Source organism: Caballeronia sp. dw_19 (assembly GCF_018449515.1).
GTDB lineage: Bacteria > Pseudomonadota > Gammaproteobacteria > Burkholderiales > Burkholderiaceae > Caballeronia.
This window is the reverse complement of the sequence record NZ_JAAVUQ010000018.1, coordinates 1-57,671: the sequence shown is the minus strand read 5'-3', so window position 1 is coordinate 57,671 and position 57,671 is coordinate 1. Positions and strand designations below refer to the sequence as shown.

At 61.2% G+C, this 57,671-nt stretch carries 49 protein-coding genes, 2 pseudogenes and 1 riboswitch; of the genes and pseudogenes, 37 read left to right on the top strand and 14 right to left on the bottom strand.

Annotated elements, in window-relative coordinates; translation table 11 throughout:
* The first annotated feature begins 73 nt into the window (after window positions 1-73).
* The 19 genes from HB376_RS22890 to HB376_RS22800 all read left to right on the top strand — a co-directional run bounded on the left by HB376_RS22890 (window position 74) and on the right by HB376_RS22800 (window position 22,651).
* Window positions 74-1,063: a LysR family transcriptional regulator gene (locus HB376_RS22890; protein ID WP_213765954.1), complete on the top strand. Its 990-nt coding sequence runs from the start codon at window positions 74-76 to the stop codon at window positions 1,061-1,063.
* Window positions 1,060-2,535 carry an NAD(P)-binding domain-containing protein gene (locus HB376_RS22885; protein ID WP_213765953.1) on the top strand — a complete coding sequence of 492 codons (1,476 nt, stop codon included), beginning with the start codon at window positions 1,060-1,062 and terminating at the stop codon, window positions 2,533-2,535. Before HB376_RS22890 ends, HB376_RS22885 begins: the two co-directional genes overlap by 4 nt.
* Window positions 2,532-3,506 carry an ABC transporter permease gene (locus HB376_RS22880; RefSeq protein WP_213765952.1) on the top strand — a complete coding sequence of 325 codons (975 nt, stop codon included), beginning with the start codon at window positions 2,532-2,534 and terminating at the stop codon, window positions 3,504-3,506. The genes HB376_RS22885 and HB376_RS22880 overlap by 4 nt, the downstream gene beginning before the upstream one ends.
* A complete protein-coding gene (locus tag HB376_RS22875) occupies window positions 3,503-4,438 on the top strand; it encodes an ABC transporter permease (RefSeq protein ID WP_213765951.1) in 936 nt (311 codons plus the stop codon). The genes HB376_RS22880 and HB376_RS22875 overlap by 4 nt, the downstream gene beginning before the upstream one ends.
* On the top strand, window positions 4,435-5,481 hold the full coding sequence (locus tag HB376_RS22870) for an ABC transporter ATP-binding protein (RefSeq protein WP_213765950.1): 1,047 nt from the start codon (window positions 4,435-4,437) through the stop codon (window positions 5,479-5,481). Before HB376_RS22875 ends, HB376_RS22870 begins: the two co-directional genes overlap by 4 nt.
* The gene (locus HB376_RS22865; RefSeq protein ID WP_213765949.1) at window positions 5,478-6,491 is read left to right on the top strand and encodes an oligopeptide/dipeptide ABC transporter ATP-binding protein; all 1,014 of its coding nucleotides are present in this window, start codon (window positions 5,478-5,480) and stop codon (window positions 6,489-6,491) included. The genes HB376_RS22870 and HB376_RS22865 overlap by 4 nt, the downstream gene beginning before the upstream one ends.
* Before the next feature lie 53 nt (window positions 6,492-6,544).
* Window positions 6,545-8,122: an ABC transporter substrate-binding protein gene (locus HB376_RS22860; protein ID WP_213765948.1), complete on the top strand. Its 1,578-nt coding sequence runs from the start codon at window positions 6,545-6,547 to the stop codon at window positions 8,120-8,122.
* Window positions 8,123-8,129: 7 nt separating this feature from the next.
* Window positions 8,130-9,476 (top strand): acyl-CoA thioester hydrolase/BAAT C-terminal domain-containing protein, encoded by a 1,347-nt coding sequence (locus HB376_RS22855; protein WP_213765947.1) that lies wholly within the window; start codon window positions 8,130-8,132, stop codon window positions 9,474-9,476.
* Entirely contained in the window at window positions 9,473-9,997 is a 525-nt protein-coding gene (locus HB376_RS22850) for a CMD domain protein (RefSeq protein WP_213765946.1), read from the top strand. The genes HB376_RS22855 and HB376_RS22850 overlap by 4 nt, the downstream gene beginning before the upstream one ends.
* Window positions 9,994-10,572, top strand: a complete 579-nt coding sequence (locus HB376_RS22845; protein ID WP_213765945.1) for a peroxidase-related enzyme — start codon at window positions 9,994-9,996, stop codon at window positions 10,570-10,572. Before HB376_RS22850 ends, HB376_RS22845 begins: the two co-directional genes overlap by 4 nt.
* 136 nt (window positions 10,573-10,708) lie before the next feature.
* Window positions 10,709-11,698, top strand: a complete 990-nt coding sequence (locus tag HB376_RS22840) for an AraC family transcriptional regulator (protein ID WP_213765944.1) — start codon at window positions 10,709-10,711, stop codon at window positions 11,696-11,698.
* 1,133 nt (window positions 11,699-12,831) lie between these two features.
* Window positions 12,832-13,404, top strand: coding sequence for a carboxymuconolactone decarboxylase family protein (locus HB376_RS22835; protein ID WP_213765943.1), 573 nt, complete (start codon window positions 12,832-12,834; stop codon window positions 13,402-13,404).
* Complete coding sequence (locus tag HB376_RS22830) at window positions 13,401-14,513, top strand: acyl-CoA dehydrogenase family protein (protein ID WP_213765942.1); 1,113 nt, start codon at window positions 13,401-13,403, stop codon at window positions 14,511-14,513. The genes HB376_RS22835 and HB376_RS22830 overlap by 4 nt, the downstream gene beginning before the upstream one ends.
* Window positions 14,510-15,298 (top strand): ABC transporter ATP-binding protein, encoded by a 789-nt coding sequence (locus HB376_RS22825; RefSeq protein ID WP_213765941.1) that lies wholly within the window; start codon window positions 14,510-14,512, stop codon window positions 15,296-15,298. The genes HB376_RS22830 and HB376_RS22825 overlap by 4 nt, the downstream gene beginning before the upstream one ends.
* A 67-nt stretch (window positions 15,299-15,365) precedes the next feature.
* Window positions 15,366-16,556, top strand: coding sequence for an ABC transporter substrate-binding protein (locus tag HB376_RS22820; RefSeq protein WP_213765940.1), 1,191 nt, complete (start codon window positions 15,366-15,368; stop codon window positions 16,554-16,556).
* A 94-nt stretch (window positions 16,557-16,650) separates the two neighbouring features.
* A complete protein-coding gene (locus HB376_RS22815; protein ID WP_346730555.1) occupies window positions 16,651-17,382 on the top strand; it encodes an ABC transporter permease in 732 nt (243 codons plus the stop codon).
* A gap of 257 nt (window positions 17,383-17,639) precedes the next feature.
* Entirely contained in the window at window positions 17,640-18,992 is a 1,353-nt protein-coding gene (locus HB376_RS22810) for a TAXI family TRAP transporter solute-binding subunit (protein ID WP_213765939.1), read from the top strand.
* Between the two features lie 324 nt (window positions 18,993-19,316).
* Entirely contained in the window at window positions 19,317-20,732 is a 1,416-nt protein-coding gene (locus tag HB376_RS22805; RefSeq protein ID WP_213765938.1) for a putative sulfate exporter family transporter, read from the top strand.
* A 683-nt stretch (window positions 20,733-21,415) separates the two neighbouring features.
* Window positions 21,416-22,651, top strand: coding sequence for an acyl-CoA dehydrogenase family protein (locus HB376_RS22800; protein WP_213765937.1), 1,236 nt, complete (start codon window positions 21,416-21,418; stop codon window positions 22,649-22,651).
* Window positions 22,652-22,768: 117 nt separating this feature from the next.
* Here HB376_RS22800 and HB376_RS22795 read toward each other — a convergent pair whose 3' ends face one another.
* On the bottom strand, window positions 22,769-23,680 hold the full coding sequence (locus tag HB376_RS22795; RefSeq protein WP_213765936.1) for a LysR family transcriptional regulator: 912 nt from the start codon (window positions 23,678-23,680) through the stop codon (window positions 22,769-22,771).
* 116 nt (window positions 23,681-23,796) lie between these two features.
* Here HB376_RS22795 and HB376_RS22790 point away from each other — a divergent pair, with 116 nt between their 5' ends.
* Both HB376_RS22790 and HB376_RS22785 read left to right on the top strand, forming a co-directional pair.
* Window positions 23,797-24,438: a glutathione S-transferase gene (locus tag HB376_RS22790; RefSeq protein ID WP_213765935.1), complete on the top strand. Its 642-nt coding sequence runs from the start codon at window positions 23,797-23,799 to the stop codon at window positions 24,436-24,438.
* A gap of 42 nt (window positions 24,439-24,480) precedes the next feature.
* Window positions 24,481-26,580 (top strand): pyridoxamine 5'-phosphate oxidase family protein, encoded by a 2,100-nt coding sequence (locus HB376_RS22785; protein WP_213765934.1) that lies wholly within the window; start codon window positions 24,481-24,483, stop codon window positions 26,578-26,580.
* A gap of 216 nt (window positions 26,581-26,796) precedes the next feature.
* Here HB376_RS22785 and HB376_RS22780 read toward each other — a convergent pair whose 3' ends face one another.
* On the bottom strand, window positions 26,797-27,690 hold the full coding sequence (locus HB376_RS22780) for an NAD(P)H-binding protein (RefSeq protein WP_213765933.1): 894 nt from the start codon (window positions 27,688-27,690) through the stop codon (window positions 26,797-26,799).
* 221 nt (window positions 27,691-27,911) lie between these two features.
* Here HB376_RS22780 and HB376_RS22775 point away from each other — a divergent pair, with 221 nt between their 5' ends.
* Window positions 27,912-28,859 (top strand): AraC family transcriptional regulator, encoded by a 948-nt coding sequence (locus HB376_RS22775; RefSeq protein WP_213765932.1) that lies wholly within the window; start codon window positions 27,912-27,914, stop codon window positions 28,857-28,859.
* 160 nt (window positions 28,860-29,019) lie between these two features.
* On the opposite strand, the gene HB376_RS22770 is transcribed toward HB376_RS22775, so the two are convergent.
* A complete protein-coding gene (locus HB376_RS22770; protein WP_255631505.1) occupies window positions 29,020-30,225 on the bottom strand; it encodes an MFS transporter in 1,206 nt (401 codons plus the stop codon).
* Between the two features lie 129 nt (window positions 30,226-30,354).
* On the opposite strand from HB376_RS22770, the gene HB376_RS22765 reads away from it, so the two are divergent.
* The gene (locus HB376_RS22765; protein ID WP_213765931.1) at window positions 30,355-30,927 is read left to right on the top strand and encodes a TetR/AcrR family transcriptional regulator; all 573 of its coding nucleotides are present in this window, start codon (window positions 30,355-30,357) and stop codon (window positions 30,925-30,927) included.
* Between the two features lie 228 nt (window positions 30,928-31,155).
* Window positions 31,156-32,466 (top strand): UDP-N-acetylglucosamine 1-carboxyvinyltransferase, encoded by a 1,311-nt coding sequence (locus HB376_RS22760; RefSeq protein WP_213765930.1) that lies wholly within the window; start codon window positions 31,156-31,158, stop codon window positions 32,464-32,466.
* Between the two features lie 248 nt (window positions 32,467-32,714).
* Here the strand turns inward: HB376_RS22760 and HB376_RS22755 are convergent, their stop codons facing one another.
* On the bottom strand, window positions 32,715-33,437 hold the full coding sequence (locus tag HB376_RS22755; protein WP_213765929.1) for a GNAT family protein: 723 nt from the start codon (window positions 33,435-33,437) through the stop codon (window positions 32,715-32,717).
* Between the two features lie 173 nt (window positions 33,438-33,610).
* On the opposite strand from HB376_RS22755, the gene HB376_RS22750 reads away from it, so the two are divergent.
* On the top strand, window positions 33,611-35,086 hold the full coding sequence (locus HB376_RS22750; RefSeq protein ID WP_213766022.1) for a PLP-dependent aminotransferase family protein: 1,476 nt from the start codon (window positions 33,611-33,613) through the stop codon (window positions 35,084-35,086).
* A 1,107-nt stretch (window positions 35,087-36,193) separates the two neighbouring features.
* On the opposite strand, the gene HB376_RS22745 is transcribed toward HB376_RS22750, so the two are convergent.
* The 9 genes and pseudogenes from HB376_RS22745 to HB376_RS22705 form a co-directional block, all read right to left on the bottom strand.
* The gene (locus HB376_RS22745) at window positions 36,194-37,249 is read right to left on the bottom strand and encodes an ABC transporter substrate-binding protein (RefSeq protein ID WP_213765928.1); all 1,056 of its coding nucleotides are present in this window, start codon (window positions 37,247-37,249) and stop codon (window positions 36,194-36,196) included.
* A 74-nt stretch (window positions 37,250-37,323) separates the two neighbouring features.
* Window positions 37,324-38,193, bottom strand: a complete 870-nt coding sequence (locus tag HB376_RS22740) for an ABC transporter ATP-binding protein (RefSeq protein WP_213765927.1) — start codon at window positions 38,191-38,193, stop codon at window positions 37,324-37,326.
* Window positions 38,187-39,278 (bottom strand): ABC transporter permease subunit, encoded by a 1,092-nt coding sequence (locus HB376_RS22735; RefSeq protein ID WP_213765926.1) that lies wholly within the window; start codon window positions 39,276-39,278, stop codon window positions 38,187-38,189. The genes HB376_RS22740 and HB376_RS22735 overlap by 7 nt, the downstream gene beginning before the upstream one ends.
* A gap of 173 nt (window positions 39,279-39,451) precedes the next feature.
* A pseudogene (locus tag HB376_RS22730) lies at window positions 39,452-40,896 on the bottom strand (NAD(P)/FAD-dependent oxidoreductase).
* Between the two features lie 220 nt (window positions 40,897-41,116).
* Entirely contained in the window at window positions 41,117-41,938 is an 822-nt protein-coding gene (locus HB376_RS22725) for a transporter substrate-binding domain-containing protein (protein ID WP_213765925.1), read from the bottom strand.
* The gene (locus HB376_RS22720; protein WP_213765924.1) at window positions 41,935-43,572 is read right to left on the bottom strand and encodes a rhodanese-like domain-containing protein; all 1,638 of its coding nucleotides are present in this window, start codon (window positions 43,570-43,572) and stop codon (window positions 41,935-41,937) included. Before HB376_RS22720 ends, HB376_RS22725 begins: the two co-directional genes overlap by 4 nt.
* A 33-nt stretch (window positions 43,573-43,605) precedes the next feature.
* Complete coding sequence (locus HB376_RS22715; RefSeq protein ID WP_213765923.1) at window positions 43,606-44,793, bottom strand: PLP-dependent aspartate aminotransferase family protein; 1,188 nt, start codon at window positions 44,791-44,793, stop codon at window positions 43,606-43,608.
* A complete protein-coding gene (locus tag HB376_RS22710) occupies window positions 44,793-45,419 on the bottom strand; it encodes a cysteine dioxygenase family protein (protein ID WP_213765922.1) in 627 nt (208 codons plus the stop codon). The genes HB376_RS22715 and HB376_RS22710 overlap by 1 nt, the downstream gene beginning before the upstream one ends.
* Before the next feature lie 32 nt (window positions 45,420-45,451).
* On the bottom strand, window positions 45,452-46,345 hold the full coding sequence (locus HB376_RS22705) for an amino acid ABC transporter ATP-binding protein (RefSeq protein ID WP_213765921.1): 894 nt from the start codon (window positions 46,343-46,345) through the stop codon (window positions 45,452-45,454).
* 330 nt (window positions 46,346-46,675) lie between these two features.
* Here HB376_RS22705 and HB376_RS22700 point away from each other — a divergent pair, with 330 nt between their 5' ends.
* The 12 genes from HB376_RS22700 to HB376_RS22645 all read left to right on the top strand — a co-directional run bounded on the left by HB376_RS22700 (window position 46,676) and on the right by HB376_RS22645 (window position 57,312).
* On the top strand, window positions 46,676-47,512 hold the full coding sequence (locus HB376_RS22700) for a transporter substrate-binding domain-containing protein (protein WP_213765920.1): 837 nt from the start codon (window positions 46,676-46,678) through the stop codon (window positions 47,510-47,512).
* Window position 47,513: 1 nt separating this feature from the next.
* Window positions 47,514-48,257 carry an ABC transporter permease subunit gene (locus HB376_RS22695; protein WP_213765919.1) on the top strand — a complete coding sequence of 248 codons (744 nt, stop codon included), beginning with the start codon at window positions 47,514-47,516 and terminating at the stop codon, window positions 48,255-48,257.
* On the top strand, window positions 48,247-49,053 hold the full coding sequence (locus tag HB376_RS22690; protein ID WP_213765918.1) for an amino acid ABC transporter permease: 807 nt from the start codon (window positions 48,247-48,249) through the stop codon (window positions 49,051-49,053). The genes HB376_RS22695 and HB376_RS22690 overlap by 11 nt, the downstream gene beginning before the upstream one ends.
* 145 nt (window positions 49,054-49,198) lie before the next feature.
* Window positions 49,199-50,218 carry a taurine ABC transporter substrate-binding protein gene (gene tauA, locus HB376_RS22685; RefSeq protein WP_213765917.1) on the top strand — a complete coding sequence of 340 codons (1,020 nt, stop codon included), beginning with the start codon at window positions 49,199-49,201 and terminating at the stop codon, window positions 50,216-50,218.
* Window positions 50,215-51,006 (top strand): ATP-binding cassette domain-containing protein, encoded by a 792-nt coding sequence (locus HB376_RS22680; RefSeq protein WP_213765916.1) that lies wholly within the window; start codon window positions 50,215-50,217, stop codon window positions 51,004-51,006. Before tauA ends, HB376_RS22680 begins: the two co-directional genes overlap by 4 nt.
* Before the next feature lie 35 nt (window positions 51,007-51,041).
* Window positions 51,042-51,857 carry an ABC transporter permease subunit gene (locus HB376_RS22675; RefSeq protein WP_255631515.1) on the top strand — a complete coding sequence of 272 codons (816 nt, stop codon included), beginning with the start codon at window positions 51,042-51,044 and terminating at the stop codon, window positions 51,855-51,857.
* Window positions 51,858-52,943: 1,086 nt separating this feature from the next.
* A riboswitch (FMN riboswitch) is annotated at window positions 52,944-53,117 on the top strand.
* Window positions 53,118-53,201: 84 nt separating this feature from the next.
* Window positions 53,202-53,708, top strand: a complete 507-nt coding sequence (locus HB376_RS22670; protein ID WP_213765914.1) for a 6,7-dimethyl-8-ribityllumazine synthase — start codon at window positions 53,202-53,204, stop codon at window positions 53,706-53,708.
* Window positions 53,709-53,894: 186 nt separating this feature from the next.
* Window positions 53,895-54,173, top strand: coding sequence for a YlcI/YnfO family protein (locus HB376_RS22665; protein WP_213765913.1), 279 nt, complete (start codon window positions 53,895-53,897; stop codon window positions 54,171-54,173).
* Window positions 54,170-54,478: a type II toxin-antitoxin system RelE/ParE family toxin gene (locus HB376_RS22660; RefSeq protein WP_213765912.1), complete on the top strand. Its 309-nt coding sequence runs from the start codon at window positions 54,170-54,172 to the stop codon at window positions 54,476-54,478. The genes HB376_RS22665 and HB376_RS22660 overlap by 4 nt, the downstream gene beginning before the upstream one ends.
* A gap of 111 nt (window positions 54,479-54,589) precedes the next feature.
* A complete protein-coding gene (locus HB376_RS22655; protein ID WP_213765911.1) occupies window positions 54,590-55,831 on the top strand; it encodes an MFS transporter in 1,242 nt (413 codons plus the stop codon).
* A gap of 263 nt (window positions 55,832-56,094) precedes the next feature.
* On the top strand, window positions 56,095-56,592 hold the full coding sequence (locus tag HB376_RS22650; protein WP_213765910.1) for a low affinity iron permease family protein: 498 nt from the start codon (window positions 56,095-56,097) through the stop codon (window positions 56,590-56,592).
* Window positions 56,593-56,688: 96 nt separating this feature from the next.
* Complete coding sequence (locus tag HB376_RS22645) at window positions 56,689-57,312, top strand: hypothetical protein (RefSeq protein ID WP_213765909.1); 624 nt, start codon at window positions 56,689-56,691, stop codon at window positions 57,310-57,312.
* Between the two features lie 172 nt (window positions 57,313-57,484).
* Here HB376_RS22645 and HB376_RS22640 read toward each other — a convergent pair.
* Window positions 57,485-57,671 (bottom strand): annotated as a pseudogene (locus tag HB376_RS22640) (hypothetical protein); the annotation flags it as partial.

Below are 57,671 nucleotides of genomic sequence, written 5' to 3'. Positions count from 1 at the left end.
CATTTTACATGCTAGGCGCGCAAGAATGCGTTTTATGCATTCATCGATCTAACCGGTCGACCGTCGCGCACCCATGGAAATCCGTCAACTGGAAGCGTTTGCCGCTGTCATGTCCGCCGGAAGCGTCACTGCCGCCGGGCGTTTGCTCGGGCGCTCGCAACCCGCGGTATCGCGCTCGATCCAGGAGCTGGAAGCCGAAATCGGCTATCCGCTATTCCAGCGTTTCGGGCCGCGTGTCGCGCCCACGCGCGAGGCATCCGAGCTTTACCAGGACGTCGAACGCACGCTGGCAAGCTTGCGTCAGGTGAAATTGCGCGCCGAACAGATCGCACGGCAAGCACCACCTCCGCTCACCATTGCCGCCACAGCGGCGCTTGCCGCCGGGCTTGTACCTCGCGCGCTAGCCTTGCTCAACGAGGACCATCCGCTCGAGTCCGTGCATCTGCGTAGCGCCGCCCCCGAACAGGTAGTCGATGCCGTGCTGCGCGGCATCGTCGATATAGGTGTCTCAAGCCTGCCGCTCGAACATCGCGGCGTGCTCGTGCACTGGATTGGCGAAGCCGCGTGTGTTGCCGCCGTGCGCGCCGACGATCCGCTCGCGCGCGCGCCGCACATCACGTTGAGCGATTTTGCGAATCGCCGGCTCGTCACAATGCAGAACCCTTACCGCCTGCGGCCAAGGCTCGACTCGGCATTCGCGCACGCGGGCGTGCGCACGGCCGGCGTGATCGAAACCAACTCGTCGCTGAACGCGCTCGGCGCGGTGCGCGCAGGACTCGGCCTCGCCGTGCTGGAGCCGGTGACCGCACTTGGATTGCCTGTCGATGGCGTAGTGATCCGTCCGCTGGATATCCGCATCGCGTTCCTGTTCGGCGTCATCACTCCCGAGTTCCGGCCGCCGAGTGCAGCGGCCCTCGCCGCTACGCAAGCACTGGCGCAAGCTGCCGCCGAGATCCTGCCCGACTTCGTCCTCCACGAGGCAAACCAGCACAGCGCCATTCTTCAAGCGCTTTACGGCGAGCCCGAAGACATCCTTAATCCGACCGAAGAGCCCGCGACGTGAGCCTCGACAAAAACGTATCATCGACACATCCGACCGGCCTCGCGGCGCTCGAAGCGCGCCTCGCGGAAGACCTGTCCCTGCTCGAATTGCCCGCGCGCGAATGGGTGCCGGGCAAGACGCACAACGGTAACGAAGTGCTGGACGTCGCGGTGATCGGCGGCGGCATGGCGGGGTTGGCCGCGTCCGCCGCGCTCAAGTTGCTGGGCGTGCGGGCGATTATCTTTGACCGCTCGCCGCAGGGACTGGAGGGCCCCTGGGCCACGACCGCCCGCATGGAAACGCTACGCTCACCGAAGCAATTGACAGGCCCCGCTTTAGGGCTGCCTGCGTTGACGTTTCGCGCGTGGTTCGAGTCTCAATTCGGCACGCCGGCATGGCAAGCGCTCGACAAGATCGACCGCCTGCAATGGATGCAATATCTGATCTGGTATCGCCGCGTGCTCGCACTCGATGTCCGCAACGGACACACTATTGAAGCCGTGACGCCGCGTGCCGATGGTCTCGTCGTATTAAGTATACGAACGTCCGATCGCCGCTTCGAGGTCTATGCGCGACGCGTCGTGCTCGCTACCGGACGCGACGGATTGGGCGGGCCTGCGTTGCCGGAGTTTGTCGAAGGATTGCCGCGCAATCGCTGGGCGCATTCATCGGACACCACTGACTACACCACGCTGGCCGGCAAGCGCGTGGCCGTGGTCGGCGGCGGATCTTCCGCCATGGACAGCGCCGCCACGGCGCTCGAAGCGGGCGCGGCCAGCGTCGATTTGCTGATTAGGCGGGAGGATCTTCCACGCATAAACAAGGGTAAGGGGGCAGGTAATCCGGGCCTCACGCATGGCCACCAGACCCTGCCCGATGCGTGGAAATGGAAGATCCGCCACTACATCAACACCCTGCAGGTACCGCCGCCGCGCGGGAGCACGTTGCGGGTATCGCGTCATCCGAATGCACGTTTTAACCTTGGATGCCCGGTGTTGTCGGTTGAAAGCACGGAGAGCGGTCTCTCGATCCACACGCCCAAAGGCACTTTCGCGGCCGACTTCCTCGTGGTCTCTACGGGCTTCAAGGTTGACTGGTCCGCGCGCCCGGAATTCGCCGCGTTTAGCGCCTATATCCGCACCTGGGCCGATCGCTACACACCGCCCCCTGGCGATGAAGACGCCGAGCTGTCCGACTCGCCCGATATCGGACCCGCGTTTGAATTCATCGAGAAATCGCCCGGCGATTGCCCCGGCTTGTCGCGCATCCACTGCTTCTGCTATCCCGCGTCGCTCTCGCAAGGCGCCGTCTCCGGCGATATCCCCGCGATCAGCACAGGTGCAAAACGGCTTGCCCAGGGTATAGCAAGCCTCCTGTATCGCGAGGACGTCGAGCAGCATTACGCAGCGCTGGAAGCGTATGCCGAACCCGAACTCTACGGCGATGAATGGCAACCGGCCGAAGCACCGCCCCAGTATGCGGAGGACCAATGAGCGGCTGGCTCATTCGCCGAATCGCGCAGGCGGCGTTCGTCGTGCTGCTGATGACGCTGATCGTGTTCATCGGTCTGCATGCGATCGGGAATCCTATCGATATCCTTATCGGGCAGGACGTCGATCAGGTCGACCGGGCACGCATCATCGCCCAACTGGGCCTCGACCAGCCGCTCTGGAAACAGTATCTGGCCTTCCTCGCCAGTGCGATGCATGGCGACCTTGGCAACAGTTTCGTCTATAACGAACCCGCCATCCGCCTGATCCTGCAACGCCTTCCCGCGACTCTGGAGCTCGCTGTTTCGGCGCTGCTGCTGGCGCTCGTGATTGGTATTCCGCTGGGGTTATTCGCTGGGCTGCATCCGCGCAATCCGCTCTCGAAGATGCTGATGACCGGCAGTATTGTCGGCTTCTCCCTGCCTACGTTCTGGGTCGGCCTGATGCTCATCATGCTGTTCAGCGTGAAGCTCGGCTGGCTGCCCGCCAGCGGACGCGGCGCGACTGCGAGCCTGTTCGGCGTCCAGTGGTCGTGGCTCACGCTCGACGGCCTGCGCCACCTGATCCTGCCCGCGCTGAATCTCTCGCTCTTCAAGATCTCGCTGGTCTTGCGTCTGACGAGTGCCGGCGTGCGTGAAGTCACGCCGATGGAACACGTGCGTTTTGCCCGCGCCAAGGGTTTGTCGCCTATGCGCATCGTGCTCGTTCACATCCTGCGCAATACGCTGATTCCGCTCATCACGGTGATCGGCCTGGAGTTCGGTTCGACCATCGCATTCGCGGTCGTCACCGAGACCGTGTTCTCGTGGCCGGGCGCGGGCAAGCTGATACTCGACAGCATCAACGCGCTCGATCGTCCGGTGATCCTGTCGTACATGATCGTAGTCGTCTGCATGTTCGTCTCGCTGAATCTGTTCGTCGATATCCTCTACAAGTTCCTTGATCCGCGCGTACGGCTGGAGGGTGCGCGATGAGCACGGCTCCACTGGTTCCCAAAACGGGAGAGCCCGTGCGCGGCGCGCTCAAACGCCGTCAGTCGCCGTGGCGTCAGCTCGTCGCGGATTTTGGCCGTTCGCCCGCGGCGATGGCCGCGTTGATCGTCGCCATACTGCTAGTGCTCGCGGCCATTTTCGCGCCGCTGATCACGCCGCAAAATCCGTACGACCTGCTGCAGCTCGATGTACTCGATGCCCGCCTCCCCCCCGGTTCGATGAACGGCGCCGGCACGCATGCGTACTGGCTCGGCACCGACGGGCAGGGCCGCGACCTGTATTCAGCGATGCTCTACGGCCTGCGCCTGAGCTTGTCCGTAGGCCTCGGATCGGCTGTGATCGCGGGCGTGGTCGGCACCGTGTTCGGCCTGATCGCGGCTTACGCCGGCGGCAAGGTCGACAGCCTCATCATGCGGCTCGTGGACCTGCTGCTCGCCTTCCCGTCCATCCTCGTCGCCATGATGCTGCTCGCGTTCCTGGGGAAGAGCGTGACCAACGTCGTGCTCACGCTGGTGCTGATCGAATGGGCGTATTACGCACGCACTGCGCGAGCGCAAGCGCTTGTCGAAGCACGGCGCGAATATGTTGAAGCCGCGCGCAGTCTTGCGATCCCCAACTGGCGCATCGTGCTCGTTCACATCCTGCCGAACTGCCTGCCGCCGCTGATCGTGGTCGGCACGCTGCAAGTCGCGCGCGCAATCACGCTTGAAGCAACGCTGTCGTTCCTGGGCCTCGGCGTGCCGATCACGGAACCCTCGCTCGGACTGCTGATTGCCAATGGTTACCAGACCATGCTCTCGGGTGAATACTGGACCAGCGTCTATCCGGGTCTTGCGTTGCTCGCCATGCTGGTATCGATCAACATGGTCGGCGACCGTCTGCGCGAGTTGCTCAATCCGAGGTTCGTGAAATGAGCGCCGCTGCTTTCCATGATTTCCATACCGCGGACAACACGCTCGAAGTCCGCCACCTGCGAACGCGCTTCTTCACGCGCGAAGGCGAACTGCCCGCTGTCGAAGACGTCTCGCTCACGCTCGCGCGCGGTCGCGTGCTGGGTCTGGTCGGCGAATCGGGATCGGGGAAATCGGTGACCGGTTTCTCGATCATGGGACTGATCGATGCCCCTGGCCGCGTGGTCGGCGGCGAGATCCTGTTCAAGGGCAAAAACCTCGTCGGCTTGCCCGAAGCGGAGATGCGGCGCCTGCGCGGCAGCCGTATCGCGATGGTGTTTCAGGACCCCATGTCCACGCTCAATCCGGTGCAGCGCGTGGACGCGCAGATGATTGAAGCGGTGCGCGCGCATCGCGACGTGAGCCGGCGCGCCGCGCGCGAGCAGGCAAGCGAAGCGCTGGCGGCCATGGGTATTGCCAGTCCCGACGAACGGCTGCGCGCGTATCCGCACCAGTTGTCGGGCGGTATGCGCCAGCGTGTCGCGATAGCGATAGCGATGCTGCACAAGCCGGACCTGATCATCGCCGATGAACCCACTACCGCGCTCGATGTCACCATCCAGGCGCAGATTCTGTCCGAAGTGCAAACGCTCGTGCGCACGCAAGGCACGTCGCTGATCTGGATCACGCACGATCTGTCCGTGGTGGCTGGTCTCGCCGATGACATCGCGGTGATGTATGCGGGCCGGATCGTTGAACAGGGCACCGTGGATGCGGTGCTCGACCGTCCGCAGCATCCGTACACAGCAGGTTTGATCGACAGCTTGCCGAGCCTCAACACGCGCGGCAAAAGGCTCACGCAGATTGCAGGCATCACGCCGGACCTACGCTCTTTGCCGCCGGGCTGTGCGTTCGCTGCGCGCTGTACGCGGGCCACAGCGGTCTGCTCGACGCCTCCAGTGCTTGGACCTTCGCCGGCCGCGCAAGCGTCCGAGCATGGCTCGCATCTCGTGCGCTGTTTTCATCCCGGGCGGCAAACCGATGTCCGCACGGAGACAACCGCATGAGCCAGGTCCATACACGCGCGCTCATTGAACTGCGCGGGGTCAGCCAGCGCTTCGGCGAACGCGACGAGAACGCCGCGACACGCTGGCTGCGCGAGCGTAACGTGCTTGCGGCACAAGCGGTCACACGAGCAGTCGAACATGTCGATCTCGCGATCGCGCCGGGCGAAGTGGTCGGACTGGTCGGCGAATCTGGCTGCGGAAAGTCCACGCTCGGTCGCATTGTTTCGGGGCTCATCGCGCCGACCGAAGGCGACGTGCTGGTCGATGGACAGGACCGCGCAACGATGTCACCGGCGGCACTCCGTGCCGCGCGGCTCGCGATCCAGATGATCTTCCAGGACCCGTATTCCAGCCTGAATCCGAGAAGGCGTATCCGCGATATCGTCGGCGAAGCACCGCTTGTTCACGGCATGATCGAGCGCAGCGATCTCGACGCCTACGTGGCGGCGCAGTTAAAACGCGCGGGCCTCGACCCGTCGCTCGCCGACCGTTATCCGCACGAGTTCAGCGGTGGTCAGCGGCAGCGCATCGGCATTGCGAGAGCGCTCGCGGTCAACCCGTCCATGCTCGTCTGCGACGAAGCGGTGGCCGCCCTCGATGTATCGATACAAGCGCAGATCCTGAATCTCTTCATGGACCTGCGCGAGCAACTTAATCTCACGTACCTGTTCATCAGCCACGACCTGGGCGTGGTCGAACAATTGTCGGATCGCGTGGTGATCATGTATCTGGGACGGGTGGTGGAAAGCGCTCCCGTGGAAGAGATATTCCGGCATCCGAATCATCCTTACACGCAGACCTTGCTGGCCGAAATTCCGCGTATAGATGCTCGCAAGAAGCACTTCACCGCTATTCGCGGCGAAATGCCGAGCCCGCTTTCACCGCCGTCGGGTTGCCATTTTCATCCGCGCTGTCCGCATGCCATGCCGCGTTGCATGACCGAAGTGCCGCGCTTGCGTGGCATCGCCATCGAGCATGTCAGCGCATGTCACCTGAACGACGCTCACTAAACGACGCTCACCAAGTTTCAATCCAGAACCACTCAATAAAAAGGAATTGCATCGTGAAACGCCTGGTCCTTTCCACGCTGACCGCCACGCTCGCCACTGCGGCGTTGTTCAGTTCAGGTGCATCAGCGCAAACGCTCAATATTGCGTTCGCCGATCCGCTCTCGTCGCTCGATCCGCAACTGAACAACTACGCGGGCGACCGTTCCGTCGACCTGCACTTCTGGGATCTGCTGGTCGAGAATCACAACAACGTCCTTGCGCCCGGCCTCGCGACAAGCTGGAAGTCAACCGGCAACGACACGTGGGAATTCAAGCTGCGACACGACGTCAAGTGGCAAGACGGCACGCCGTTCACCGCGGACGACGTGATCTATTCGTATCAGCGCGCCCGCAACGTGCCGGGGACCATCGCGACCTTCGCGGGGTATCTGCGCACTATCGCGTCCGTCACGGCGCCTGATCCGTACACGTTGATCATCAAGACCAGCTCGCCCACGCCGGACCTGCCGCTGAATTTGACATCGGTACATATTGTGAGCAAGCACGTGGGCGAGAAGGCGACGACGGAAGACTACAACTCCGGTCGCTCGATGATCGGCTCAGGGCCGTACAAATTCGTTTCGTACACGCCGGGCGACCGCGTGGTGATGACGCGTAACGACGCGTACTGGGGCACGAAGCCGATCTGGGACAAGGTCAATTATCGCTACGTGAGCAACGCGGCGGCACGTACGGCGGCGTTGTTGTCGGGCGACGTAGACGTGATCGATAAAGTCTCGGTCTCCGATCTCCCGCGTCTCAAGCAATCGCCGAAGGTATCGGTGTTCGCGTATCCGGGCCTGCGCGTGCTGATACTTCAGCCAAGTTTCCGTGAAGGCCCGAGCCCGTACATTGCTGACAATGCCGGGAAGCCGTTGGCCAGGAACCCGCTACTCGATGTGCGCGTGCGTCGCGCGTTGTCGCTCGCGATCAATCGTCCCGCCATCACCGACCGCATCCTGCAGGGCGCCGCAACGGTCGCCAACCAGTGGATGCCGGCCAAGACCTTCGGTTATAACCCGGACGTCAAGGACATCCCGAACGACCCGGTCCAGGCAAAGAAACTCCTGGCCGAAGCAGGCTTCCCGGACGGCTTCCAGTTGACGCTCAGCGTACCTAACGATCGTTATCCACAAGCGCCCGAAACGGCGCAGGCCGTGGCGCAATTCTGGACGCGCATTGGTGTGAAGACGAAGGTCGAGGTCATGCCGTGGGCCAGTTACGCCAGCCGCGCGAACAAGAATGAGTTTGCGGTGAGCATGATTGCGTGGGGTAACGGCACGGGCGAAGCAAGCTATGCGCTCGTCAATATTCTCGGCACCGTTGATCCAAAGAAGGGCATTGGTTCGTCGAACTGGGGCCGTTATAGCAGCCCGGCCGTTGACCACGCGCTCGACGCCGCCACGGCCGAGTTCGATTCAGCGAAACGTGAGGCCATCTTGCAGCAGTCAGTGAAGGTGGTAAGCGACGACGTTGGCATCATTCCGCTCTTTCACTACGAAAACATCTGGGCTGCAAAGAAAGGCCTGAAAGTGACGCCGATAGTGAGCGACCGCACGACCGCGATGATGGTTACGCGCAGCGGAAGTTGAGGCCATCATGATCAACATCACGGCTACGCCGGACGACGATCTGATCGACGTTGCTCGGCGCATTGCAGTAACCGGCGCGCGCGCGGGTACATTGCTGACCCTTCGCACGCAGACCGTGCGCGGAGCGGGCACGGTCTGGACAAGTCGTGCGGTCTTTCGTGCCGATGATCACGGCGTCATCGACGTTGCCCGGGATGCGCCGGTCGAAGGTGACTACAGCGGTGTATCGGCGATGGGACTCATCTGGTCGCAAGTCCCCGTCGAAGCGGGCAAACGCGAGGTATTTCCCGCCGATGTCTCCAAGGCGTTGTCTACCTGCATCGAAGTCATTGGTGAAGACGGACAAGTGCTGAGCGCCACGCTGCTGAATCAGCGGCTGATGGCGGCCGGCGTGCAACGGCGCGACATGCGCGTTGACGGCTGCGTTGGCACGTTGTTCCTGCCCGCAACGCCCGGACCCCATCCCGTGGTGCTCGTGCTGAACGGGTCGGGCGGCGGCATCAATGAACCGCGCGGGGCGCTTTACGCATCGCGCGGATATGCTGCCCTCGCGCTGGGTTACTTCAAGACACCGGGGCTGTCTGACTACATCTCCAATACGCCGCTCGAATACTTTCGCCGCGCGCTCGACTGGATCACGCGCGAGTTGCAACCGGCGTCCGGCTTTATCGCCGTGAGCGGGCAGTCGCGCGGCGGCGAACTCGCGTTGCTGCTTGGCGCAACATATCCGGATCGCATCAAGGCGGTGATCGGTTATGTGCCCGGCGCGGTCGTTCACAGCGCACAGAACGCCGCCGATCCCGCAACGGGTCGTGAAGGTCCAATCTGGCTGCTCGACGGCAAACCCCTGCCGCACTTGTGGGAAAACAACGGCACGGCTAGCTGGAAGCCCTTCGACGATGGCCCGCCTCCGCATCGTCACGAACGCGCAATTCGAACCGCGTTACTCGATAAAGAAGCGGTGGAGCGGGCGCGGATTCACGTCGAGAATACGGATGGGCCGGTGCTGTTGCTCTCCGCTACCGACGACGGTTCATGGCCCTCCTCCGAATACTCACGCATGGTCGTAGAGCGGCTTGAACGGGAAAAACATGCATATCCGGTGCGCCATCTCGACTTCGATAACGCCGGCCACGCGATCGTTTTCCCGTATGTGCCGACCACGCAACTCGTGTATGCGCATCCCGTTTCCGGACGCATCAGCACCGGCGGCGGCGAACCCGCAGCGAACGCACACGCCGATGAATCATCGTGGCGCGAAGTGCTGGCCTTTCTCGACGCAGCCGTCCATTCCCGCGCGTCGAAAATTACTGGCGACACGGCTGGCAACTCTTTCAGGCAGGAGCAACCATGACAGACACCTACGATCTCAGCACCGATATTGTCGACCGGATTGCGGGCCTTACGCCCGGTTCGCCGGCCTACGCCACGCGACATAAACGCGACAAGGTCGCCGCCGCGACCCAGCGTAGCTACGACGCGTTATTCGATCCGGCGCTGCCCGATTTGTCGCTAAGCGATCGCTTGCTTGTTGCGTTATACGCGTGCACGTTGTCGAATGCCCCTGCATTAGCGACTCATTATGCGGAACGGCTCGCTTCGATCAATGCGGACCGTGCCGTGATCGACCAGATCGCACAGGGTTCGATCGACGCTCAGGAACCTCGCTTGCGCGCAATGCTGGCCTTCACGCGCACACTGATCAAAACACCCATAGACGGCGATAAAACCGCGCTGGAACGTCTGCCCGCCGCGGGCATTCCGACGCCCGCTGTAGTCGCCCTTACACAATTGATCGCCTTTCTTTCCTATCAGATTCGCCTGACGGCCGGTTTGCGCGCGCTGCAGGTCTTGAATGCAACGGAGGCAGCATGAGCCGGATCATTGAAGCGCATGGCTTCACGAATCGCGTGCTGGGATGGGACGCGTGGCTGGATGTGGTGGAACTCGCCGATGCCTCGCCCGAGCAGATCACCGTGCTCGAAGAGAGCCATCCGAAAGCGAAGGAGTCCGACTATTACCTGTTCCTCGTGCATCAGCCGGAAATCCTGCGGCAGCGCTCGGCGGCCTTCAACGCAATCATGTATGCACCGGGCGGCTTGCCGCGCGCCGAGCGGGAGTTGGCATCGACGGTCGTTTCGCGGGTCAATGGCTGCGTGTATTGCGCGTCCGTGCATGCGCAGCGTTTCGAACAACTGGCGAAACGCGACGATGTTATCGAACAGGTTTTCAACGATCCGGCTACCGCTGGCACTTCGCCGCGCGAGAAGGCGATCGTGCTGGCGTCGATCGACCTGACGCTCACGCCGGGTCAGGTTGAACCGGCACAGTTGCGGGCGCTGCGCGATGTGGGATTGAGCGACGACGAGATCCTCGACCTGATTCACTCCATTGCGATCTTCGCGTGGGCCAACCGGCTGATGCTCAATCTCGGCGAACCGGTTGGATGAGCGGACCAGGGCCGGCCGCTGTCGCTCGACCTGAACACGCCGAAAACGGAATAAGGTTCCAACAACAAGTTCTTTGCATTGTTGCGGCAGGACGGGTAGGTATAGCGATTCACCGCTGAACTATGCCGATCCCGTCATGCCCCTTCACGCCGAAAAAATTGCCGACTGGCTGCTTGCCGGTCTCGAACTCAAGAGCACGCTGTTCCATGTCGGCCAGTATTGTGGAAGCTGGCAGGCATCGACGGCGGGCCATCAGCAGGCGAGTTTCCATGTCGTGCTGCATGGAGAATGCTGGCTGCATCTGCCCGCCAAGCCGGGGCGCATTGCGACGAGCGTGCGCCTGACGCAAGGCGACGCCGTGTTCCTGCTGCACGACATGCCGCATTGCCTCTCGCCGTTGCCCGTTGCGCCGCCAGCCGGTCAGGAGAGTCAGCGGGCGGGTTCTATGCAGCCCTTATCGTCCGACGAAAGTCCGGCGCAACAGAGTCTCGGACTAGCATGTGGGTTCTTCGAATTCCGCTCGGGCCTGGACGACCAGTTGCTCGCGCTGATCCCTGATCACATCGTCGCCCGCCACGACACTGCGGCGCCCGACGGTCCCCGTGCCGTGTTCGACCTGATTCGCGCTGAGGCGCAGCGGCATCCTGACGCACCTTCGCCGCTGATCGCGCGCCTGACCGAGCTTTTGTTTTTCTACGCGCTTCGTTCTGTCGCTGCACGCGACGACATTGCGCCGGGTCTTTGGTCACTGATGCGTCGCGCGGAGTTTGCGCCGTTGATTACTGCCATTATCGATACCCCTGCAGAGCGCTGGACGACCGACAGAATGGCGGATTTCGTGCATATGTCGCGGGCGCGTTTCTGCAAGCAGTTCGTAGAAGCATGTGGCCAGCCGCCCGCGCAGTTCGTCACGCTGGTTCGTATGAAAGTGGCTGCGGCGATGCTTCGGAACGGCACTACGACGCCGGACGCCGCGGAACAGGTTGGGTATCAATCCGAGTCCGCGTTCGCGCAGGCGTTCAAGCGCGTGACCGGGGAGCAGCCGGGTGCCTACCGGCGGACTCGTACGCAGGATCCTGTCGCTTTGGGTTTTGCTATTGATGATGCGCAGGTGGCGCTGCACTGAGAAAGCAATTTTCGCTCGCGCCGGTGGACGGGGTTTTGGTGGTGGTCGGTTCTGGGGTTAGTGGTCGGGGTTTATGCCGGGTTGCTGCTTTCAGCGTTAGTGGTCTGCCTGAGTCGGATTTTCTCTTTATCACTATTAGCCACTGTGCGTGGCGGCACGTCATTTCTTTGTCCAAAGCGACAAAGAAACGAAGCAAAGAAAACGCTTTAACCGCTCTACCCTAAGTGTCCACAGCGTGCAGTTTTCATTCATAGGTGCCCCAAAAGCACGGTGCTCGCCAGAACCACCGATGTGTGAAACCCTCCTTCTCCGAACACCGATACCCACACGCTTCGCCACCAGTGATTGAATCTGCCCAAGGTTCACCCCGCGCTATCCGCGGATAACCTCCCTCCAATGTGGACGCGCCTCGGACCTCGTCGCCAACCTACCAAGTAATATAGCCCCAAAATATGTAAGACCGAACCGACGAAAATAGCCGTGTAAGCACGCGGTCAGTTCACCAAAAACTGAAGCACTAAACACGCATCGAGCTGCTAGGCATCAAGTTGTGATCCACGAAGACAACCGCGTAGACCAAGCCGCTAACCCCAGCAAGAAACGAAGCATGCAGAACGCGTGAGGCCGTGCTGGTCCCTTGGCAACTTGTGCTTGCCCGAGAGCGTACGGGGCGAAGCGTGTTCGTGTCAGGATTCGCGAGAAGGAGGGGTTCACACATCCGTGGCTCTGGCGAGCACCGTGCTTTTGGGGCACCTATGAATAAAAACTGCACGCTGTGGACACTTAGGGTAGCGTGGTTTAAAAGCGTTTTCTTTGCTTCGTTTCTTTGTCGCTTTGGACAAAGAAATGACGTGCCGCCACGCACAGTGGCTAATAGTGATAAAGAGAAAATCCGACTCTCGCAGACCACCACGGCCGAAAGCACCAACCCGGCATTGACCCCGACCACTAACGCCAAAAGTACCACCCCAGCATAGACCCCGACCACCAACCCCAGAACCTGACAACCCCGTCCACCGGCGCGAGCAAAAAAACCTGAGACGAATAAGCATCAATCCCAGACGCACGCGCATTGCCGAAAGCGCTCGGCCCAGTGACAATAGACAATACCCCTTCGACTACGAGGAACCGTCATGAGCCGTCTGCCGTTGCAAACCATTGAAAGCGCACCTGAAGCGAGCCGCCCTTACCTTGAGAAGGCGTTGGCGAACAACGGCTTCTTACCCAATCTGGTGGCATCGCTTGCGAACGCGCCCACCGCTCTCGAAACCTACCTGACTGTGGCAGGTATCAACGCCCGTAGCGGGCTGACGCTCGCCGAGCGCGAAACCGTTCAAATCACGGCCGCCGCTATCCATGGCTGTGGTTTTTGCGTTGCCGGACACACGGCGGTCGCATTGAAGAAGGCACAATTGGACGCGCCCGTGGTCGACTCAATCCGCGACCAGCAACCGATTGCCGATGCCCGCCTCAACGCGGTTGCCGTCTTCACGCGTGCCGTGATCGCAGCGCGCGGCGGGGTATCGGATGAAGAACTGAACACCTTCCGCGTAGCCGGCTTCACCGACGCCAACGCGCTCGAAGTCGTGCTCGGCGTCAGCCTCGCTACCTTGTGCAACTTCGCCAACAATCTCTCGCAAAACGAACTCAATCCGGAACTGGCTGCTTACCGGTGGGAACCCAAAGCCAAGGCACATGCCGCATGACAACCTCTGCGATGCGACCAGTCACGAACGAACTTGAAGCGTGGCTCGACACGCATGCTGAAGCTATCGACACAGAGCAAGACCTTGCCTCCGAGATCCTGCCGCGGCTCGGTCGCGCAGGTCTGTTCCGTACCGGTGTGCCGGCGCATCTTGGCGGCACGGGCGGCGTGATTGGAGACGCAATCGAGGCGGTCGCGAAGGTGGCCGAACAATCGCTCGCGGCGGCATTCGTGTTCTGGGGACAACGCACTTTCATCGAATACCTGCTGCAAAGTCCGAACGAGACGTTGATCACGCGCTGGCTCGACCGGCTGCTGAGCGGCGAACTGGCGGGCGCAACGGGGCTGTCGAATGCAATGAAGTATCTGTCGAACATCGAACCATTGCAGATGAAAGCGCACTTGCTCGATCACGCCGGCGAGCATGATCGGTGGACACTCGACGGCAGCTTGCCGTGGATCACCAACCTGCGTCCGGAAGGTTTCATCGCCGCAGCGGCATTCGATCACGCAACAGAAGACGACAACACGCCGCCCTCCATCTTCGCTATCCCGCACGATGCCCCAGGCGTTACGCGTAGCGTTGACCTTGACCTGATCGCGTTGCGTTCGAGCAATACGGCGGCTCTACGCGTGGAAGGCGCGGTACTGGACGACACGTTCCGCATCACGGCCGACGCACCCGCCTGGCTCGCACGCGTGCGCCCGGGTTTCCTCGGCCTTCAGTGCGGCATGTCGATCGGTCTCGCGCGTCGCTGCCTTGCCGCAGTTGGCGAAACGAGCGCGATATCGCGCGCCGCCGTAGAGGACGAAGCCGCGCAGTTGGCGCGCGAACTCGACGACCTCACGCATCGGCTGAAAGAAGGCGTGCGCAACGGCACGTTTGTCTCCACGCCTGCCGCGTTATTCGAGATCCGCATCGCATTGGCGGCAGTGGTAGAGGCCGCCGTCGGGCTCGAAGTTCAAGTGACCGGAGGCCGCGGTTATTTGCGCGGCCAGACCGGCACCGCGCGCCGCATGCGCGAGGCGGCCTTCGTGCCTATCGTCACGCCGAGTCTCGTGCAGCTTAAAAACCAGCTTGCATTGCATCGCAAGGCGCACACCGCATGAACCAGTCAATGGTGACGCATCGGCCGCTCGTTGAAGCGCGCGGCGTTGGTCTGACCTATCCCGGACGCGCCGTGCTGCAAGGGGTGAACCTGAGCGTTCAGTCCTGCGAACTGGTGTCGGTGCTGGGACCCAGCGGGTCGGGCAAATCGACCTTGCTGCGCATTCTTGCCGGACTGCTGAAGCCGACGTCGGGGCAGATTCTCGTCGATGGCGCGCCGCTCGACGGGCCTCGTCCCGACGTCGCGCTGGCGTTCCAGGACCCATGCCTGCTGCCGTGGTTATCGGTTGAACGCAACGTGGGGTTCGGCCTGGGTTTCTCGCGGCAACCGGCACTCTCGCGGGCGCAACGGCGCCAGCGCGTAAGCGCGGCGCTCGATGAAGTGGGCCTGGCTCATGCGCGTACCTACATGCCACGCCAGTTATCCGGCGGCATGGCGCAGCGCACGGCCCTCGCCCGTTGCCTGACGCGCCAGCCTCGTACGCTACTACTCGATGAACCCTTCGGCGCGCTCGATGAAGTCACGCGCGCCGACATGCAGCGCCTGCTCGTCAAGGTCGTGCAGGACACGCACGCGGGCACGGTCCTCGTGACTCACGATATAGACGAGGCGTTGCTTGTGTCCGACCGGATCGTGCTGCTGGGCGCCCAGGGTTCATTGATCGCGCAATGGCACGTGAGCGTGCCCGCGCCGCGCGCCGCCGAAGTGCAGGCGCTGGGCGCGTTGCGCATCGAGATTCTTCAGGCGCTGCAAGATGCGATGTCACGCGAGAGGACGATCGCTTAAAGCGCCCTGAAAGCAGGGTCGGCACGCCGCTTCACTTTCCAACAATGCAGCAAACGCAGGATCACAAATGTGCCAGCTTCCGATGTCCCGCCGCGAGTGGTTGAAACTCGCCTCCCTGTTCACCGTCGCGGGCGCTGCGCCCTTGCTCGGCTCGCTGAACGCGCGTGCGGCGAACGAACCCGATGCGCCGGTGCGAATCGGTTACCTGCCCATCACCGACGCCACCCCGCTGCTCGTCGCGCACAATAACGGCTACTTCGAAGCAGCCGGCGTCGCCGCCGAGAAACCCACACTTCTGCGTAGCTGGGCACAACTGGTCGAAGCATTCCTCTCGGGTCAGGTCAACGTCGTCCACCTTCTTTCGCCGATGACCGTCTGGGCGCGCTACGGCAGTCAGGCACCGGCGAAGGTCGTCGCGTGGAATCACGTGAACGGGTCCGGTATTACGGTGGCGCCGGGTATCGGCAAACTCGGGGACCTCGGCGGCAAGACGGTAGCGGTGCCCTTCTGGTATTCCATCCACAACGTCGTGCTGCAGGACATGTTGCGCTCGCAAGGGCTCGTTCCGGTGCTCAAGAAAACCTCCGCACCGAAGCCGAACGAAGTGAACCTGATCGTGATGTCGCCGGCCGATATGCCGCCCGCGCTGGCAGCCGGGCAGATTGCCGGGTTTATCGTCGCCGAGCCGTTTAACGCGGCCGCCGAAGGGTTCAATATTGGCAAGGTACTGCGCTTTACCGGCGACGTCTGGAAGAACCACGCATGCTGCGTGGTGTTCATGCACGAGCAGGACCTGACCGGGCGCGCGGCGTGGTCGCAGAAGGTCGTGGACGCCATTGTCAAGGCGCAGGTCTGGACCCGCGAGCATCCGGCGCAAGCGGCGCAGCTTCTTTCGAAGGAAGGCAAGAACCACTACACGCCGCATACGTCCCAAGTGCTGACACGCGTGCTCGCGCCGCCGCCCGGCGACGAGGGCCGTTACCTCGCCGATCGGGCCATCGTCCATGCGGACTGGCATGAGAAACGCATCGACTTCCAGCCGTATCCGTACCCGAGCTATACCGAAGAACTCGTGCGCCGCATGAAGACCACGCAGGTGGAAGGCAACGCGCAGTTTCTCGCCAAACTCGATCCGGCGTTCGTGGCGCGCGATCTCGTCGACGACCGGTTCGTCCGGAACAGTATTGCCGCAGTTGGCGGCATGAAGACCTTCGGCCTGCCCGACGGATTCACCCGTTCGGAGAGCATCGTTGTCTAGCCTGCCCTCTTCGCCCGAACAGGCCACCGCCGGGACCAGCAGCCCGCCACGCGGCCGGTCATGGCTCGGGCGCACCTGGCCGGGGCTCGCGGGTATCGTGGCCGTGGTGGCGCTCTGGTGGCTCGTGCTGACGCTCGTGGCCGGGCCGAATAGCCTCGCCGCCCAGTTCCTGCCCACACGCGCCCTTGCCGCGCTGCCGTCGCTTGTGACGGACGACCGGTTGTTCGAGCACATTGTCACGAGCTTGCGGCGGATTGCCGTTGGTCTGGCGTGGGCGCTGCTGATCGGTGTACCGCTGGGATTCCTGATCGGCCGCCTGCGATGGCTCGATGCGGCGTTGTCGCCCACGCTTCAGTTCCTGCGCATGATTTCGCCGCTTTCATGGATGCCAATTGCGGTGATGTCGCTCGGCGTAGGCGATCGGGCCGTGTACTTCCTGTTGACCTTCGCCGCGCTCTGGCCGCTAGTGATGAGCACCGCCGCCGGTGTTGCGCAGATCGACCGGCGCTGGCTGCAACTGGGTGAAAGCCTCGCGGCAACACGCTTTGAAATGCTATGGCACGTGTACGTGCCGGGCATCGCCGTCCATGTGCTGACCGGCGTGCGCTTGTCCATCGGCATCTTGTGGATCGTGCTCGTGCCGGCGGAAATGCTGGGCGTGAGCGCGGGGCTGGGCTACCTCGTTCTCGATACCCGCGACCGGCTGGCCTACTCAGAATTGACAGCGGTGATCCTGGTGATCGGCGCGCTGGGATTCCTGCTGGACTATGCCGCGCGGCTCGCCTACCGGCGCTTCGGCGCGGGACGGCTTGACGGCGAAGATTAATCGTCGTCCGCGCGCCGGCTCAGTCCGGCGCTCCTCTCATTCGTTCGAACACCCAACGCCTGACAGCGCCAGGCGTTTCCCCCTCGACGCCCGGGTTCCCCTATAAACTCTGCAACGGGTCAGGTTTGCCCCGGCGAGCGTGTCCTGCGGGTATGCTGCGGGTATTCTTTGAGGCACAGACTTTGCTCCAGTTGAGCGCTGCCTGACTACGGCTTGATGTCATTCCTAAAAGTGTGAGGCTTTTCCCACGGGGTCTCATGAAACAACATCGCCCGCATTCGCCGCGTTTTCCGCACGACCACTCTCATGTGGCCTGGCGCGATCTTTCGCTGACGTCGGCACCCTTCGCCCTGTTTTTTATCATCATGATCGGACTGATCGTGTGGCTGGCGGACCCTGCTCCGCCAAGAACCATCACGATCAGCGCAGGTCCCGTGGACAGTGCGCTCCTGCATACCGCCGACGAATACAAAAAAATCCTGGCGCGCAATGGCGTCACCCTCAAGGTGCTCCAATCCGACGGTTCGGTGCAGAACCTGCAACGACTGATGGACCCCAAGAGCCATGTCGATCTTGCGCTAGTCCAAGGGGGCGTGTCAGATACGGCGGCCAGGTCGTCACTCATGTCGCTCGGGAGCGTGTTTTACGTTCCGCTCGTGGTGTTTTATCGCGGCAAGGGGCTAACGCAGTTGTCGGACCTGGAGGGCAAGAAGATTGCGATAGGCCGCGAGGGCAGCGGCACCCGCCGGCTGTCGCTCGCCCTGCTCGAGGCCAACGGCATCGCGCCGGGCGGCGACACTCAACTCGTGCCGCTCGACGGCATGGACGCGGCAAAGCAACTGGTCGCAGGCACCGTTGATGCGGCGATGCTCAACGGCGACTCGACCACGCGCGGACTGATGCTGAGGTTGCTTGGCATACCGGGCATTTCAGTGATGGATTTCGCGGAAGCAAGCGCCTATACGCGGCTCTTTCCGTATCTGGACGAAATCGACCTGCCGCCAGGCGTGCTCGATCTCCGCCGAAAAATACCCCCGCAGACTTTGCATCTGATCGGCCCGACCGTCGAGATTCTCGCGCGGCAGAACTTGCATCCGGCCATATCGGATCTGGTCATTGAAGCGGCCCAGGAGGTCCACGGAATGCCGGGGCTGCTGCAAAACGCCGGGCAATTTCCCAGTCCGATCGCCCGCGAATACCCGATCAGCGAAGAGGCCACGCGCTACTACAAGTCGGGGAAGAGTTTCCTCTACCGCATCTTGCCCTTCTGGCTCGCGAGCATTGCGGACCGGATACTTGTACTGCTGCTGCCCGTCGCTGTGCTGCTGATCCCGGCCTTGCGGCTGATCCCGGCGTTGTATGCGTGGCGCGTGAGGTCGCGGATCTATCGATATTACGGCGCGCTGATCGCGATAGAACGCAGTGCGTTGACCAGCTCGACGGAAGAAGAGCGAAAGGCGCTCGTAGCGGAACTCGATCAGATCGAGGAATCACTGAATACCTTGCGTATGCCGCTCGCGCATGCGGATGCTTTTTATGTGCTTCGCGAACACGTCGGATTCGTCCGTGCGCACCTGAGCGAAGCATCGCGGCAAAAAGTCCACGGGTAGGGTTCGGGTCTCGTTCCCGCCGGGGATGGCCGGCGGCTTCTGTCGGAGAAGGGTCGGAGAACGAAGCACCCTCCCTAATACACAATTTCGGCTTTAGAAATAGCGAATCGATATTGGCGCGAGTGACCCGCGCCTGCCAATAATCCAATTGTGGAATTCCCTGCATTGCAGCGCGCAACGGAACGGAGCGAAACCGCTATCGCAGCGCAGCAATCCGGCGAACCTCCACGGAACGCGCAAATACCTTCAGTCTCCATGCCGGTGGACGTAGCGAGTACCGTCCGGACTCGCACGCACCGGCTTTATAACAATTTCGGGGCGATGATGAGCGACACAAACACAACCACACCAGCTTACGAAGCCGAACACCGGCCCGACCGGTCCAGCAGCGGCCCCTTTAAAACCGAAGATTGGTGGGCGGTCTGGATCGGCCTGGCAATCATCGTGATCGCGTACCTGCTGTTTGCGTCAGGCACGAGCATCAAATGGCTGGCAGTCGCGCCCGCCAAGTGGTCGAGCGGTGCCCAGGCAGCAACTGACCTGGGACGTCACCTCCCGAACTACATCGCACTCTTTATCGTCTTCGCCATCCTGTTCGGCGTCGCGGTCGCGGCGCTCGGGCAGCGGGTTGCGCAGTTCGTGCCGGGCTTTCTTGTCGTGTTCGTGGTTTCAACGCTGATTTTCGTCGCCGGGGCCTGGACCAGTTCATCGACGTACAACCTCGAACCGCCGCTGATCGCACTCGCGCTCGGCCTGATTGTCTCGAACCTGACGCGGCTTCCGGCATGGCTCGTGCCTGCGTTGCGCGTCGAGTTCTATATCAAGGTCGGTATCGTGTTGCTCGGCGCTACGCTGCCCTTCACGCTGCTCGTGTGGGCCGGACCCGTTGCAGTCGGACAGGCGACCGTGGTGTCGCTGATCACCTTTTTCGTCATCTTCCTGGTCGGCCGCGCACTCGGACTGGACAAGCGTTTTGCGGCTGTGCTCGGCGTCGGCGGCGCTGTGTGCGGCGTGTCGGCGGCTATCGCCATTGCAGGGGCGGTGCGCGCAAAGCGCGAACAAGCATCGGTGGCCATCACGCTCGTGGTGGTCTGGGCAATTGTGATGGTGTTTGCGCTGCCATTCGTGTCGCGTGCGCTCGGCTTGCCGACCGGGGTGGCTGGTGCGTGGATCGGGACATCGGAATTCGCGGATGCCGCCGGTATTGCCGCCGCGCAGGCATACGGCGATCTGGCGAAGCATGCCGGAAGCGCGATTGCCGGCGCGCCTGAAGCGTCGCTGCAAGCCTTCACGCTGATGAAGGTGGTAGGGCGCGACATCTGGATCGGCATCTGGGCATTCGTGCTCGCAATTGTCGCTACCACGCGCTGGGATCGCGACGAACCCGGCGCCGTCAAGACGCAAACGACCGCGCGGGAAATCTGGACGCGCTTTCCCAAGTTTGTGATCGGCTTCCTGATCGCGTCGGCACTGGTTACGTGGATCGGCAGCCATTACACCCTGACTGAATACCGGAGCGTCGTGACGCCCGCCTTCGTCGCGCCGATCACCGCACTGCGCACCTGGGCGTTCACCTTCTGTTTCCTGAGCATCGGCCTGACTACAAGGCTCGGCAGCCTGTCCGCGACAGGTGCGAAGCCTTTCATCGCTTTCACGGCGGGCGTTGCCGTGAACGTGGTGATTGGCTACCTGCTCTCGGTGCATGTGTTTGGGGCGTATTGGGCCTCGCTCGGACAATGAAGATGAACGGTGCCGCCAGGCTTTTTGGCACGGGGGCTCCCCGCTCGGTCTGCGCCGCTTGCCGGCATTGCGAACAAGACCGGCACGTACTCGAATCGATGATTCCCGGGCTGACTTCGTTCAGTTCGGGATTCGGAGCGAGTGTGGGAGAGACACGGCTTTGCCGGCTCCACGATCAGTTGATATCACCGGGTGATTCGTGCAGCGAATTCGAGGCCGTGCGCGAGGGCCATGACGCCGTCACGGCCCGTTGAAACTCGTCCTTGCTGTACACAAGGCGGTTCTGTCGCAGAAAGGTTACTGAGTCGATTAATCAATATATGCTAAGCATTACCTATTCGCGTCGGCACTGGTTACGTGGATCGGCAGCCATTACACCCTGACTGAATACCGGAGCGTCGTGACGCCCGCCTTCAAATAATCGAGTAGAACCGCTTGTTCAGTGAAGACCGGGAGTTGGCTACTTTCCTACGATGGCCGGACAGAGCAGCAACGTAACTCAATGCTAAAACAGTGGTATCGCCGCAATGCTGTTGAGCGGCGGCCGCGATGCGCGCGGAGCCGATAAACATTGCGCAAAACGATCTAACACGGGTGGGGTTGATGGGCTAGATTGAGAAACCTGCACGCTCAAGCCAGCATTACCTTCGACTCAGTATCAACATCACCCGGGGATCTTACGCATGACACAACTTCCGCCCGTCGCGCTATCGGTTGGAGCGGATTACGAAAGTGTCGCCAGCCGCTTCAGGCCGATTTTCGAACGCATTGCCGCAGGCGCGGTCGAGCGCGACCAACTCAGGACCCTGCCCTACGATCAGATTGCCGAGCTCAAGCAAGCAGGCTTCGGTGCACTGCGCGTGCCGGTATCGCATGGCGGTGCGGGCGTCTCCGTCAAACAACTGTTCCGCTTGCTGATCGAACTCGGTGCCGCCGATTCGAATCTTCCCCAGGCATTGCGTGGTCACTTTGCTTTCGTCGAGGATGTGGTCAATGCCCCGCCAAGCGCCGAACGCGACCAGTGGTTTGCACGTTTCGTACGCGGCGACCTGTTTGGCAATGCGTGGACAGAAGTTGGCGACGTCGCGTTGGGCAGCGTCATCACCAAGGTAGCGCAGCAAGGCGACCGCTGGGTCTTGAACGGCGAGAAGTACTACAGCACGGGCAGCATTTTCGCGGACTGGATCGATGTCTATGCGCGGCGCGCTGAAGACGACAGCGACGTGATTGTCGCGGTGGCCGCGAAGCAGCCGGGCGTGACGTTAAGCGACGACTGGGACGGTTTCGGTCAGCGCACCACGGGCAGCGGCACCACGGCGTTCAAGGACGCGGTGGTCGAGCCGGGTCATATCGTCGACTTCTCGCGGCGCTTTAAATATCAGACCGCGTTCTATCAACTGTTCCATCTGGCGACGCTGGCCGGCATCGCGCGAGCGGCTGAACTCGATGCAGCCGCCGAAGTGCGTGCGCGCAAGCGCATCTATAGCCACGGCAATGCGCCGCATGTCAGCCAGGACGTTCAGATTCAGCAAGTGGTCGGGGAAATCGCGGCGTGGGCGTATGCCGCGGAGGCGATCGCGTTGCGTGCGACGGAGCCGGCGCAGCGGGCCTATGAAGCACATTTTGCCGATGACATCGACGCGGAAAAACGCTTCAATATCGAGGCTGAAATAGAGTCGGCGAAAGGACAGATCGTTGTGACGGAACTTGCGTTGCGCGCCTCGACCCATCTTTTCGATGCGCTGGGTGCATCGGCCATTGGCGGCGACAAGGCGCTTGATCGACATTGGCGCAATGCCCGCGCGGTATCGTCGCATAACCCGATTGTGTACAAGGCCAAACTCGTTGGCGACTGGTCGATCAACCAGAAAGAACCCATCTACGCCTGGAAGATCGGGACAGGACCGGGAGCGGTTTAAGCGCTAGAACGCTTACGAAAATGTGCTGTCCCTCTCGCAACAGATTAATACTCGGGCGCGAGAGCGCGCTTTCTGGTTCGACGCGTAGTGAACGCAACCGGCACACGGCATATCGGCCTACCCGCCATTCATCTCGAGATGAGCCTTGAGCGCATCAATAAAAACACGCACCTTCGGCACCGGATAACGTGCCGACGGAAAAATGGCGTGAATGCCTGCGGGCGGCGATGACCACGCCGGCAGCAAGCGCACCAGCCGTCCCGCTGCAACGTCCTCTCCGATCGAGAAATTCGTCAAATAAGCCACGCCCCCACCGGCCAATGTTGCTGCGCGACAGATCGGCGCGGTGTCGGCGAGAAACCCTGAACTGAAGCGCACGGTCCGCTTCCCGCCGCGCGTGCTTTCGAGCGGTGCAACCAGCGGCTTCGGTAAAGCGGACATGCCGACGAACGGCAATTTGGCAACCGCTTCGAGCGTGGTCGGCTTGCCCCAGCGGGCGACAAACGCGGGACTTGCGACAAGCCATTTGACGAAGCCGCCGATCTTCACCGCGCGATGACTCGAGTCTGCCAGCCGCCCGAGCCGGATCGCGACATCGACTGCTTCTGCGACCAGATCCACCTGACGGTCAGCCGACACGAGTTCAACCTTGAGTTCCGGATGGCGTTGCTGCAGCGCGACGAGCATGGGCGCCACCACGCTCGCTCCATAGTCGATAGGCGTCGCAACGCGCAGCGTTCCCCGCAACACCCCCGAGTCCTGCGCCAGTGCGGAAATGGCCTCTTCGGTCGCGCTCAGGATCTGCCGGCTCGCATCATAGAACGTCCTGCCCGCCTCGGTCACGCTGACCCGGCGCGTGGTGCGCATGAGCAGGGTCGCCCCGACCTCGGCCTCGAGACGCTGCATGTGCGTACTGACCATGGTCTTCGCGATTCCAAGACGGTCGGCCGCGGCCGTCAGCGAACCTGCCTCGACTACTGCCGCAAAAACCACCAGCCGGTTGAGGTTAACAGCGCTCAGGCTCGTCATGGGATTGTCCACTTTAAGAGGATTTTCTAACCATCATTATCCGTCTTCTCATGCCCTGTGCGGCGCACTATGCTCGCTCTATCGAAACATTGGTTCAAACCCTTTCAGAGTCCATCATGCCCAAGCCGCTCCAACCGATACGCCTCCATACCACCCTGCTGTCCGGACACGGGCATCGGGCGAAGCTTTTCCTGACGCTGCTCGATCTGCCTTTCACAACGATCGAACTCAACATGAAAGCCGGCGATAACCGCAAGCCGGCGCACCTGGCACTCAATCCGTTCGGTGAAGTACCGGTGATCGAAGATGGCGATATTGTCGTGACCGATTCCAACGCGATCCTTGTCTATCTCGCGCGCAAATACGGCGACCCGTCGTGGCTGCCGGAAGATCCCGTAGGCGCCGCGGCGGTACAACGGTGGTTGTCGCTGGCGGCGGGAAAGATTGCGTATGGCCCCTGTGCCGCGCGTCTGGTCACGGTATTCGGTGCGCCGAAGGATTACGCGACAGCCAAGCAGATGGCAGAAGATCTCTTCGCAATCATCGATCCCGAGTTTCGCGACAAGCCGTTCGCGGTCGGGCAGACGCCGACCATCGCGGACATCGCCGCCTATTCGTACATTGCGCATGCACCCGAAGGCGGCATCTCGCTCGAACCGTTCCCGCATTTGCGCGCGTGGTTGAAGCGCATCGAGGCGCTGCCGCGTTTCCTGCCAATGCCCGTGACCAAGGCCGGCCTGCTTGCCGAGACCACGTAACACTCCATGCTGCACACGCTTCTCTCCGATACCGAGAACATCATGTCCTCTCTCGCACCCGCTGCTGTTGCCGCGCCGCCTTCGGGCTGGCGGGCCATGGAATCGCCGTTCCATGCCAGTGAACTCGCCGCGCAGGAACGGGCGGGCGTGCGCGAGCGGATGGACGTCGACGCGCGTCGCGGGATTCGCGACTACATGCCTGAGCAACATCGCCTGTTCTTTGCGGAACAGCCGTTCATGGTGCTCGGTGGAGTCGATGAAACGGGCCAACCATGGGCCACGCTGCGGGTCGGTGCGCCGGGTTTTATCTCGACGCCGGATGAACGCACTTTGCGTATAGCCGGGCGAACTCTGGCAGGCGATCCGCTTGGCCGTACGTGGCAGGTCGGATCGGTCGTGGGCGGACTCGGCATTCAGCCCGCTACTCGGCGGCGCAATCGTGTGAACGGCGTCATTACCGCTATCGACGACCAAGCCATCACCATTGCGGTAAGCCAGAGCTTCGGGAATTGTGCGAAGTACATCCAGAGTCGTACGCCTGTCGAATTTAATGTGGCAGAAGAGTCGTCTGAGCAGCCGCTTGTTTCGAATCGTCTGAACGATGCTGACCGGGCGCTACTTGCGCGGGCCGATACGTTCTTCGTCGCCAGCGCGAACACATCGAGCGAAGCAGGGATGGGACGTGGCGCCGACGCGTCGCATCGCGGCGGCAAGCCGGGGTTTATTCGCATCGACGATGACAACACGCTGACCACGCCCGATTTCAGCGGCAATCTGTTTTTCAATACCATCGGCAACCTGATGCACGATCCGCGCGCGGGGTTGCTGGTGATCGACTTCGACACCGGCGATCTGCTGTATCTGGCCGTGGATGCCGAGATCATTTGGGAGGGCCCGGAACTCGATTCCTTCGATGGCGCCGAGCGCTTGATCCGCTGGCACGTGCGTGAGGTGCGTCGCACTTCGCGTGCGTTGCCCATGCGCTGGTCGGGCGTGCAATACGCGCCGCAGCTTGTGAAAACCGGTAGCTGGAAAGAGGTGGAGATTACGCCGGCAGCCGTGGGGGCGTGGCGCAAGTTAAAGGTCTACAAGGTTAGCGACGAGGCCCCCGGCATGCGGTCGTTCTATTTTCAAGCCGCTGATGGATCGACGCTTGCGGCATACGAGCCCGGGCAGTTCCTGCCGATCCGGTTGCATATTCCAGGATTCGCAGCACCGTTGATCAGAACCTATACCCTCTCCAATGCCCACGATGGCCGGTACTATCGGATCACGGTAAAACGCGAGGGTGCGGCGTCGACGTGGCTGCATGAGAACGTCGAGGCGGGAATGGAGATCGAGGCCAAGGCACCGGGTGGGGCTTTCGTACTTGACCGGACGAGTGGCCGCGCGGTGGTGCTGCTGTCTGCCGGCATTGGCATTACACCAATGGTCGCGATGCTGAACAGCTTGCTCGCAGACACGAGCGGGCGCGCACAGCCCGAGCACATTCATTTTATCCATGGCGCTCGCCGGCCGGAGGAACGCCCGTTTGCTGAAGAACTCAAGGCTGCTGAGCAAGCGCACGCGCATCTCTCGGTGCATCTTCGCGAGAGCCAGGCTGATGTCGTTCCCGGAGCGAACTCATCCGCCGGACGGGTTGATATTGCATATCTCAAGAGCGTGTTGCCGTTTGGTGATTACGACTTTTACCTCTGCGGCCCCGCCGCGTTCATGCAGGATATGTACAGCGGCTTACGCTCGCTCAACATTGCCGACGACCGGATTCGCTTTGAGGCGTTCGGACCGGCGAGTGTCAAACGGACAGGAAGCGCTGCACCGGCATTGACGGTAGCGAAGGCTGTTGCGCCTCGTGACCCTGAGCGGTCATCGAAGGTAGTTTTCATGCATACGCATCGCGACGCACAATGGTCGCAAGAAGACGGAAGCCTGCTGGATTTTGCAGAGGCCAACGGAGTAACGGTTGCGTCGAATTGCCGGTCCGGAGTATGTGGCACGTGCGCGACGCGCGTGTTGTCTGGGGACGTGACATATCCCGTGGCGTGCGAGGGGGAAATCCCGGCGGGACATGCGTTGATTTGCAGCGCCATACCCGCGAGGATGGGTTCGGGTGAAGAGTCAGCCGTCGTACTGGACCTGTGAGGACAGCGTACTGGTCTCGGACAATCAGAAGAAAATAAAATCGTCGTTGCTGTCGGGTAGAGCGCTTAATATGCGTTGAAACTGATAGCCGCCAACCACCCCGGCAAGCCCGATGATGATCGCAAGCCACGTGCGCTTAGTACGGCGTGCGCGACTTGCGGATACCGTTGGCGAATGCGCGGAGTGCGTCGCTTGCTGCTGTGTCGGGCGGCGCATTCAGCTAGCCACCGCTGCGGCGTCAGGCAGCATCGAAGCCAGCACCTCGGTAAATTCGGTCGTCCCGAAACGCTGCTCGCCTATTCCCTCTTCCACATCGATGCGGCCCGCGTTGTGCGTTTCGTAGAGATCGATAATGAGCTGAGCATGATCCGCGCCAAGGCCGGCGCGCTGCAGCATGGACGGCCATTCGTTGCGCGGCACTTCATAGGCGCTGATTTCACGCCTGCTTGCATCGGTCAGTGCGCGGGCGACATCGAGGGCACAGACTCGCCGCGGACCTTCAATGCTGACCACACGCGACCCACTCCCGCGCGACTCGTCCAGCAGCAGTTCTGCCGCTAACAGGCCCACGTCCTGTGCCGCCACCGTTGGAAAGCGCTTGCTCAACGGATGATGCAGGCTCGGCAACTTGCGCGTCGCCAGCGCGACAGGTATCACGCGTGCCCAGTTCTGCATATGTTCCGCCGCGCGCAACAATGTCAGGTTTTGAACCGCTGTTTGCAACTGCTTTTCAAGGGCGTGAAAGAGCAAGGTAATGCCCGTGCCGTGGTCCAGTTCCGCGCCATAGTCGGACAGCGCGAGTACATGAGGTGGCGGATTGGCGCGCAAGGCATCGGCTGCGACGTCAATCATGCGACGCATCGTGCTGCCGGGATGTGCGTCACCCACCGGGACCGGACACAGGATCTGTACTGCGTCCGCGCCCTCTATTGCTCTTGCGACCGATGCCGGGTTCATCAGATCGGCAAGCACGATCTCGCAGCCCATCCGCGCAAGATGCTCGCCCTGAGATTCGTTTCGTACCACGGCCCTGACCGCATGACCCGCATTGCGAAGCGATGCAGCGCTCACGCGCCCTACTTTTCCCGATGCTCCGAATATCACGAACACATTCGACTCCTTGTTGGCCTGGATGTCGTCATCGTAGAGAGGTTGAACATTCCGGGCGCGCAGGGAAGGATCGACATGCGCAGATACGGATGATTGTTTTGCGGCACTGCTGCAAGACGGCCGGGTCAGGCCATAACACCCATAACGCTCGCGACGGCATCGAGCAAATTGGCGCAAAACCCAGCACAATGCTCGCTTGCCGAGCTCTGCGAGGACCTGCCATGAATGCCGTGACACCATTGCCCATGCCGCTTTCAGGCTCCCGCGTTAATTTGCGCTCCAGCAGCGGTCGGGGCTGGAACGGGTTCGGTGCGGCGCTGCTCGGAATTTCGGCGGGCATGCACAGGATTCCGGCCATGCCACATCACCGGGTCGGGGTGCATGTCGGGCCGCCGGTGATGGCGCGTTGCATGTGCGAACAACGTCGCTACGCACGCGTTCAGGCGCATGGTGACGCCGACGTGATCCCCGCAGGACTCGAAGGCCAATGGGCCGACGAGTCGGACTGTACGATCCTCAGCATCTGGATCAGCGAGTCGTTCACGCGCAAGACGCTCGAGCAGCTCGAACTGAAATCAGGCATTGCCGGGATTCGGCCGCAACTCCAGATGCGCGATCCGCGTTTTCAGCATCTGGCGTGGGCGCTGCAGGCCGAACTCGAAGCCGGTGACGCGTCCGATCCGCTCTTTGCAGAAAGCCTTTGCACAGCGATGGTAGTCCGGCTGGCCGGCAATGGCGCCGGCATCGCCACGCTTGAGGGCCGTCGGCGAACGTTGGCGCCGCGAACGGCCACAAGCGTGATCGACTTCATCGAAAGCAATCTGGATCAGCGCCTGACGCTCGACGAACTCGCCGCGCTGGCTCAGCTTAGCGTGCCGCATTTCAAGGTGCTGTTTCGCGAGACGCTCGGCATGCCGGTGCATCGATACGTCGTGCAGCGACGCGTCGAACGCGCGAAGGCGTTGCTGTTGCAAGGCAAGCTTAGTACCAGCCAGGTGGCGCTGGAAACGGGTTTTTCTCATCAGAGCCACATGGCGCACTGGATGAACCGGCTGCTTGGCCTTACGCCGCGCGAGATCGCCAAAGACGCTAGGCAGACGCTCCAACTCGCTGGTCCAACTCCGGCGAGTACAGCGAATGCAACGCATAAGGAACCGCTTTCACGCTGAATCGATGACCAGCATTTCAGGAACTTCGCTGGGCCTCCACGTCCGGGCGATCAACCGATTACGGTTTGTGGGCGCTGACGTTCAGCTATGTATGTACCAAGCCAGTTTTTCCGTAGCTATGTGGCATGGGGATGCTTAATCACGTTCCATGCCATGGTCTTCATCCGCCAACCATCCGCCGTCCCCTTCCCCACCCGCTGGCAACAACGGTCATCCCCGCCAGCGCCACTAGCGTCATGCCGTACACATCGGTGGTCAGACGCAACCCGACGACATGGGCCATCGTCCCTGCAACAATCGCCGGCACGCTGAACGCCAGATAACTCAGCACGTAGAACGCTGCCATCAGTCCCGCGCGTTCGTGCGGTTCAGCCAGCGGCAAGACCGAGCGCAATGCGCCTTGAAACGCCGAGCCAAAGCCCATGCCGGCCATGACAGTGCCGGCAAAAAAGATCCATGCATTGTCTGCATGCACTCCCGCCAGCGTCACCAGCAATCCGGCTGCAAGCACCACCGCGCCCGTCATCAGCAACCGGGGCGTGTTCAACGCGCGCAACAGCAGCACGGCGGCCAGACCGCCACCTGTTAAAGCGAACACAACCCAACCGCCCGTCATGACGTCGTCGTTGCCTGTCACAGCGCGGGCAAGCGTTGGCCCTAGCGACAGATAGAACCCACCCAACGCCCATAGCGCGACGTTGACCGGCGCGATGCGCAACATCGCCGCCCGCGCCGCCCGAGGCACGCGCACGCGCGGCAGCAGCGAAGCCAGCGTACCCGGGCTGCGGCTCACCGTCTCCGGCAGCATCCACACGGCCACCGCCTGAAGCGCGAACGCCGCGATCAGCAAGAGGTAGACACTCTGCATGGGCGCGGGCGCATAGTCGATCAGCAAGCTCGTGCCAAGCGCGCCCACCCCCATGCCAAGCATCGGCGAAAGCGTGTTGACCAGCGAACCGCGCGTACGGCTTGCGTCGAGAATCGCGGCACCCAGCGCGCTCGTGGACGTACCGGTTGCAAAACCCTGAAGGACACGCGCCAGGATCAGCATCTGGACGCTGTGGGCGCCGGCGAAAATCAGCATCGCCACGACCTCAAGCACTACCCCGCCGATAATCGCCGGACGCCGGCCGATGTGATCGGATAGCGACCCGGTCGTCAGCAGCGCAACCAGCAGGCTGAATGCGTAGACGCCGAACACCAGTGTCAGCGTCGCCGAAGAGAACCCCCATGCCTCCTGATACAGCCGATAAAGCGGCGTCGGCGCACTCGACGCGGCAAAGAACATTGCCGCGATGAACCCGTAAAGCGGCAATGCGTAACGTGACCTGTCACGAGTAAAACGCGGGTCATTATCGATGGCCATTGCACACTCCGGAAAATAAACGCAAAATAATTGCTTTAGCGGATTGTGCGCGTTATTTTTCGTTAATGCAATTTTTTAGCTTTAACGGGTTTCATCGATACAAGCGAACACGGTGGAGAGGGACAGGCAATGGCAGCAAGAGAAGGGTTGCGACCCGGTGGGCGTAGCGCACGGGTGCAGGAGTCCGTGCACCACGCAGTCAAGACGCTGCTGGACGAAATGCCGCGCGAGGAACTGACGGTGCCGCAGGTCGCGGCGCGCGCCGGGGTGACGCCGTCCACGATCTACCGTCGCTGGGGCGACCTGCCGACCCTTCTCGCCGATGTCGCCCTGCAGCGTTTTCATCCGGATAACGGCCCGGCCGACATGGGCTCGCTGCGCAGTGATCTGGAAACGTGGGCGCAGGGATATCAGGAGGAGATGTCGTCGGCGCCCGGCCGCGCCATGACGCGCGATGTACTGGCAAGCAACGATGCCCGCAGCCCCGCCTGCCAGTGCGCGGCCATCACGCGCTCGCAGATCCGGATGATTCTGGACAGAGCAGTGGAACGAGGCGAAACACCGCCCGATATCAATAACGTAATGGATAACGTCGTTGCTCCGCTCATCTATCGTCTACTCTTCGACGATGCCCCGATCGACCCGGCATTCGCCCGAACCCGTATGGCAATGTTGCTGGCCCCGAAACGCAAAGCGCCTTGAATCACAAGCTATGAAGCAAGCCGGCATGTGCATTTTCAGGAGCCCTTTGCATTTCGATGCATGACGCGTCAGACCTGTGGTCGAAGCGGCTGGCAAGTCGATAAGGGTCTCAGCGAATCACGGTACAAGGCCGGTATCGGCGTTATGCAAATTAGCAACACCATCGCCCGTGGGCATCACACGGTGGCATCATTATTCCCTCGCTTCTTCCACGAGCCTCTTGCGAACATGTCGAATCTGATCGTCCATGGCGGCGTCCCCCTACGCGGGGAAATCACGCCGTCCGCCAATAAAAACGCTGTCCTCCCTATCCTTTGCGCCACGCTGCTGACCGATCAGCCGCTGCGTCTCATCGGCGTACCTGAAATCACCGACGTCAAGAAGATCCTCGATATTTTCCGTACGCTCGGCAGCAACGTATCGATGGACTTCGCAACAGGCGTCCTCGACCTGCATCATCACGCAACGACCTTCGACCCCGTCGCGCATCATTTGCCCGAGGAGATGCGCTCGTCCATCATGCTGGTGCCCCCTTTGCTCGCGCGTTTCGGTGTGGCGCGACTGGAAAACGACGTCAAGGGCTGCACGCTGGGGGTTCGCGAAATCGATCCACATGTCGAGGTATTCGAACGCTTTGGCGCACAGATCGAACGCACGACCGACTCGCTGATTGTGCGGACCGCTTCAGCCGCCAAGCAGATGACCGCGAATCATCACTGGCTGGACTATGCCTCGGTCACCACCACCGAAAACTTCGCGCTCTGCGCGGCAGCAGCGGACGGTACGTCGACGCTGGTCAACGCCGCATCGGAACCGCACGTGCAGGAGTTTTGCCGTTTCCTCGCGCTGCTCGGTGTGCCAATCGATGGCATCGGCACGTCACGTTTGAGCGTCACGGGCGGCCGTAAGTTGAGCGGTGGCGAGTTCCGTTTCAGCGAGGACTTCCACGAAATAGCGACCTTCCTCGCGCTCGGTGCGATCACCGGCGGCGACATCGCGGTGAGGAATACGGCACCCGACCAGTTTCCGCTGATCGATCGGACCTTCGCGAAGTTCGGTGTGACCGTGGAGCATCGGGACGGCTGGTCGCGCGCTTTCCAGGACGGTCCATTGCGTGTGCGCCGGCCGTTCACGCAGAACATTCTCACCAAGGTGGAAGCCGCGCCCTGGCCGTACCTGCCGGTTGACCTGCTGCCCATCTTCATCGCGCTCGGCGTGAAAGCCGAAGGCAGCGCCATGTTCTGGAACAAGGTCTACGACGGCGCAATGGGATGGTCGGTTGAACTATCGAAGTTCGGCGCGCATGTGTTCCTGTCCGACCCGCATCGGCTGATCACGTTCGGCGGCCTGCCCTTGAGTCCTGCGAAGGTGGAAAGCCCGTACATCATTCGCGTGGCGATTGCGTTGCTGATGGTCGCGGCGAGCATCAAGGGGCGTTCGGAAATCATCAATGCATTGCCGATCCGCCGTGCGCATCCGCGCTTCGTGGAAAACCTGCGCTCGGTCGGCGCGGACGTGGAGTGGACCAGCAGCGAATGAAGTCAGAGGTGAATACGCGTCGCGGGCGGTAGCCGCGGCGCGAGAAAGCGCAAGAAAACCCGAACCGTGCCGGCAGCAATCAAACATCCGTCGGCACGGCTTTGCGTGCATCATGCGTGCTTCAATAACCGAGCAATAAAAGAGCGCGCTTGGGCAGTGCCCAGATCATCCGGGAGGCCAGCACCGCGCTCAATACCCACAAAGATTACAAACGGAAACTCGCAAAAGCCGCAGTAGAAAAACTTGGCTTAGGCTGCCTTGGATAGCTGAGCGCGCAGGTCCGCCAGCGACTTGCGCTGCTGCCCTTCTGCATCGAAGTTCTCCGGCGCGAGCCATTGTTCGAATGCGGCACGCACCGTGGGCCATTCGCTGTCGACGATTGAGAACCACGCAGTATCCCGTGTCCGTCCCTTGTAGAGCACGGCCTGCCGGAAGATGCCCTCGAACTGGAAACCCAGCCGCGCAGCCGCTTGCCGCGATGGCGCGTTCAACGCGTCGCACTTCCATTCGTAGCGGCGGTAGCCGAGTTCATCGAACGCATGTTTCATCAACAGGTACTGGGCTTCCGTCGAGATCGGCGTGCGTTTGAGCAGCGGCGAGAACGCCACGTTGCCGACTTCGATAACCCCATTGGCCCGGTCAATCCGCATCAGCGACAGCGTGCCGATCGCGGCGCCTCTCTTCAGGTCGATGACCGCATAGTGCTGGGGATCGGGACTGACTGCGGCCCGTTCGACATACTCGCGATAGCTCGCTGCATCGTCGAACGGGCCTACCGGCATGTAGGTCCAGTCACGGCCGTCCGGGGCCTGGCTAAAGGCAGTGAAGAGGTCGGTCGCGTGGTGCGGTTCGAGCGGCTCCAGCCGGCAATACTGTCCTTCGATAGGATCGCGCGGCGGATGCACACGCGCAGTCCAGTGGGGCACGGACTCGCCAACGGGTTGCTGATACTGATTCAAGGTGCTGGGCATAACGGTTCCTTGCGGCTTGGGACGGTCGTAGAGCAGGAGCTTACGCAAAACGTGCGTGAAGCCATGTGCTAACGTACGCGCATCATGGAACCTTAGAAAGTGCCACATTCTGTATTTTTCATGGCTCCACGCTCATGGCTCCGCCTGCTGCCATGCACTTCTCCATTGCGCTTATGACAACCGCTGCTTCGTCGCCTGTACCGCAAACCCTGCTTGAGGCTCCGCTCGCCAAAGGTCCCGGCGCGGCGCCCATGCAGCGGCAGTTGCACCATCGATTCAAGGAAGCCATCCTCGGCGGCCACATTGCGCCAGGAAGCCGCCTGCCGGGCTCGCGCTCGCTGGCTGAGGCGCTGGCGATCTCCCGCAACACGGTGACTGCCGCGTACGACCTGCTGGCGGCAGAAGGGTATGTGCAGCCTGACCGGCAGGGCACGCGGGTAGCGGCGTTGTCGCGTCCGGCGCCGCCGCAAGGCAGGCGCAATGCACCGGCTGCGCCGGCCACCTCGCAGCGGCTGACGCGCATTCAGGCCACCGCGCCGCCGGCCGAGGGGAACGCTGCATTGCGTCCGGGTGTTCCCGCCTTGTCTCATTTCCCGCTGGCTGCGTGGCGCCGTGCAATCGACCGTGCCATTCGAAACGCGGGGTCATCGGCTCTTGGTTACGGGGACCCTCCGGGCGAGCCGGCATTGCGTGCGTCGATTGCGCGGCATCTGGGTATCGCCCGGGGTGTGCGATGCGAACCCGCTCAGGTCGTCATTACCGAGGGGGCGCAAGAAGCGCTTTCGCTATGCGTGCGCTTGCTGACCAATGCCGGCGATACGGCATGGATTGAAGACCCGGGTTATCGGGGAGCGAAGGCGGCGATGCGCGCGGGCGACCTGCGCATGGTGCCGATGCGCGTTGACGCCGATGGTCTCATCGCCGATGAAAGCGACTGGAAGTCGCGGCCGCCACGGCTGATCTACACGACGCCTTCGCATCAATATCCCGCAGGCGCGGTGCTGACCGTCGCGCGCCGGCTTGAGCTGATTGCGCAGGCTCAGCGTCATGGTGCGTGGATCATCGAGGACGACTACGACAGTGAATTCCGGCACGCGGGTGAGCCTATTGGTGCCATGCAGGGATTGGTGACGCAGGCGCCCGTGCTGTACGTGGGCACGTTCAGCAAGACGATGTTTCCGTCGTTGCGCCTGGGGTTTCTGGTCTTGCCCGAGACCCTGGTGGCGCAGATGCGTGCGCCGCTGGACGACATGCTGCGAGGCGGTCACCGTTATGAACAGCTTGCGTTGGCCGAGTTCATCGAAAGCGGTCAGTTCAGCCGGCATTTGGGCCGCATGCGGCGGTTGTATCGCGACCGGCAGCATGCGTTGAGAGAAGCGTTGACCCGGCACTTGCCTATGACGCATGTCATTGAGGGTGGGTATTGTGGCTTGCACTTAACGGTACGATTGCCGGCGTGCTATCCCGACCGCGAGATTGCCGATGCGGCACGGCGGCACGGCATGGCGCCCGGGCCGTTATCCGGTTTTGCGCTGCAGCCCATGCCCGAGGATAATGGGCTCGTGCTGGGGTATGGGAATACATCGGCGGAGTTGTTTGAGCCTTTGGTCAGGCTTCTGGCTAGGCTGGTTCTTGAGGTGAAGGTCTAGGGTTTTTCGCTCGCGCCGGTGGACGGTTTTTGGGGGTTTGGGCGGCGGTTGGGGTTGGTCCGGGTTCCATGGTTAGTGGTCGGGGTTGATGTTGGGGTGGTGGTTTCGGCGGTAGTGGTCGGGGTTGATGCCGGGTTGCTGCTTTCAGCGTTAGTGGTCTGCGAGAGTCGGATTTTCTCTTTATCACTATTAGCCACTGTGCGTGGCGGCACGTCATTTCTTTGTCCAAAGCGACAAAGAAACGAAGCAAAGAAAGCGCTTTTAAACCACGCTACCCTAAGTGTCCACAGCGTGCAGTTTTGATTCATAGGTGCCCCAAAAGCACGGTGCTCGCCAGAGCGAAGGATGTTTGAAACCCTCCTTCTCCGAACACGGATACCCACACGCTTCGCCACCAGTGATTGAACCTGCCCAAGGGACACCCCGCGCTATCCGCGGACAACCACCACCAAATGTGTATGTGCCTCGAACCACGTAGTCAACCCTGCTGGAAACGAGGTCGCGAAGACGCGGGCGGGCGTAACCGACGAAAATAGCTGTACAGAACGCGCGGCCAATTCAAAAAAACTGAAGCAGTAAACACAAACACGCAAGAAGCTGTGGCCTATGAATACGGTCGCACAGACCAGGTAGCTAACCCGCGAAGAACCGCAGCCGTAAATACCTGTAAGGCCGTGCGGGTTCCTTGGCAATTGTGCTTGCCCGAGAGCGTACGGGGCGAAGCGTGTTCGTGTCAGGATTCGCGAGAAGGAGGGGTTCAAACATCCGTCGCTCTGGCGAGCACCGTGCTTTTGGGGCACCTATGAATCAAAACTGCACGCTGTGGACACTTAGGGTAGCGTGGTTGAAAGCGTTTTCTTTGCTTCGTTTCTTTGTCGCTTTGGACAAAGAAATGACGTGCCGCCACGCACAGTGGCTAATAGTGATAAAGAGAAAATCCGACTCTCGCAGACCACTAACGCTGAAAGCAGCAACCCGGCATTGACTCAGACCACTACCGCCGAAACCACCACCCCAACATCAACCCCGACCACTAACCATGGAACCCGGACCAACCCCAACCGCCCCCCAAAAAACCGTCCACCGGCGCGAGCGAAAAATCAATCTCTAAACCAACACATCCGAGAACACCCGATTAGCAAAGTGGCTCGAATCCGTGCTGCCGTTCAACACGCCCACGGTCTTCAAGTCGTCCGCGTACAGCGCAATCTCCTTCTTGAACGCATCCCCCGTCGGATGATGATGATCCGTGTGACTCTTGAGCATGGCGGTCAGTTGCGCCACGTCCGCTTGCGGCGCGTACTGCGCAAAGATAGTCGCCGCTTCCGCAGGATGGTTCGCCGTCCATTCAGTTGCGTCGAGCAAAGCCTGCGTCAATGCCTGCGCCGTCGCACGATCTTTCCTTACCAGCGTCCCACGCACGCCGAGCACGCAGCACACGCGCGTCTGATACTCACCGCACAGGTTGTTCGACACCTCGTAGAGATGGTCCGATTCCCGCAGCATCCAGATGGTCGGATCGCCGTCCGCTATCGCATGGATCTCGCCCTTCTTCAACGCCTCGCCCAGCAAGTTGGCCGGATACTGACGCCACTGAACATCGTTATCCGGATCAATGCCGATCTTCTTCAGCGTGATAGCAAAGAAGTTCTTGGCTGGACTCGCCATGTCGCTCACGCCCACTATCTTGCCGCGCAAGCCGGGCAGATCGACAATTCCCGAACTGCGCGTCGCGAGCAAGCGCATGCAGCCGCCGTGAATGCCGGCAGTAAGCTTGACATCGAAGCCCTGTTCCAGCGGCTTGATCCAGCGCAGCGCCATGCCGACCCCGGCATCCGACTTGCCGGTTGCAATGGCTTCGAGCAACTGGTCCGTGGACCCAGCGAAGTTGATCAGCTCAACGTCCAGGCCACGCTTGGCAAAGAAGCCCTGCTTGACCGCCACCGGTACCGGCGCCGTACAAATCGCACCGGCATTCCACGATAACTTCAACTGTTTCAACCGGCTGTTGTCGGCACGGGCAGGCAATCCTGCAAGACCAAACGATGCCCCGCCAAGTGCCGCCGCACCAGCGGTCCATGCGGTCTTGCGCAGCCACGCGCGGCGCGAAATATTCTCCGGCACGACGGCTTTTTCGCCATCATCGGCATCAGGACGATTCATCAAACATTCTCCACGGGTCGTTCGTTATTGATATTTTGTCTGTGTGATTTTGATCAGGAAACTCACTTGCCACCTCAAGCAACCAGACCAAGTAACGCAAGCACTTCGCGCCTGAGTTCAACCAGCTTGGGATCGTCTCGATGCCGCGGATACGGCGCGTCATTGCGCACTTCCGCAGTCACCCTTGCCGGTCGCTCACTGAAAACAATCACCCGGTTTGCAAGGAACAACGCCTCTTCCACATCGTGTGTCACAAGCAGCACGGAGAAGCGCGCGTCCAGCCACAACTTCACCAGCTCGCCTTGCATCCGCAGCCGGGTGAGAGAGTCCAGCTTGCCGAACGGCTCATCGAGTACAAGCAACTCGGGATCGTTGACAAGCGCGCGCGCCAGCGCAACACGCTGCGCCATGCCTCCGGACAACTGATGCGGGTAGGCGGCCGCGAAGTCGGTCAGACCGACCAGTTGCAACGCGGCGTCTATACGCTGTTCCGCCGAACGCTCGCCATCGGGAAGAGACTCGACCGAGCGAGCCCGGCTCCACGGAAACCGCCGCCGTCTGCGCTGCGCCTCGGGTCCAAGGCCAACATTGGCGCGTACCGTGCGCCACGGATACAACGTCGGATCCTGAAACACCACGACCCGCGACGGGTCCGGACCGCGTATAGCCACCCCGTTCGACGACACCGTGCCAACCGCAGGGGCATCGAGTCCGGCCACGAGCCTGAGCAAGGTCGACTTGCCACAACCGCTGGGCCCGAGCAATGCGACGAACTCACCCGGTGCAACCGAGAAGCTGACATCGTCGAGAACCGGCAGCGCCGCGCCGTGCAGCGAGAACCGATGACTCACGTCGCTGACGTCGATACGCGCGCCGGTTGCCGCGGCCTTGAATGCCGGCTGCGCGGCTTGCGCCGATTGCGCAACACCTTGCGTGCTTACCATTTCAACAACCCCTTCTGCCAGGCAAGTAACCGGTCTCTAAAGCGGAACAGCAACGTGATCAGGCCCGAGCACATGAGCGCCATGACCAGCAACGCCGCGTACATGTTCGAGTAAGCCGCCCATCCCTGCGCCCATTGCAAATACCAGCCGAGCCCTGCTTTCACACCCATCATCTCCGCCACGATCAGCACGGAAAACGACGCCCCCAACCCCATGAAAAGTCCGACGAATACAGACGGCAACGCCGCCGGTATCGCAACCTTCAGGATCAGAAAACCGGGCCGTGCGCCAAGCGTACGGGCGATGTCGTAGAACGCGCTGTTGACGCCGGCCACGCCCGACCATGTAAGCACCGCCACGGGAAAGCCGGTGGCGAGCGCAATCAGGAACACGCTGGCGCTAAAGCTCGACGGAAAGAAAAAGAACGCCAGCGGTAACCAGGCGGTAGCCGGCAACGGACCGATCAGCCGCAATACCGGATGCAGCCAGTACCCCACTGCTCGCGACCAGCCGATCCCGACTCCTGTCACAAAGCCCACTATCGCTCCGATCACATAACCATAAGCAAGCAATCCGAAAGAATGGGCGACGCTTGATCCGAGGCGGGGGAAGTCATCGAAATAAACGGCGATCAGTGCTTGAGGGGGAGCGAAAAATGGCCGAGGCAGCCATTCGAGTTTCGCGGTGAGTACTTCCCACGCCGTCACCGCCACCGCGAGCGCAACGAACCAGGGCATGGCCGCAAGCCAGCGTTCAGCGCGTGATTGAGGCGCATCGGCCTGGCGCGCCAGGAGGCTTCTGCGCGCTGCCACGCCTATCAGCAACGCCGTCACCGCGAGCACCAGCTTGAGGACCAGCAGATGACCGGTGTAGGGCCACTCGTCCGCGTCAGGCCACCAGCGCGTCAAGCCGGCGCTGGCGAGCCATGCCAGTGCTGCCAGCCATGCGGGCAACAGGCTCTTGCCCGCCTCGCTCGAAGACGCCGCGCTCACGCGGGCCGGTTGCGTCCGGGTGCTCGCCGCATGCGGCTGGAACCCGACGCTGGGGTGTCCGGAGGCTGGATCGAAATGAGGAGTGCCGGACATGATGGGGAAGGCCCTCGTTACGTTGAAAAACCTGTGCGCACGCACTGGAGCCGAATTGTCGAAAACGCGTTATCTCGCTACAAACGCTAAGACTAGCGACGTGCCGGACTCTTAACAATTATTCGTTTGCGATAAGTTTATGAGGCCACGTGCTTTATCGATTGCATGAACGTTCAGACGATATCGGCCCTCTCTCCTTGCCACACACTATGCGCATAGAGCGTCTCGTTGAAGTCGGGAGGCACCTCGCCATTCAGGCGTTCCTCGTGGCGATCGAGATCGGCGAGAAACAGATCGCGGCTGATCCGGCTCACCACCGCCGGGATATCGCGCTTCATGCTCGGCACGTCGCCTACCGGCACACCGGAGCTGACGAGGCCCGCAGGGTTGTAGACGTGAAGGTTCGCGAGATACGGCGCCGTTCCGGGGATTTTCTCCAGATACTCGAGCGCTGCACCAAGGTAGGGATGAGCACCGAGATAGTCATCGCGCTCGCTATCCGCGGGGACATATCGGTCACGCCACAGCAGGATGTCTTTCGATACCGCTGAAAGCTCAGGACGCACAGCCGGGTCGACAAGATAGCCGGTACCCGCGATCGCAAAGTCGAACCGGAAGTGCTCGTTGCCTACCTGGGCCGCAATATGCCCGCCCTCCGCGCTTGCGTGATTCCAAGCCGCGCCAAGATGCAGATGAAAGTTCGGATGCTTCGTCACGCGTTCCACGGCGTCGACCGGAGGCGTTGAACCTGCCTGGCGGAAGCGCAATGCCTGACGCCAGCGCAAGGCGTCCGGTAACTGCGGGTAGTTGTCGTACGCACCGGGGTACGCTCGGGTACGCGTGATAGGCACGGCGGGAATCGCGGGGCGGCGCACAAAGAGATGCACCTGCCCGGCGCCCGCTTCGAGTGCCGTAGCAGCGGCGTCGAAAGCGGACGCCGCACCGCCGATCACCGCCACCGCTTTGCCACGCAGTGCAGTGAAATCGATAGGCTCGGAGGTATGTGCGTAGAGCGAGCGCGGCAGGTTCTCGTATAGCACAGCCGGTATCTGTGCAGCGCCATTACCCGCTACGCCGTTGCACAGGATGACCTTGCGTGCCGTCTCGACATGCTCGTCACCCTCCGCGTTCAGCAGGCGCAACCGGAAGTGCGAGTCCACCGGTTCAATCCGCGTGAGACGCGTGGCATAACGAATCGGAATCTTCAGGAAGTGTCGATACCACCCAAGATATTCGGCCCAGCGCACGCGAGGAATCCGGTCGATATCCGCATAGGCCGCCGCGCCCCAACGCGCTTCGAACCATGCCTGGAAGCTCAATCCCGCCACGCTGAGTTCCGGCCCTGTCAGCGTCTTCGGCGTACGCAATTTGTTCATGCGCGCCCGGTTGAGCCAGACGCCCGCACTCGCTTCGTCGGCTGCCGCATCGATCACCGACACCTTGCCGATACCCGCGTGCCGCAGCGCGAACGCAAACGCGACGCCGGTCTGTCCGCCGCCAACGATCACGACGTTGTGGTCGATACCCGCGCGGTCCGGCACCCAGTTATCAGGTCGGGGCCTAGCAGGCGCAGCGCATCGAGCGCGTTTGCATCGGGATTGGCGGCTGTGGTTGTCATTGCGCGGGTTGATCAGGAAATGGAGGGATGGTCGAGATATTGAAAAGGGACGCGCGCGCTGGCAACCAAGCAATTCAACTTTGCTTAGACGCTTTTTGCGGAAGGGCCGGGAAGGTGTGCTTGCCGTTGGGCCCGGACTATGCGTTCTCCAAGCGGACCGGGTTATATCTGTCAGGCGCATGCACGTTTGTGCCTGGTGCTGCCTGACCGGTTCTTTATTTCACTTGGACGAATATTCCCGATGCCAGGCGAGCAATTGCTTTGAGGGAGGCATGTGCCACTTATTGCCTTCATCGATGAGAAAACCGCTTCGGTGCCACTCCTTCACGATCTTGTCCAGCGCCGCCACGGTGTCCGTCTCACCCTTGCGCACCCAGATCACCGACGGTGAAGGAATCAGTTGGTCAGGCATCGGTGACTCATAATCCTGCCACTCGCCAGAGGTGCTGGCGAGCCGGGCCTGGATACCGGGCGTCACATGGACCGACGCCACGCAAGTCCCGCCGCGCAACGCCAGCAATGCTTCGGGCATGCCCTTGAAACCCTTGACCTGTGCCCCGTATTGTTCAATCAGCGGACGCGTGTAGTTGCTGCCTTGCGAAACACAGACAGGCTTCCCACGCAGATCGTTCCAGTCGTGAATACCCGCCCCCTTGTGAACCATGGCCGAGCCGCCGATCTCCTCGAACGGCGTAGGCACATAACTCAGTATCTCGTCGCGCTCTCTCGTGTACTGCATGCTCGCGATCAGCGCATCGACCTTGCCCTGCTGAAGGAATTGCACGCGGTTCGGAGGCGTGACTTCCACCACTTCAAATTTCACGCCGAGTCGTCTGGCAAGATCCTGCGCGAGCTCGACGTTGTAGCCGACGGGCTCGCGAGTCTGCGGGTCGAGTGAACCGTAGGTGCCGTCGAGCACGACTCCGACGGTGAGCGTGCCGCGTGACTTGATCCGGTCGAGGGTGGCATCGGCGTGAACGGCTTGCGAGAGTGCAAGCGCGGTCAAGGTAAAGCTTAAGAAGGCGGCGAAGCGAAATCTCATTGGCTGGGACTTTCCGTGGCGGGTGCATCGATACGAAAAACAGCGAGTTCATCAGGTGCGCATTGCGCGATCAGACCGGTCTCCCAGTCGAGATACTGGCGAGCGGCGTCGAGGTTGCCATCGTGACGATCGTGGACAAAGAACAGATAGTCGATACGCGCGGCATCGGCGGGAACATCGGGCGTCGATGCCAGCGGCAAGCCCGCTTTCTTCCAGGTATGGATTCCATTGGCGGCGAGATAAAGCGACGTGAAACCCAACTCGCGCAAGTCGGTTGCTGCAATGTCCGCTATCGCAGGTTCATGCGCGAATAGCAGCAGCGTGTCGCCCGGTGCCGCCTTGAGCGCGGCGAGCGTTTTCGCGAGTTGCGGACGAATCGACCAGTGCGCACCAGCAGCATGTTCCCGCCGGTAGGCGGCGCTCGATCGCAAATCCAGCAGCAACACATGGCCCGTTGCGGCTTCGCGCAACGCGGCCGTGTCGAGCAGCGGCAAGGACGATTGTGCCGATGCAATCTGCCTGGCGAGGTGCAGTGTAGTTGCATTGGGGGCATCGATCAACGCGGCCTCGAAGCCTAACTGCACGAGCCATGTAGCAATCACAGGAGCGCGGACGCCGTCGTAATCGACCAGCAGCACGCGGGCACGCCGCACGCCAATGGTCTGGTCAGTTGCCTGTACTAATTGCCCTCCCGGCGCGTGGACGGCACTCGGCAAGCCGTCGTGCGCGAACTCTTCCGGCGTACGGACATCGATCAGGAAGGTCGTCCGGTTCGGATCAGCAAGCCATTCTTGCGCGGCGGAAGCATCGAGCGTTGCAACGTGGAAGCGGGCAGCAAGCTTGGCCGCGCGCGTTTGCGCGTCAGCAACCGCCGCTTCGTTCAAACCCTCCGGGTAGCGGCGCTCACTGCCATGTTCGAGCTTGAGTCCCGCGAGCGCCCAGCCTTGCGTGCCATTCTCCAGCGCGATCACCGGATTCGGCACGCCAAGGTTGCGCAAGGTCTGAGCACCGATAATGCTGCGCGTGCGCCCTGCACAATGAATCACGATCGGTGTGGCGGGGTTGGCTACCAGCGTTCCGATCCGATACGCCAGCTCGCCGTTCGGCACGGGAATAGCGCCTGGGATCGTCATCTTTCGATGTTCATCGAGCGTCCGTCCGTCGAACAACACATGAGCTCGTCCTTCTTCGATCAGAACCGCAAGCTCTTCGGGCGATAGATGCGGTGTGCCATACGCGTGTTCAACGAGTTCTCCAAAGGTCTTCGATGGCAGATTTACGCCCTTAAACAGCGTATAACCCGCCGCCTGCCAACCGCGCGCGCCATCACGCAGGATGGATACCTTCGTGTAGCCGAGTGCTCGCAACCGACGTGCTGCGAGTACCGCGATACCTTCGTTATCGGCGTGCTCGCCGTCATCAAGCAAGACGATCCGCGTGCCGGGTTTCGGCACCAGTCGAGGCGCATCGATCTCCAGCCGGCTATAGGGCAACGGGATCGCGAAGAACGGATGCCCTTCACCGAACTGCCCGGCTTCGCGGACATCGAGCAAGGCGATTTCGGCTTTATCGTTGAGCCATGTGCGGACAATGGATGCATCGACGAAAGCCACATCGTTTCGGGTTGAGGTCATTGGAGAAGGGCCGGAAGAAGAGATGGACAGCGTTCAGGACAGCACGCTGCGAAACGCTTGTGCAAGGTCGAGGATTAGATCGTCCGCATCCTCCAGCCCAATATGCAACCGGATCACGGCTTCCTGTCCCTGCCAATAACTATGGGAACGCAAACGCCGTGGCGGTGCGATCAGCGCAAGGCTTTCATAGCCGCCCCATGACGCGCCAATGCTGAATAGGTGCAACTGGTCGATGAAAGCAGCAGCGTGGCCGGTATCGGCGTCACGCAAGGCGAACGAGACAAGCCCGTTCGCGCCGTGGAAATCGCGCGACCACAATGCGTGTCCGGGATCGGTAGCCAGCGCCGGATGGAAGATGCGCGTGACCTGGCGCACGCGTTGCAGATACGACGCGACGGCAAACGCGCCGCGTGCATGTTGTGCAAGGCGTACGGGGAGCGTACGGATGCCGCGCAATGCGAGATAGGCGTCGTCGGCGCTGACGCTTAAGCCCAACGCGTCGTGGGCCTCTCTTAAGCGCTGCCCGATGCCTGCATCCGCGGTTGATACCGCGCCTTGCATCAAGTCCGAGTGTCCGCCGAGATACTTGGTGACAGCCTGGATGGAGACATCCGCGCCCAGCGCCAGCGGTTGATAGAGCAAGCCCGCGCCCCACGTGTTGTCCGCGGCGAGCAGGACCCCTTGCTCGTGAGCAAAATCCGCAAGCGCGGGGAGATCGATGATCTCGTATAGAAACGAACTCGGCGACTCTGCGTAAATCAGTCGCGTATTGGCTTGAAGCAACTTATGCGGCAAGCCGTCGGCTGCGCTGAAATAGCTGAATGCAACACCCAGCCGCGTAAGCAGCGGTTCGATCCGTTCGCGCAAGGGGCCATAGACACCGTCGTGAACCAGCACGTGATCGCCCGGCGACAACAAGCCGATAAACACCAGTGAGATTGCCGACAAACCTGAAGGGGCAAGCAGCACATCACACGCCCCTTCCAGTTCCCCGATAGCCGCTTCCAGCGCCCGGTGTGTCTGCGTGCCATGCCGTCCATACGTGCTGATGGCCTCACCTGCCTCGCGCCGTTTATGGAGCGCCGCGTGGCTCAACGTGTTCTCGAAACGAACCGTGCTCGTGCGTTCGACCGGTACATTGACCGGCGCGGCGCCATCGATGAACGCAGGCGCACCGGCACGCATCAGGCGCGTCGCTTTACGCAGCAGGGGCGGACTCATCAGCCAACCGCCTGCGTGTCACTGTGCAGATGGGTCGTGTTGTAGCGCACTACACGCCCGGTATCGAGTTCATATCCGAGGCGGCCAGAGAGCGTTTCCAGCGGCCGCCCATAGAGATGAAAATGCAAGGTGGGGGTTGCACCCGTCACGTGGATGCTATGAATGTCTTCAGGCAGGAACGCGATCGATGTACCCGGACGCACCACGACTTCCCGCTCGAGATCGAGCGTGGCGCGTTCGGGGTCCGTACCGTCGTCGGTACGCTTATAGACACGATTCAGTTCCTCGCCATCGAGCGCCGCGATGACTGCCCACGTGTCGTGGTTATGCGGAATAGTGGTCTTGCCGGGCAGCAGCGAGTTGAGATAAAGCGCGAACCCGTCCTCGCCGGGATTCAGCCTGTATCGCGTCGACGTATCGCCGCTGCCTGCTTGCGGCGGCGGGAAATCCCCGGCAGTGAACAACTCGGCGTGGTGCACGGCGAGCGCCTGCAAGCGCTCGCTGATGGCATCGAGCGCAGCGCGGGTCACGCCCTGCTTCGCCACCATATGACGTACATGGTCCAGCAATGCGGCAACAGCGGCCTGGCGTTCGCCAATCTGATCGGGTGCGGAGGTTGCGGTCATGTCGGGATAGGGTCGTAAAAGTTTTGCAGGAGTCAGGTGCCGGCCAAAGCGAGAGCGGCACCGCTTCGCGAGCGTTTGCGCAGTGCGCGCCGGTCCTCGCCGCGTGCGCGTTGAAGAAACAGGCGTGTGCGTTCGTTCTCCGGTGCGGCGAAGATTTGCGAGGGCGCGCCGTGCTCGACAATCAAGCCACCCTCCGTGAAAAACACTTCATCGCTGACATCTTCGGCGAAACGCATTTCATGCGTGACCAGCACGCAGGTCTGGCCGTCGTCGACGAGTTCGCCAATCACCGTGAGGACTTCGCCCACTGTTTCCGGATCGAGCGCAGACGTCACTTCGTCGAAGAGGATCAGGTCGGGGCGCATGGCAAGCGTCCGAGCAATAGCGACACGCTGCTGCTGGCCTCCGGACAGCTCGCCCGGATATGCATTGGCCTTGTCAGCCAGGCGCACCTTCGCCAGCAGGGCGTGTGCGTCGTGCTCGGCTTCGGCGCGACTGCGTCCGAGCACGCTCATGGGCGCGATGGTCAGGTTGGCGAGCACGTTCAAGTGCGGGAACAGGTTGTATTGCTGGAACACAAACCCAATGCGCTTGCGCAACGCTATTTTCTGCGCGTCGGTGCGCTGCGCGCGGACATCGATTCCGTCGACATGCACATCGCCCTGCTGCGGCGAGATAAGGCCGTTGATCACACGCAAGAGCGTCGACTTGCCGGAACCGGACGGCCCGATGATGGAGACGGCCTCGCCTCGTCGCACGCGCAGATCGATGCCCTTGAGCACCGGTACCGTGCCGTAAGAGAGGTGGACATCGCGCAATGAAACCAGCACTGGATCAGCGCTCCGGTCAACGCCCGATCGTGCCGGCGCAAGGCCAAGCGGTGAAGCGTCCTGAAGCGGATCGAGCGCGAGCGCCAGCAGACTCATGCGACCTCCACGGAAGTTTTTACAAGGGTCCTGACGGCGCGTTTCGAAAGAATCAACTGAGTCATCGCGGGGTTCCTTCTCAAGCGCACGAAAGCATGCTGGAGCGAAGATTCTAAGAACCATGCCGCTTTTCGATAACCAAGCATTCGTCGAATCGATAGCAGCCTCCTTGCTAAAGATGCCAAAGATGCCCCCGAATGCAACCGCTCCCTGCGTACTTTTCTAAGTCCTTAATCCACCAGTCTTATGATTTGCTTAGCAGATTCGCTTCCTTGGCGACGCGCGGGCGCTTACCTATTCTATTGGGCTCTTCTGCCGCTATTCACCGCTATGATCCTGACGAACTTCCGCTGCCTGCTTAGATCCGTCGTGCTGGCATCGGCCATGGCCTTTTCCTTGACTGCACACGCGGACGCGACCCTGGACAAAATCAACTCCCGCCATGAACTCGCCGTGGGTGTGTTGATCGGCGGCAGTCCGTTCGGTTCACTCGATCCCGCGACGCAACAGCCGCGTGGTTTTAATGTTGACCTGGCTAACGAACTCGGTAAAAGGTTGGGCGTGAAGGTGCAGTTGGTGTCCGTGTTGCCCTCCACACGGGTTCAGTTTCTTCAGCAGGGCAAGGTCGATATCCTGATCGCAAACATGGAGTACAACACCCAGCGCGGCGAAATGCTGGACCATGTACCCACGCCCTACTATCGCGTTGGCGGAACGGCAATCACGCTTAAAACAAGCGGTATTACGCGCTGGGAAGATCTGCGCGGCAAGCCGGTTTGCATTTCGCAGGGCAGCAGTTACATCCGCCCGATAGTGGAACGCTACGGTGCGATCCCGCGGGCCTTTCCGGGCGCCTCCCAGTCGCTGCTGGCGCTGCGCGGCGGCAGTTGCATCGCAGCCGTTCATGACGCTGCGCCACTGCTTTATCCGCTGCTGCAGAGTGACCCCGAGTGGCATGACTATCGCGTCCTGCAGCCTGAGCTGGAACCCGCACCGTCGGTGATCTGGGTGCGTCAGGGCGAACACGATACCGCCGCCAAACTCGATACATTCGTGCGCGACCTGCATCGCAACGGCTGGCTTATTGCGACCGAGGCGAAGAACGGGCTCAACCCGCCGTCGCCCGCGCTGGCTGAATGGCATCGGCAATTGCCCGTGGAGAACTAGCATGGACACGCTGCTGCACGGCTTCGTCACGGCAACAGCGCGTCTTGGGCTCGACTACCGCTTCCTGCTCGACGACTACGAGCGCGTGCCGTTCGTGCAGGGTCTGGGCGTGAGCATCGAGATCATTGTTTCGACCATGACGGCCAGCGCCGTTGCAGGGCTCGTGTTGCTGCTCGCACTGCGCGGCCGCAACCGGCTGGTTTCCGGACTGGCGCGCGGTTTCATCGAAATCACCCGCAATGCACCCACGCTCGTACAGCTCTACTGCGCGTTTCTCGTGCTGAACATGCTGATCACGCAATGGCTGCATGCACGCGGTATCGATAACCCGTTCAAGCCGTTCTTCTGGGTCGTACTTGTACTGTCGCTGCATAAAGCCGCATTTCACGCCGAAGCGTTGCGCGCCGGCTTCGACGCACTGCCCTCTCAAACGCTTGAAGGTGCAGCCTCGCTCGGTTTCAGCCGTGCCGCGCGTTTCTGGCGCATCGAGCTGCCGCTCGCGTTGCGCTCGGCGCTGCCTGCTCTCGTCAACAACATGGTGGAACTGGTGAAAGCGTCGGCGGTGGCATCGGCTATCGCCGTGGGCGATGTCACCTACCAGTCCATCATGATCTGGACCCAGCGCGACAATGTGCTCGCTTTGATGCTGCTGATTCTCGCGTTCTTCGGCGTGCTCACCTGGCTGGTCACGCTGGCCGGCCGCTGGCTCGAACGTCGTTACAGGATTCCGGGTTATGGCTACTGATTCTGCGTCAGCCACGGGCAAGCTCGCTGGCACGCGCTTGCCGCCCGGCATCTACGCCGTGCTTGGCATTGTCGCGGTGGGCGCCACTTTGTGGTCACTCGCGCCCGAAGCAGGCTCGCGCGGCGAGACCCTGGCACGTCTCGTAGAATGGGCTCCGGCGCTGGCCCACGGCTTTGCGATGAACGTGCTTATCAGTATCGGCGCGATTTTTATAGGGACATTGATCGGCCTGCTTGCGGGTGCCCTGGCGATGTCTAAATCCTTCGCCGGGCGGTTGGCAAGACTGTGGATTGTCGCGTTTCGCAACGCCCCATGGCTCGTGCTGATCTACTTCACGACCTACGTGTTCCCCTTCGAGATCCACGTTTTCGGCACTACCGTACCGTTCCCGGACTGGCTAAAGGTGATGCTCGGGCTTGCTCTGCCAGCCAGCGCGAACATAGCGGAAGTATTTCGCGGCGCGGTTGCTTCCATTCCTTCAGCGCAGTGGGAAGCGGCGGCCTCGCTTGCGTTTTCCCGTTCGCAAATCCTGCTGAAAATAGTCGTGCCGCAATGCGTTCGCCGCATGTTGCCACCATGGATGAACGTGTACGCCATCATCACCATGGGCACCGCGTTGTCGTCGCTGGTGGGCATTCATGACCTGCTCGACACCGCGCAGATCGCCAGCAGCACGGTCGCACGCAGCAGCTTTACGGTGCTGACCTACGTCGCGACGCTCGTGATCTTCTTCGCCTACTGCTATCCAATTTCGTGGCTCACGCGCACGTTCGAAAAACGGCTGAGGACCGTGTAAAGCGCGGGCCCGATACTTCCAGCACAACGTGCAAAGCAACGCTTGAACGACGTCATTTGCAACGCACGAATGCTTCTAACCGCTTGCGCGCGGATTGCTTATAGTCGAAAGCCTTTCACGAGACACACTTGAACCGGGGCTTCCGATGAAACGCTTTCTCTCCTCCTTGCGCGCGTGCGCCGGTGTTGCACTCTTCGCCGTGGCCGCGAGTGCCGCTCACGCGCAGTCGCGTGAAGTCGTGATTGGTTACCAGGACATGGTCGTACCGTGGCGTTACGCTCAAGTGAGCGGCGCAGTGGAAAAAGCGACCGGCTATAAGGTGACGTATCGCAAGCTTGGCAGCGGCGCCGATGTGATCCGCGCGCTGGCATCCGGTTCCATTCAACTGGGTGAAGCCGGTTCCAGCCCGATCGCGGCCGGCCTCTCGCAAGGGGTGGACATCTCCCTGTTCTGGATCCTCGACAACATCAACGACGCCGAAGCGCTCGTTGCCCGTGACGGCTCCGGCGTGACCAGGATAAGCGATCTCAAGGGCAAGAAAATCGGTCTGCCGTTCGTCTCCACCTCTCACTTCCACGCACTTGTCGCGTTGCAAAATGCCGGCGTCGATCCGTCTACGGTGAAGATCCTGAACCTGCGGCCACCTGAAGTGGCTGCGGCGTGGGAACGCGGTGACATTGACGCCACCTATATCTGGGACCCGGTGCTGGCGAAGGTCAAGAAGAACGGCAAGGTGCTGATTACATCGGGTGAAGTCGCGAAGGAAACCGGCAAGGCAACCTTCGACGGTTTCGCTGTCAGCCGCAAGTTTGCGCAGGATAACGATGCATTCGTGACGGGTCTGGTCAAGGTGCTCGCCGCCACCGACGCCCAGTATCGCGATCACAAATCTGCCTGGACAGCCGGGTCGAAGGAAGTCGAGGATGTGGCGAAGGAATCGGGCGCGACCGCTGCCGACGTGCCTGCCAGTCTCGCGCTTTACGCCTTCCCGACACTCACCGAACAGGCTTCACCGGCCTGGCTTGGCGGTGGTGCTCAGTCGGGCGCCGCGAAGTCGTTGGCGGCCACTGCGGCCTTCCTGAAGGCGCAGGGCACGATCCAGAACCTGCTGCCTGACTATTCGGTCGGCGTCGACCCACGTTTCGTACAGCAAGCATCGCGATGAGCACGCTGGACATTCGCGGCCTCGGCGTGACCTATGAGGGCGCGGCGACGGCCGCTCTGGAGGGCGTCGATCTGCAGATCGACAGTGGCGAGTTCGTGGTTGCGCTTGGCGCCTCCGGATGCGGCAAGACAACGCTGCTGAACTGCCTCGCCGGTTTCATCGATCCGACTGCTGGCGAGGCGCGGCTGAACGGTGAACCGATCGTCGGGCCCGGTGCCGAACGCGGTGTCGTGTTTCAGAAATATGCGTTGATGCCGTGGCTCGATGTGATTGATAACGTCGCGCTCGGACTTCGTTTTCAGGGTGTGGGCCGCACGCGGCGTCGTGAGATAGCGCGTGAAACGCTGGCCCTCGTCGGTCTGGAAAAACATGCGGATGCGCGAGTCTACGCGCTTTCGGGCGGCATGCAGCAACGTGTTGGAATCGCACGCGCGCTTGCGAGCGATCCGCAGGTCCTGCTGATGGATGAACCGATGGGCGCGCTTGACGCACTTACGCGCGAGACCATGCAGGAGCTCGTGCTCGATGTATGGGGCCGCACCCGCAAGACTATTTTCTTCATCACGCATAGCGTGGAAGAAGCGTTGTTCCTGGCGACGCGGCTGGTTCTGATGACACCGGGTCCTGGCCGGATCGCCGAGAGCCACGCGTTGCCGTTCGCGCGGCAGTTTCTCGAATCGCGCGATGCACGCGCGGTGAAGTCATCGCCTGCGTTCATCGAATGGCGCGAGCGGCTGGTTCGGCGACTGCATGGCGGATCGCACGCCGCGCTGCAGGAGGTGATTTGATGAGTTCGATCGACTCGCTACCGCCTGCCGCCGCCATGTCGCAAGCCAAGCGCAGACGCAAGCCACGGCGTGGTCTTCCCGGCGAGGGCCCGACCGCGGTCCTGAGTGCGGTGTCGGTCGCTGCTATTGCCGTGCTGTGGTGGGCGGCCACGGCTTTTCATTGGGTGCCGCCGCTTTTCCTGCCCTCGCCGCAGGCGGTGTGGAGTGCGTTCATTGACGCGTGGAATGGCCGTATTCAAGGCGGCCTGCCACTGTCCGAGCATTTGCTGTGGAGCGCTATTCGTGTGTTCGGCGCGTTCGCGCTGGCGAGCGTGACGGCCGTGCCTGTCGGCATCCTCATGGGGGTGAGCCGCATCGCGCGGGGCCTGCTCGATCCGCCGCTGGAGTTTTATCGGCCGCTGCCGCCGCTCGCGTATTTACCGTTGGTCGTGATCTGGTTTGGTATCGATGAAACCGCGAAGCTGATCGTGATCTATCTTGCCTGCTTCGCGCCGATCGCGATGGCTGCGCGGGCAGGTGCGCGGAGCGCTACCGCTGAGCAGGTGAACGCAGCGTATTCCCTTGGCGGGAGCTTTGGGCAGGTCGTGCGGTTTGTTGTGCTGCCGGCCGCGTTGCCCGAGATTTTGACGGGATTACGGATCGCGATTGGGTTTGGCTGGACAACGCTGGTTGCGGCCGAGATGGTGGCGGCAACGGCTGGGCTTGGGCAGATGGTGCTCAACGCATCGAGCTTTCTCAGAACCGATGTGGTGGTGATGGGGATTGTGTTGATCGGATTGATTGCATGGACCTTCGATCTCGGTATGCGGGCGCTGGAGCGGCGGTTAGTTCCCTGGAGGGGGAAGGCTTGACGGGTGGTTTGCTCGCGCCGGTGGACCGGGGTTTTGGCGGGTTTGGGGGCGGCGGTCGGGGTGGTCGGTTCTGGGGTTAGCGGTCGGGGTTGGTGCCGGGTTGCTGCTTTCAGTGTTAGTGGTCTGCGAGAGTCGGATTTTCTCTTTATCACTATTAGCCACTGTGCGTGGCGGCACGTCATTTCTTTGTCCAAAGCGACAAAGAAACGAAGCAAAGAAAACGCTTTTAAAACACGCTACCCTAAGTGTCCACAGCGTGCAGTTTCTATTCATAGGTGCCCCAAAAGCACGGTGCTCGCCAGAGCGAAGGATATGTGAAACCCTCCTTCTCGCGAATCCTGACACGAACACGCTTCGCCCCGTACGCTCTCGGGCAAGCACAATTGCCAAGGAACCCGCACGGCCTCACGCGTATCTGCGTATCTGCTTCTGCAGTTCTTCGTATGTCGGCTGCTTATTCTGCGCCGTTCTCTTGGTGGGCTACACGACCGGGCGCATATTTGAAGCGTCGTTTTTCGTAGGTTGATTGAGTGGCCTGCGCATTATTTTGTCGGTTATGGCCGCTCGCATTTTCGCGACCTGGTTTCTCGGTGGGTTAGCGACGTGGTTCGAGTTGCGCACATAGTTGGTGGTTGGCGTCCGCGGATAGCGCGGGGTGCCCCTTGGGCAGATTCAATCACTGGTGGCGAAGCGTGTGGGTATCGGTGTTCGGAGAAGGAGGGGTTCAAACATCCGTGGCTCTGGCGAGCACCGTGCTTTTGGGGCACCCATGAATGAAAACTGCACGCTGTGGACACTTAGGGTAGAGCGGTTAAAGCGCTTTCTTTGCTTCGTTTCTTTGTCGCTTTGGACAAAGAAATGACGTGCCGCCACGCACAGTGGCTAATAGTGATAAAGAGAAAATCCGACTCTCGCAGACCACTAACGCCGAAAGCACCAACCCGGCATTGACCCCCGACCACTAACCCTGAAACCTGGCACCGCCCCCCCGAACCCCCACCCCCCGTCCACCGGCGCGAGCAAAACCCAATCGTGTATTCGGCACATTTTTAAAAATCATGATAATTTACGTTCCGTTCACTAAGAACAAGTTCTCGGGGCGGGGTGAAACTCCCCACCGGCGGTAATCGCGTACAACATGTGCGCGTAGCCCGCGAGCGCTTTGTGTGTTGCCCCGAAAAACATGGCAACACACAAAGGTCAGCAGACCCGGTTTGATCCCGGGGCCGACGGTCATAGTCCGGATGAAAGAGAACGGGACGGCGTGCGTCCCTCTGCGCGAAAGCATGTGCGTTGAGGAACCATGCCGTCCTTCGCCCTGTTCACACAAACAGGCTTAAATTTATGACGCTCTCCACTACTCTCGAAAGTAATCCCGCCGTTAGCACGGCAGCAAAACCCCGTGCCCGCATCGCATTCATTCAAGCGTGCTGGCATCGCGACATTGTCGACCAATGCAAAGCGTCCTTCCTCGACGCCATCCAGGCACAAGGATTCAGCCGCGACGACATCGATCTCTATGAAGTCGCCGGTGCCTTCGAAATCCCCCTGCACGCGAAGCTGCTCGCTCAACGCGGCGACTACGCGGCTATCGTTGCAGCCGGGCTCGTGGTAGACGGCGGCATCTATCGGCATGAATTCGTGGCGCAGGCCGTCATCACCGGCTTGATGCAAGTGCAACTGGAAACCGGCACGCCGGTCTTGTCCGCTGTGTTGACACCACATCACTTCCACTCGGGCGAAGAACACACGAAGTTCTTTCGCGAGCACTTCGTCGTGAAGGGCGTTGAAGCAGCAACTGCTTGCGCCGATACGATCCGCAAGATCACAGCGCTAGCGAACACCCGATAACGTTGGGCAATGCAAAAGGCAAAAGCGTCACGTGGTCATTTCAACCCATGTGGCGCTTTTTGCAACGACAGCACACTCAGGATGTGAAAGCCGCTTGATCAAGCACGACCATTGACTGGATTCCCTTGCGTTCAATCCAGTAAAACACGATGATGCATCGCAATTGCGATGCATGGAGCGTGAATCATGAAAACAGCGACATTCCCGTCGGTACGGGTCGAACCAGAATTGCGCGAGGCTGCCGAAAGCGTCCTGCAGGAAGGCGAAAGTCTCTCCGGTTTTGTCGAACAGGCGATTCGCGAGAATATCCTGCGTCGACAGCATCATAGCGAGTTCGTTGCTCGCGGACTTGCGTCTCGTGACGATGCGAAGCGTAGCGGCGACTATATTTCGGCCGAGGAAGTACTTTCTCGCTTGAGTCAGCGGCTAGATGCAGCGAAAACGCGGAGCAAGACGCGCCGATGACGTTCGAAATACGCTTTACCGGTAGTGCCGCAGAAGATCTCGAACGACTTTACGACTTCATCCTCACACGCGATGCGCTGGACGTATCGCTCGCCGAGCGTGCTCTTCTCGCAGTCTACGAGGGTATCGCCACACTTCGTGCTTCACCCTTTACCTGCCGAAAGGCGCAGCCGAATGTTCCCTTTCTGCGGGAGCTGATTATCCCTTTCGGGCGATCCGGCTATGTAGCGTTATTCGAAATAGACGACAGCGATACAGTGACAATCCTGGCGGTACGAGATCAGTTGGAAGACGACTACCACTAACTGTCCATGACGAAATTATTGGCGTAGCTGAACGTAAGCGCAAGATCCGGGGCGTATCGAACGCCTTCGCACACCATGATGATCGGGCCACCTCCCAAGGAGCCTCACGTCATGCACCCGCCGTCAAACCAGCGCACCACCCTGCCGTCGGCGTTCCATCGTTTAGCATGGTCGAATCTGCTGGCACAGTCCGCCGAACAGATCAGTCTTGCCGCCGCGCCGCTCGTTGCAGTGTTCCTGCTGGGTGCAAGCGCCGCGCAAACGGGCCTGCTGCAAACCGCCCAGACGCTGCCCTTCCTGCTGCTCTCGTTGCCGATGGGTGTCTATGCCGACCGTCACTCGCGACGCGCACTGATGGCAAGTGCCGAAGCCGTTCGCGTACTGGCAATGCTCACGATCCTTGTGCTGATCGGAATCCATCTGCTCACACTGCCGCTGCTTGCTGTTTGCGGTTTTATCGGCGCGGCGGGTACGGTCGCTTACAGTGTCGCAGCACCATCGCTCGTTCCGTCTCTCGTGCCTCGCGCTGCGCTGCCGGCTGCAAACGGCCGTATCGAGTTGGCCAGAAGCGTTGCGTATTCGGCGGGGCCGGCGCTAGGCGGGGTGATCGTGGGCTCCGTGGGTGCGGGTTGGGCCTACGCGGTGGCGAGCTTGCTATCGGCCTGCGCCGTTGCGCTGCTGCGCGCGTTACCCGTCTCAGCGCATCTGCCCAGGACCGGTAGGCATTTCCTCGCCGAGGTCCGCGAGGGCGCCGCTTTCGTATTCCGCGACTCGCTGCTTCGCCCCATTCTTCTTACCGCGGTTTTCTTCAACCTGGGCTATTTCGTGTTGCAGGCGGTCTACGTGGCTTATGCGGCCCACCATCTGCATATGTCCTCATGGGTGATCGGCGTGAGCCTGGCGGCCTATGGCGCGGGTATGGTGGCCGGTGCGCTGGCGGGACCCGAAGTGTCCAGGCGAATTTCGTTCGGCCGGACCCTCGTGATCGGCCCTGTGTGCGGCTTCCTGGCATCGGTGCTGATGAGCGCGACCTTGTTTTTTCCGCATGTATGGATGGCTTGCGTGAGCTTCTTTTTGCTGGGTGCCGGGCCAGTGCTGTGGACAATTGGATCAACAACATTGCGCCAGGCAATCACACCCCACGCTATGCTCGGCAGAGTGTCGGCCATCATGAGCACTGCAACCTATGGAGCGCGTCCCGTGGGCGCGTTACTCGGTGCAGCGCTCGCGACGCAGACCGGCGTGAGCGCATGCCTGCTGATGTCGACGGCGGCTTTCGCAATCCAGTTAGGGGTAATCGTTCTGTCTCGGGTCACGCAACTGGCGGCACTTCCTGGAGGCGCGGCGTCTTGATCGGGAACCAGGCCAGGTCGATCGCTGAATGAAGCGTGAAGCAGCCGTTCAGGTTTGTTATCCATTGGCATCTGGTTTCCATTGTCCACTTCGTCCCTATAGCTTTCGGGAGCTTTCGGGACCGCCTCGCCTGCGCTAAAGCATGATGGTGCTAACGTGTCTTATACCAGCGCGATATCGTCAAACTTCTCTGAGCCGCCTATCCGGAATGATTTTTGCTCTTGGTCCGATGACACAAAGCCAAGCATAGCCAGGAGAAAGCGATGCGAAAGGAAACGCCGCACCCATTGCAGCCGTCGCACCCGTTGTCGTCAACGGACTCGTTGGACACAGTCCCTGACACCTTGAGTCCCGCTTACGCGACCCATCACCCTGTTACCCGCGCCTTCGATATCTTCGCGAGTGCCGTGACCCGATGGACCGGTTCCCCCGTAGCGTTCGGCCTTGCGGTAATCAGTATTGTGGTCTGGGCTGTGACCGGGCCGGTTTTCCACTACTCGGAAAACTGGCAACTGGTGATCAATACCGGAACGACCATTGTCACGTTCATCATGGTGTTCCTGATCCAGCAAAGCCAGAACAAGGACAGCGTGGCGCTTCACCTGAAACTCAATGAGTTACTAGCGTCTCACCGGTCTGCGGACAATCACCTGATCGGGATCGAGGATGCCTCTGAAGAGGAGCTACGACGACTGGCAGCCGCTTATCTCCGGAAAGCGGCCGGCGAAGATGAGGCACCCGTCGCGCATGCCTCCTCTTAGTCGCCGTGCGTTTATTTGGCAGCAGTCCTGCTGCCTTTCTCGAACAGCCATGAGTTGGCGGGATTATCGGTCGTATCCAACTGGCACGGGGGTCATGTGAACGAGAAAGTGCGGCAACTGATGGCGCAGATAAAGGTGCTGGAGGATGAGCTGAGGGCCGTTGTGCATCAGGCGGAAGTGCCCCTGTTCTATCGCGTGGACGGCAAGCGGATCAGATTCGACAAGTCGGTCAGGGCGGCACACCAGCAATCGAAGACGGGACTGCTGCAATGGCTCTTCAAGAGTCGTCCGCCTACTGTCGTGGTCGCGCCCGTCATCTATGGGCTGATCGTGCCGCTGCTGTTCCTCGACCTCGGCTTGAGTTTGTATCAGGCCATCTGCTTTCCTGTGTACAGGATCAGCAAGGTCAGGCGTTCGGACTATATCGTGATGGACCGGTGGCACCTGAGCTATCTGAACTTCATGGAGAAGTTTAATTGCGCGTACTGTGCGTATGCGAACGGCTTGCTTGCTTATGGAACGGAGATCGCCGCGCGTACCGAACAGTACTGGTGCCCCATCAAGCACGCTCGAAAAATACTCGGCGCCCCGGCAAGGACTCAAGCATTCCTTCCCTACGGCGATGCCGAAAATTACCAGCAGCGGCTGTCCATGTTCCGTGATGCGCTGGCAGCCGACTCCGGCAAGCCGGATGTCCCGAGCGACCCTCCTGCGTCTTGAGCCGTTTGAGCCAACGCGCAACATGGCATTCCGGCAACACGTTCAATGGCTTGTCGGAACGCGGGGGTGTGGCCGTTGCATCTGCCGCAAGACCGTAGTCATGCTCACGGTATCGGAGGGCTTTCCCCGATACCTTTGAAACAGGGTAGTCGCCCGGTTGCAAATATGGCAGTCAGGTCGTGGCGCAAAACACGTGCTCGTCGTCGAACGCGGAGCGCTGGCCGAACGAACGCCGGCCGGAAAGTCGAATGCAGATCAATGCACCCACCTTGATCGCGCGAGCCGCCGTTTGTAGTGAATCGAGGTCTTTGCCCCCGTTGAGCACTGCGATGAGGGCGTTCATGTGCGTCCCTTTTTGT

Coding starts and splice junctions, on each gene's coding strand:
- HB376_RS22820 (WP_213765940.1), top strand. CDS start 15,366: ATGTGCCAGCTTCCGATGTCCCGCCGCGAGTGGTTGAAACTCGCCTCC.
- HB376_RS22700 (WP_213765920.1), top strand. CDS start 46,676: ATGATCCTGACGAACTTCCGCTGCCTGCTTAGATCCGTCGTGCTGGCA.
- HB376_RS22740 (WP_213765927.1), bottom strand. CDS start 38,193: ATGGTAAGCACGCAAGGTGTTGCGCAATCGGCGCAAGCCGCGCAGCCG.
- HB376_RS22770 (WP_255631505.1), bottom strand. CDS start 30,225: ATGGCCATCGATAATGACCCGCGTTTTACTCGTGACAGGTCACGTTAC.
- HB376_RS22755 (WP_213765929.1), bottom strand. CDS start 33,437: ATGCCCAGCACCTTGAATCAGTATCAGCAACCCGTTGGCGAGTCCGTG.
- HB376_RS22720 (WP_213765924.1), bottom strand. CDS start 43,572: ATGACCTCAACCCGAAACGATGTGGCTTTCGTCGATGCATCCATTGTC.
- HB376_RS22810 (WP_213765939.1), top strand. CDS start 17,640: ATGAAACAACATCGCCCGCATTCGCCGCGTTTTCCGCACGACCACTCT.
- HB376_RS22725 (WP_213765925.1), bottom strand. CDS start 41,938: ATGAGATTTCGCTTCGCCGCCTTCTTAAGCTTTACCTTGACCGCGCTT.
- HB376_RS22660 (WP_213765912.1), top strand. CDS start 54,170: ATGACGTTCGAAATACGCTTTACCGGTAGTGCCGCAGAAGATCTCGAA.
- HB376_RS22675 (WP_255631515.1), top strand. CDS start 51,042: ATGTCGCAAGCCAAGCGCAGACGCAAGCCACGGCGTGGTCTTCCCGGC.
- HB376_RS22840 (WP_213765944.1), top strand. CDS start 10,709: ATGCCCCTTCACGCCGAAAAAATTGCCGACTGGCTGCTTGCCGGTCTC.
- HB376_RS22875 (WP_213765951.1), top strand. CDS start 3,503: ATGAGCACGGCTCCACTGGTTCCCAAAACGGGAGAGCCCGTGCGCGGC.
- HB376_RS22865 (WP_213765949.1), top strand. CDS start 5,478: ATGAGCCAGGTCCATACACGCGCGCTCATTGAACTGCGCGGGGTCAGC.
- HB376_RS22650 (WP_213765910.1), top strand. CDS start 56,095: ATGCGAAAGGAAACGCCGCACCCATTGCAGCCGTCGCACCCGTTGTCG.
- HB376_RS22680 (WP_213765916.1), top strand. CDS start 50,215: ATGAGCACGCTGGACATTCGCGGCCTCGGCGTGACCTATGAGGGCGCG.
- HB376_RS22775 (WP_213765932.1), top strand. CDS start 27,912: ATGAATGCCGTGACACCATTGCCCATGCCGCTTTCAGGCTCCCGCGTT.
- HB376_RS22710 (WP_213765922.1), bottom strand. CDS start 45,419: ATGACCGCAACCTCCGCACCCGATCAGATTGGCGAACGCCAGGCCGCT.
- HB376_RS22690 (WP_213765918.1), top strand. CDS start 48,247: ATGGCTACTGATTCTGCGTCAGCCACGGGCAAGCTCGCTGGCACGCGC.
- HB376_RS22800 (WP_213765937.1), top strand. CDS start 21,416: ATGACACAACTTCCGCCCGTCGCGCTATCGGTTGGAGCGGATTACGAA.
- HB376_RS22760 (WP_213765930.1), top strand. CDS start 31,156: ATGTCGAATCTGATCGTCCATGGCGGCGTCCCCCTACGCGGGGAAATC.
- HB376_RS22655 (WP_213765911.1), top strand. CDS start 54,590: ATGCACCCGCCGTCAAACCAGCGCACCACCCTGCCGTCGGCGTTCCAT.
- HB376_RS22850 (WP_213765946.1), top strand. CDS start 9,473: ATGACAGACACCTACGATCTCAGCACCGATATTGTCGACCGGATTGCG.
- HB376_RS22870 (WP_213765950.1), top strand. CDS start 4,435: ATGAGCGCCGCTGCTTTCCATGATTTCCATACCGCGGACAACACGCTC.
- HB376_RS22795 (WP_213765936.1), bottom strand. CDS start 23,680: ATGACGAGCCTGAGCGCTGTTAACCTCAACCGGCTGGTGGTTTTTGCG.
- HB376_RS22805 (WP_213765938.1), top strand. CDS start 19,317: ATGAGCGACACAAACACAACCACACCAGCTTACGAAGCCGAACACCGG.
- HB376_RS22750 (WP_213766022.1), top strand. CDS start 33,611: ATGACAACCGCTGCTTCGTCGCCTGTACCGCAAACCCTGCTTGAGGCT.
- HB376_RS22790 (WP_213765935.1), top strand. CDS start 23,797: ATGCCCAAGCCGCTCCAACCGATACGCCTCCATACCACCCTGCTGTCC.
- HB376_RS22785 (WP_213765934.1), top strand. CDS start 24,481: ATGTCCTCTCTCGCACCCGCTGCTGTTGCCGCGCCGCCTTCGGGCTGG.
- HB376_RS22845 (WP_213765945.1), top strand. CDS start 9,994: ATGAGCCGGATCATTGAAGCGCATGGCTTCACGAATCGCGTGCTGGGA.
- HB376_RS22735 (WP_213765926.1), bottom strand. CDS start 39,278: ATGTCCGGCACTCCTCATTTCGATCCAGCCTCCGGACACCCCAGCGTC.
- HB376_RS22665 (WP_213765913.1), top strand. CDS start 53,895: ATGAAAACAGCGACATTCCCGTCGGTACGGGTCGAACCAGAATTGCGC.
- HB376_RS22705 (WP_213765921.1), bottom strand. CDS start 46,345: ATGAGTCTGCTGGCGCTCGCGCTCGATCCGCTTCAGGACGCTTCACCG.
- HB376_RS22745 (WP_213765928.1), bottom strand. CDS start 37,249: ATGAATCGTCCTGATGCCGATGATGGCGAAAAAGCCGTCGTGCCGGAG.
- HB376_RS22890 (WP_213765954.1), top strand. CDS start 74: ATGGAAATCCGTCAACTGGAAGCGTTTGCCGCTGTCATGTCCGCCGGA.
- HB376_RS22715 (WP_213765923.1), bottom strand. CDS start 44,793: ATGAGTCCGCCCCTGCTGCGTAAAGCGACGCGCCTGATGCGTGCCGGT.
- HB376_RS22670 (WP_213765914.1), top strand. CDS start 53,202: ATGACGCTCTCCACTACTCTCGAAAGTAATCCCGCCGTTAGCACGGCA.
- HB376_RS22830 (WP_213765942.1), top strand. CDS start 13,401: ATGACAACCTCTGCGATGCGACCAGTCACGAACGAACTTGAAGCGTGG.
- HB376_RS22855 (WP_213765947.1), top strand. CDS start 8,130: ATGATCAACATCACGGCTACGCCGGACGACGATCTGATCGACGTTGCT.
- HB376_RS22695 (WP_213765919.1), top strand. CDS start 47,514: ATGGACACGCTGCTGCACGGCTTCGTCACGGCAACAGCGCGTCTTGGG.
- HB376_RS22825 (WP_213765941.1), top strand. CDS start 14,510: ATGAACCAGTCAATGGTGACGCATCGGCCGCTCGTTGAAGCGCGCGGC.
- tauA (WP_213765917.1), top strand. CDS start 49,199: ATGAAACGCTTTCTCTCCTCCTTGCGCGCGTGCGCCGGTGTTGCACTC.
- HB376_RS22880 (WP_213765952.1), top strand. CDS start 2,532: ATGAGCGGCTGGCTCATTCGCCGAATCGCGCAGGCGGCGTTCGTCGTG.
- HB376_RS22835 (WP_213765943.1), top strand. CDS start 12,832: ATGAGCCGTCTGCCGTTGCAAACCATTGAAAGCGCACCTGAAGCGAGC.
- HB376_RS22765 (WP_213765931.1), top strand. CDS start 30,355: ATGGCAGCAAGAGAAGGGTTGCGACCCGGTGGGCGTAGCGCACGGGTG.